Below are 55,757 nucleotides of genomic sequence, written 5' to 3'. Positions count from 1 at the left end.
GGCACTTCGACGACGATGACGGCCTGACCAGGGAGAAGCACAAAACCTGGTCGCAATGGCGCGGCTACGGTCAGGTCCGAACGCTGACCGGCACGGCGGCCCAGTCCGACACGTTCTACCTGCGCGGCATGGACGGCGACCGCAAGAGCAGGAGCGGCGGCAGCAAATCGGTGACGGTGTCGGACGGCGAGGGCGGCACGTACACCGACCACGACGCGCTGTCGGGGTTCGAGCTGAAGACCGTCGAGTACACGGGGCGGGGAGGGACGGTTCACGCCAAGACCGTCCGGACCCCCTGGCGGGTCACTACCGCGACCCGCACCCGATCGTGGGGCACCACCACGGCCGAGATGACCGCCCCCGCCACTGAGCGCACGTGGACGGTCAAGGACGGAGGCGGCTGGACCGAGACCAGGACCGAGACCGAGCACGAGGGATCCGGGCCCGGCATCGGGCGGGCGATCCGCGTCAACGACCTCGGCGACGTCACCACCTCCGCCGACGACCGGTGCACCCGTGCCACCTATGCCGACAACGTCGCCGCGCACCTGGTGTCCCTGCCCGCGCGGGTGGAGACCGTCGCGGTCGCCTGCACGGCAACCGTCGACCGCGCCAAGGACGTCATCTCCGACATCAGAACGTATTACGACAACGGCGCTCTCGGGGCCGCGCCGAGCCGGGGCGATCCCACCAAGGTCGAGGAGATCGCCTCCCATGACGGGACGAAGGCCACGTACGCCACCGAGAAACAGGTGACGTACGACGTCTACGGCCGTCCCCTCGAGGCGACCAACGCGCTCGGGCAGACCAGCACCACCGTCTACACCGACGCGCGCGGCCTGACCACGAAGGTGACGACCACCAGCCCGCCCGCCAAGCCGGGCGACGCCTCGACGGCGCTGGTCACCGTCCAGGAGCTCGACCCCGCCTGGGGGCAGCAGACCGCGGAGATCGACGCCAACGGGCTGCGTACCGAACTCGTCTACGACGGCCTCGGCCGGCTGCGCCAGGTGTGGCTGCCGAACCGCTCCAAAGGCAGCAACCCCTACCCCAACTACGAGTTCGACTACCGGGTCACCGACGACAAGATCGTCGCGGTCACCACCAAGACGCTCACCGCCACCGGTGGCCAGCGGATCGCCGGAATCGAACTGCTCGACGGCTGGCTCCGCACCCGGCAGACCCAGGCGCCGGGGCCCACCGGCCGCCTGATCACCGACACCATCTACGACGACCGCGGCCTCGTCGTCAGGACCCACGACGCCTACCCCGCGTCGGGAGCCCCCGAGCCGGTGCTGTTCGGCGTGCTCACCCCCGGCAACATCGAGTCCCAGACGCGGACCGAGTACGACGGACTGGGCCGCAAGACCCTCGAACGGCTGATGGCCGGCAACGGCTCCCAGCCGGAACAGGAGAAATGGCGCACCACGTACAGCTACGGCGGCGGCAACCGTACCTCCGTCACGCCGCCGCAGGGCGGCACCCCCACCGCGGAGATCACCGATGCGCGCGGTCAGGTGATCGAGCGCCGCCAGTACAAGGCCGCCGGACAGTACGACGCCATCCGCTACACCTACACCCCGACCGGCGAACCGGCCTCGGTGACCGACCCTTCGGGCAACACCTGGACCAACACCTACGACCTGCGCGGTCGCAAGATCAAGACAGTTGATCCCGACAAGGGCCCGACCTCCTACACCTACGACGACCTCGACAGGGAGACCTCGGTCACGGACGCCCGCGGCAAGAAGACCGTCACCACCTACGACGGGCTCGGCCGCAAGACCGACACCCGCGAAGGTTCGGCCACCGGCACCAGGCTCACCTCGTTCACCTATGACTCCGTCCCCCTGGGCAAGGGCAAGCCGGCGACCGCCACCCGCCACCACGCGGGCGCGGACTACACCAGCGAGATCCGCCACTACGACCGGCTCGGGCGCGCCGACGTGAACGCCGTCACGATCCCCTCGGCTCAGGGCGCCTTGGCGGGGACCTACGTCTTCTCCACCTCCTACAACCTGGACGGCACCGTCCAAGGGCAGGGACTGCCCGCGGCCGGCGGCCTGGCGGCGGAGAACCTCGTCTCCACCTACGACGACTTCCTGCGGCCTGTCCGCCTGACCGGCAACCTCGGCACCTACGTGGGTGCCACCGACTACACGCCCACCGGCAAGCTCATGATGCTCGAGTTCGGCGCGACCACGGGCAAACGCGCCTGGCAGACCTTCACCTACGAGTGGGCGACCCAGCGGCCCGCGACCACCCGTACGCTGCGGGAGAACGTCAGCGGCAGCGATCGGGACGCCACCTACCGCTATGACGACGCCGGGAACATCCGCTCCATCGCCGACGCCTCGCGGGACGGAGCCGACACCCAGTGCTTCTCCTATGACCCGTTGCGCCGGCTCACCGAGGCATGGACCCAGACCACGGCCACCTGCGACGCGGCTCCTCCCGTCACGGTCGCCGGTGGCCCCGCCCCCTACTGGCAGACCTTCGGCTACGACACCGCGGGCAACCGCGTCTCCGAGACGCGTCACGGCGTCGCCGGGCAGCCCGACACCGTGCGCACCTACACCTACAGCCCCGCGGGCCAGGGCAACCGCCTGACCAAGATCGTCCAAAGTGGTGGGGGCGGTAGCCGCACCGACACCTACGCCTACGACGACACCGGCAACACCATCACGCGCACCGCCGGCGGTACGACCCAGACCTTCGACTGGGACGTCCAGGGCCAGCTCTCGAACATCGCCGAGAGCGGCGCGGCGGTCGAGTTCGTCTATGACGCCGACGGCAACCGCCTGATCAGAAAGGACGCGACCGCGGCCACCCTCTACCTACCGGGCACCGAGGTCCGCCTGAGCGCCGGGACGACGACCGCCACGCGCTACTACACCCACGCGGGCCGGACCGTTGCTCTCCGCACCACGACCGGCGTCACCTACCTGACGGAGGACCACCAGGGCACCGCCCAGATCGCGATCGACGCCCAGACCCAGCAGAGCCGGGCTCGCAGGCTGGCCCCCTTCGGCGCCGAGCGGAGCACCCCGCCCGTCTGGCCGGGGGAGAAGGGCTTCGTCGGCGGCACGAAGGACCCCGCCGGTCTCATGCAACTCGGAGTGCGCGAATACGACCCGGACATCGGCAGGTTCATCTCCGTGGACCCGGTGCTGGACCTGACCGACGCGCAGCAGATGAACGGCTACACCTACGCCAACAGCAGCCCGGTCACCAACTCCGACCCCGACGGCAAGCTGTGCCGGCGGGTCAACGGGGACATGGAGTGCTCGAATGGCGATGGGGTCGTCCGCGTTCCCACCAAGCGCGGCTACAAGGTCATCGGGCCGTCCGGGCCACCGTGCTATCTCGTTCCCCGGGCCTGTGGCTGGTCGCCGAGCGTCCCCCACTACAGGACGGCCCCGCCCCCCCGTACGAGCATGACGCCCCCCATCCCGGCGCTGCAGCCCTACGTCACTCCGCCCCCTCCCAGCTTCTGGGGCGACCTCCGGGACGTGAACCAACCCTTGTTCGCCGCCTCGTTGGGCAGCGCCACGCTCGGCGAACTGGTCAAGCTGCTCGGGCTGGGCAGCGTCAAGCTGGAGGACAAGCTCCTGGCCGGGCTCGGGCTAACCAAGCAGCAGGTGGAGACCCTGAGAAGGACGTTCGCGCTGGTCCCCAGGGCGGAGCCCAAGCACAATCTGAGGTGGAAGGCGGCCAAGCGCGCGGGTGGCCTCAGCAGGTTCGGGGAGAAGGCCGCGACCTTCGGGAAGTGGGCGGGCCGCGCGAGCGTCGCGGTCTCGGTGGTCGACGGTGGCTACGCGCAGTTCAAAGCCGACAGAAACCGCGACGATCTGTCCGGGAAGGACAAGACGGCCCGGGTGCTGACCCGAGGCTTTGTAGCGGGAGCGGGAGCCCATTTGGGATCCATGGCGGGGTACAAGGCCGGAGCGGGGTGCTTTGCGCTCGCAGTGATCTGCGCCCCTATCGGCTCGATCGCCGGTGGCGCCGCGGGCGGAGCGGTCGGCAGCGCCGCGGGCGGCTCGGCGGCGCGTTATTTGTTCGGCGGCTGACGCCGAAGCCCCGGTGCCGTCGGGCACGGCACCGGGGCCTCGCGGCGTTCGGCGCAGCGGAAGTCGGCTACCGGCTGGACGGAGGCGCGCTGAGCGGCCGGGTCGTGGCCCGCGGTGCGGCGGGGTGTTCCGCACCGCGGGCCACGGGTGCGGGCTACCTGTTCCAGGTCCACTTCTGGTTGGTGCCGCCGTGGCAGGAGTACAGCTGGATCTTGGTGCCGTTGCCGGTGCCGGCTCCGGTGGCGTCCAGGCAGAGCCCGGACTGGACGCCCTGGATGCTGCCGTCGGAGTTCACCCGCCACTTCTGGTTGTCGCCGCCCCAGCAGGAGTAGATCTGCACCCTGGCGCCGTTGCCGCTGCCGGCCGCGTCCAGGCACTTGTTGCCGTACACGCGGATCTCACCGGCAGAGGTGGAGCTCCAGATCTGGTTGGTCTGGCCGTTGCAGTCCCACAGCTGCACCTGGGTGCCGTCCGAGGTGCTCGCGTTCGGCACGTCCAGGCACCGCCCGGAGGCCACCCCCCTGATCGGCCCGCTGCCGCCGCCGGAGGTCGGGGTCGCGGTCGGGCTCGGAGACGGGTTGCCGCCGGATGACGGGCTCGGCGACGGAGACTGGGTGCCGCCGTCGAGCGTGAGGTTCTTCTGCTGGACCTGCCACTGGGTGTTGCAGAGGCCGCAGTTGGGGCCGACGAAATTGGTGCCGGCCGTCGTGTCGCCCTTCAGCCGCCACTTGAGGTACAGCACCGCCACGCGGCCGAACTCGCCGCCGTTGGTCTGGTCGTAGGTGCCGCCGTGTCCGACGTTCAGATTGCCCATGAACGCGGGCAGCCCCGCCGGCAACTTGCCCCAGTCGTCGATGGCGTTGGGATAGGCGATGTCACTCGGCCCGCCGATGAAGTAGGCGATCGGCTTGGTCAGCCGGCGGAGCTGGTAGTCGTCGGAGTCGTTCAGCAAGCCGCTGCTGAAGATGGTGGTCGTGGTGATACGCGAGTCGTTGGAGACGGCGTAGGCCTCCAGCCCGCCACAGGAGAAGCCCCCTACAGCGATCTTGCCCGTGTCGAGCTTGCCGAAGTACTTGCTGCCCTGGCGGCTGTTCTCCGCGACCGCCCAGTCGATGGACTGGGTGAGCATCTGGGACGTCGTCGAGCCGGAGCCGTTCGGGCCGCCGCTGGCGATGGCCAGGAACCCGTGCGAGGCGATCTCGCGGAGGAAGTTCTGCTGCGACAACCCGTTGGCGGAGCACCCTCCGTTACCCCAGACGAAAATGGGGAGTTTCTCGGACGGGAGGTTTCCGGGCCGGTAGATGGTGTGGTTGGGCAGGCCGGTCGAGGTCTCGTAATCAGCCGGGTAGGGGCCCGAACCGCCGACCGCCGCGGCGGCCGGCGTCGTCGTGAGCGCCACTATTCCGGCGCAGAGTGGAGCGACCGCGGCCGCCAGTACTGCGCTGATGATCGAGCGTTTTCTCATCTCGCCCTCCGAAGGTGTCACGACGGCGCTCTGTGTCAGGTGTGGCATACGCGGCGCACGCCGACGAAGCCCGGAAACGGCACATGACTGCCACCGTGGCCAGGCCGATCGACGCCGACCGAATCTGGAGATCGATATGGCGGACTATCGACTGCGAGTTGCGCCCGCGCCAGGCGAAACGAGCCGATGAGAGAATCGTGCAGTTAATATCACTGCGGTCATCAAAAGTGTCAACCGACCGCGTTCGGCACGTTGAGCGGTGCCCGCGCGGACCGGACGCGCCCCTGACGCACTCGAGTCCGGGCGTGGCGGGCAGCCTTCGGGACGGTGCCACCGCTCCCCTGCCCGGCGCCGGGAAAACGGACCGGCACAGGCGGCTCCGGCGCAGGTCACAGTGCCTGGCCGGCCTGACGCTCCGGTGGGCTCCCGGCGGGCGGCTGCCAGCCGGAAGCGGACGCGCCGCGGCGGTCGCGAAAGCGCCCCGGCGGCCGGGCAGTCGTTCGAGTGCGTGAAAGTTTCTTCAGCCGTCCCCGCCACCCGGGGCCGGAACGGAGTTCTCCGATGCCTGGAAGTGGGTGATCCAGGACGCGGCGTCCGGCCAGTACGGTGTCGCGACCTGGATGAGCCGCGCCTCGGCGAGCGAGCCGAGAGCGGAGTGGATCTCCAGCATGAGATTCCTGGCGGCCTCGCGGGGCCACGGTGCCGGCAGGAGGTGCTCGGGAAGGTTCGGGTCGATGTCGGGGAACTTCCGCCAGGAATCCATGACGGAGGTCCGCGCCACCAGCGCCCGGGTCGCGTCGATCTGCCCATTGCGGACGGCCACCCGCAGGTCCGCGTACCGCGCGATGAAGGCCTCGTAGGCCGAGGCGAGGCCGGCCAGGTCGTAGGCGGCGGCCGGACCGTGCGGGCCGGCCTCCTCGTCGAACCGGGTGTGCATCACCGACCATCGACCACCGTCGACGTCGTCCAGGATGTCGTGCAGCGCCTGGGTCACCGGACCGGAGTCGGATCCGGGCCGGATCCACACGCTGTCGTACAGCCGCGCGAAACCCAGCGCCCCCAGAGCCTTGCGAACCGCGTGCCGTGGGGCCTGGCCGGACTGTGCCTGACCGGATTGGGGGATCGAGAAGGAGACGGTCACCCAGTCGCCGGTCCACCGCGGCGGGCGTGCGCCGAAGCTCAGGAAATGATCCATCCGGGACCGATGCCTGGCGATCGCCTGAGGCGTGAGGTGGTACACGGGTGGCCGTCCAGATCCCCGTACGGCGATCAGGCCACGCTTGGTCAGCCGGGACAACGCGGCCCGCGCGCTGGACTCGCTGATGCCGAACTCCTTGAGCATCGCGACCACCGCCATCGACGGAAGGCCGGCGTCCGAGGAGTCGAGGTACTCACCGAGCAAGGTCGTCAGCAGGTGCTGTGGGTTGGGGCCGGCCTGCGCCCGTGGGATTCCGGCGTCGTCCGGAGGCACATGGACACTCACGTCATCAGCTTGCCCCACGACAACGCCCTCACCGAACGACTCCGGTCGCGCACCGCCGCCCTGGAGTGCCTCCCGGGCCCGGATCACCCCGACGAACTCGAAGCCCGCCCGGCGCGCGCATCAGGCGGCCGTGGGCCCGTCCGCGTCACGCGGCTGCGCCCTGTAATACGGCTGCGCTCTGTCATACGGCTGCGCCTCTGTCACACGGCTGCGCTCTGTCATACCGCTGCGCCGGGGCCGGGCAGCAGGTCGACGTCGCCGGCGTGCATAGGCTCGCCGCAGTGGGCGCAGCGCAGGTCGACACCGCTGATCTCACCGCACGCGTGGTGGCGGTAGAGCACCGGCGGACCGGCCTCACCCGCGAGCCACCTGTCACCCCAGCCGGCCATGACCATGAGCAGGTCGACGAGTTCGGTGCCCTTCTGCGTCAGGTGGTACTCGTGCCGCGGCCGCTGGTCGTAGGGACGGCGTTCCAGCACACCCTGGCCGACGAGGTGGTTCAGCCGCTCGGTCAGCACCTTGCGTGAGATCCCGAGGTCGGCCTGGATCTGTTCGAACCGGGTGAGCCCGACCCACACGTCACGCAGGATCAGCGGCGACCAGGGCTCCCCGATGACGTCGAGCGTGCGCGCGATCGAGCACGCCATCTCGCCGAAGTTCGTGCGCTGCATGAATCCAGTCTACCAATTGGGGTTCCCTTAGGGAACTTTGGAGTGCTACGTTCATGGAGTCTCTTAAGGGAACTCAAATGGAGGAGGGTGCATCGAGATGAGTAAGGTCATCGGCGCTCATGCCGTGTCGGTCGACGGATACATCACCGGTCGCGACCCCCGTGCCGGGCGCGGGCTCGGCGACGGGACGATGCTCTTCGACTGGTACTTCGACGGCGACACGCCCAGCCGGGTGTTCGACGGGTTCCGGCTGAGCGAGCCCAGTGCCCGGGTCTTCGACGCTCTCGCCGCACGGGTGGGCGCCGTCGTGGCGGGACGCAACACCTATGAGGACTCCGACGGCTTCGGCGGCGGCGGCCCCCACCCGGCGGCCCGGCTGTTCGTCCTGAGCCACCGGCCGATGCCGAAGATGAGCGAGCGGCAGACCCTCGTCAGCACCGGCATCCAGGACGCGATCGCGGCGGCCCGTGCGGCGGCCGGCGGCAAGGACGTCGGCCTCATGGGCGGCGGCGTCGTGACCGAGGCGCTGAAGGCGGGTCTGGTCGACGAGGTGATCCTCCATCAGGTGCCGATCCTGCTCGGCCACGGCCGGCCCTTCTTCCAGCCGCTCCCCGGGCATGTGCGCCTCCGCCTCGTCGAGGCCGTCCCGGCGCCCGGTGTCACCCACCTTCGTTACGAGGTCGAACGATGACCTCGTCGCCCGCCGACGATCACCACCAGAAGCCCGCCCACAACCCACGCCAGGAGATGACCATGACGCTCGACCCCGCTGTGCGCCGCGTGCTCGACGGCACCCCGCTCGCCCACCTCGCCAGCGTCCTGCCCGATGGCGCCCCCCACACCGTCCCGGTCTGGATCGGGACGTACGGCGACCACATCGTGTTCCTCACCGGTCCGGACTCGCGCAAAGCCCGCAACCTGCGCCGCGACCCGCGGGTCGCGCTCTCCCTGACCCCGCCCGGCGACCCGTTCCAGCCGGTCGTCGTCCGCGGCCGCGTCGTCAAGTGGCTCGAAGGCGACGCCGCCTGGACGATCGTCGACCAGCTGGCCGTCAAGTACATCGGCCGGCCGTACTCGCGAGACGAGGAGCGCGTCGTCGCGGTCATCGAGCCCGAGCGGCAGACGGTGGGCCTCACGTGAACGGCGACCGCCTGGCCGGCGTGCGGCGAGTCGGTCCCCTCGGCTCGGGCATTTCACGAGCCAGGACATGACGCGGGGTCCCGGTGTGAGCCGAGACCCCTGCTTTCGGCGCCCCTTACCTTCTCCTCATCCGTACGGCCGGGCCGCGAGGGGCCGTCTTCCAGGGGAGGCCGTTCGCTCTTCCAGGATCAGTAGAACACCTGATTTGGGGAGCTCGTGCATGACCAGAGTTGAAGCGGTGTCCCCGCTGCGGTCTGTCCGTCCCGGACGTCCAGACAGTAATTCGAGTCGTCCATACGGATCGCCTGCCCCGTCTTGATCCCGTCAGGTGTGTTCACGAGACCCAGGCCCATCAGCACCCAGCGCTGCCTGAAACCATCGGAGCTGCAGGTGTATTGCCGCACGGCGACGTAGTTGCCGAACTCGGGTACGCCGAGACATTTGCCGGTGTAATAGTTCTTCATCTGGAACGCGTACGAGCCGTCGGCGAAAGTTATCTTGTGCAGGCACCAGTACTGGCTTTCTCCGTTGTACCAGTCCCAGATGTGGGCCTGGACGCCGTCGTCCTTCCACGGCCCCTGAATATCGATGGGCATTCGGTGTTGTTGCGCCCTGCCGGCCGTCGCCGCCGCCCACCAGTGCGCCTTGTCCTGGTGATTCCAGTAGGAACCGTACCTGGAGGAGCAGATGCTGGCGGCGGCCTGCGCCGGTTGGGCGGCGGCCATCGGCAGGGAGAGACCTGCGATCGTGACGACGAGCGTCGTCAGTACGCGGAGGAACTTGCTCACGCCTGAATCCTTCCGTCGAGGTGTTTCGCTCAGGTGTGGTGCGACGACGATCGGGACGGAACAAGCACGCGGAGTAGCTCCCTGAATCGTGGGTTGTTTCGCCGTCTGCCTGTTCTGTGTCGATGGTGAGCCGTGGCGGTTGTGTGGCGGTAGCGCGGCGGTTGCGCGCCGGTTGTCTCCTTCCTTGACGATTTGACTCATCGCAGTCAGATTCGGGAATGTCATCCGATGGAGGCCGGGCTGTTGATCGAGTTCGGCGTTCTTGGACCGCTGGAGGTGCGCCGCGACGGGGTGCCCGTGGCGGTGGAGCCGGCGAAGTGGCGTCGTCTGCTGGCATTGCTGCTGTGCAAGGCGGGGGAACCAGTCGAGGTGCCGGCCCTGATCGAGGCGCTGTGGGACGGCCGCCCGCCCGCCAGCGCGCGTAAGAACCTCCAGAGCTATGTGCATCGGCTGCGGCATTCGATCGCCGGGCGGGAGCACATCGTGCGCAGCGCGGCCGGGTACGCGATCGTCGTCGGAGTGGACCAGATGGACGCGCTGCGTTTCGCGGATCTGGTGGACTGCGGACAAGGCGCCTATGACCGCGGGGACCTCGAATCGGCCAGCGCCGCATTGCGGCAGGCGTTGAAACTCTGGCGGGGCACGCCGTACGCGGATGTCAGCGATGTCGCACTCGTGACGCAGGAGGTCCGGCGGCTGGAGGAGGCGCAACTGCGCGCCCAGGAACTCAGCGTCTCCGTGGATTTGGACCTGGGCCGGCACAGTGCGCTGGTCGGAGAGCTGGGCCGGCTCGCCACGGCTCACCCGTATCGGGAGCGGCTGCGTTGCTACTGGATGCTGGCGTTATACCGCTCTGGTCGCCAAGCCGAGGCCCTGGAGGTCTTCCGCGACACGCGTGCCCTTCTGATCGGGGAACTCGGCATCGAGCCGGGGCCGGAGCTGCGTGCCCTCAACGAGCGGATCCTGCGCTCCGACCCCGCCCTCGGCCCGCCGCCGGCCGGAGGGCCGGTGGAGGTGCGCCCAGGCTTACCCGTGCCGCGGCAGCTGCCGAGCGATGTACCCGCTTTCACCGGCCGGGCGAGTGTCCTCAAAGCGCTGGACCGGCTGCTGCCCGCCGGCGGGACGGCTCCGGCGGGCGCGGTCGCGATCCCCCTCCTGTCGGGCACCGCGGGTGTGGGCAAGACGACGCTGGCGGTGCACTGGGCCCATCGGGTCGCCGCCCGGTTCCCGGATGGGCAGTTGTACGTCAATCTGCGCGGGTTCGACCCGAACGGGCCGGTGATGACGCCGGGCGAGGCGGTTCGGGGCTTCCTGCACGCCCTTGGCGTGTCCGCGGACGACATCCCGCCCGCCCTCGACGCGCAGGTGGCGTTGTACCGCAGCCTGCTGGCCGATCGACGGGTGCTGGTGGTGCTGGACAACGCGCGCGACGCCGAGCAGGTGCGTCCGCTGTTGCCCGGCTCGTCCGGCTGCGCGGCGGTGGTGACCAGCCGCGAGCAGCTGGCCGGTCTGGTCGCGATGGAAGGTGCCTGTCCGCTCACCGTGGACCTGCTCACGGCCGCCGAATCCCGTCAACTGCTCGCCGGCCGCCTCGGGGCCGACCGGGTGAAGGCCGAAGCTCAAGCGGTGGAGGAGATCGTCGCCGCGTGCGCGGGGCTGCCCCTGGCACTGGCGATCGTGGCGGCGCGGGCCGCCACCCGGCCCGCGTTCCCGCTCGCGGCCGTGGCCGACGCGTTGAGCGACAGCGGTGATCTGTGGGCCGTGTTCTCCTGAAGCTACCGGACCCTCGGCGTCCGGGTGGCAGAGCTGTTCCGGCTGCTGAGCCTGCATCCCGGTCCCGATGTCACGGTGCCCGCCGCGGCCAGCCTGGCCGGCGTGCCGGCGGCTCAGACCCGGCGGCTGCTGGCCGAGCTGACCCGCGCCCACCTGCTCACCGAACAGGCCCCGGGCCGCTACGGCATGCATGACCTGCTGCGCGCGTACGCCGCCGAGCTGACACGGCGGTGGGACGGCGACACCGATCGGCACGCGGCGCTGCACCGGATGTTCGACCACTACCTGCACACCGCTCACAGCGCGGCGCTGCTGCTGGACCCGTCTCGCGATCCGCTTTCGCTCGCCCCGGCACAGCCGGGGGTGACCGCCCGGCCCCTCATCGATCACCATGAGGCGCTGGCCTGGTTCGCCGCCGAGCACACGGTTCTCATCGGTGCCGTCCAGCACGCGGCCGAGGCCGGGTTCGACACCCACGCCTGGCAATTGGTGTGGACCCTGGCCGATTTCCTGACCCAGCGCGGGCGCCACGACCCGAACGCCTCAGGGCTCGGCGACGACACCCTGACCCACTACCGGCACGCCCTGTCGCAGTGGGAGAAGCTGACCGAATCCTCCGGCAGGGGCCGGACTCATCTCAGCCTCGCCCTGGCGTTCGCCCGGCAAGCCGGCTACCCCGACACGCTCCGCCACGCCGAGCAGGCGCTTCACCTGTTCCGCGCAGCCGGCCATCAGATCGGACAGGCCTTCGCCCTGGTGGGGATCTGGTGGGCCCACAGTCAGCTCGGCGATCACGGTCGAGCCCTGCCCGCCTGTCAGGAGGTTCTGGCCCTGTACCAGCAAAGTGGCGACCGCTACGGCCAGGCGGCCGCCTGGGACAGCCTGGGTCAGACCCTGCACCACCTCGGCCGGCACGCCCAAGCCGTCGCGAGCTATCAGGAGGCTCTCACACTCTTCCAGCAGCTCAGCGAACCGTACGGAGAGGCCTACACCCTCACCCGCCTCGGTGAGACGCAGCACGCCGCGGGCGATCGCGACGCCGCCTACCGAGCCTGGCTGCGCGCCCTTTCCATCCTCACAGAGCTCGGGCATCCCGACGCCGACACCCTGCGGACCAAACTGCGCGTTCTCGACCTCGCCTCGAGGACTCGTGAGGCCGCGGGACACGGGTGTCACCGGCGTCCGGACGACAACGCCCAAGCCGGGTTTCCGCGCCGCGTCTCCAGCCCGGACGAGGCGTCGCTCCGGAGGGTGCCTACCGCGTACCGGGAAGCCGGACCGTGACGAGGAGGCCGCCGTTGGGGCGGGGAACGAGGCCGAGGGTCCCGTCGTGGGCGCGGACGATGCTGTGCACGATGGCCAGGCCGAGGCCGACGCCTGCGTGTTCGTCGGTGCGTACGCGTTCTGTTCCGCGCCGGAAGGGTTCGGTGAGGGTCGGCACCAGTTCCGGTGGGAGCCGAGGGCCCGTGTTCGCGACCCGCAGCACGCTCGTGTCGTCGTACGCCTCGGTGTGGACCGTAACCGTGCCGCCGGCGGGGAGGTTGTGGACGATGGCGTTCTGGACGAGGTTCGTCACCATCCGCAGCAGGAGCTCGGCGGAGCCGCTGGTCCGGGCCGCCCCGCCGGTGACGTCCAGCGTGATCCGGCGCTGTTCGGCGAGGGGCAGCAGTGTCTCTGTGGCCTCTTCGGCGACGAGGGAGAGGTCGACGCTCTCGCGGGTGAAGTTCCCGCGGTCGCCGCGGCTGAGCAGCAGGATGGCCTCGGTGAGGTCGATCGCCCGCTGGTTGACGGTGTGCAGGCGTTCGATGAGCTCGTCCCGGTCCCGCGTGGGGTCCTTGCGGGCGACGTCGAGGAGCGTCCGCGAGATCGCCAGCGGGGTGCGCAGTTCGTGGGAGGCGTTCGCGGCGAACCTCCGTTGCTCGGCGACGTGGGATTCGATTTGTTCGAGCATGGTGTCGAACGCGTCGGCGAGTTCACGGAACTCGTCCTGGCGGCCCTTCATGCGGATCCGATGGGACAGGAGTCCGTTAGCGGTTTTCCGGGTGGCATCGGTGATCTGTGTGAGCGGTGCGAGCATCCGGCCGGCGAGGATCCATCCGCCTATCAGGCCGAACGCCAGCAGAATGGCCAGCGCCTGGGCCGCGCGGGGGACGAAGGCGCGCTGGAGGTCGGTGCGGTTGGGGATGAACGGCGGGGCCGGCGCCCAGGGCCCGCCGCCCCTCAGCCCGGTAATCCACACACCGTCGGGTACGTAGCGCAGCAGGAACACCCAGACCACGGCCAGCAGGAGAGCGCCGGCGAGCATGAGGAATCCGGCGTAGCTGATGGTGAGTTTCCACCGGGCGCTGAGCCCTGGACGCCTGTTCATGGGTGCCCGGTGTCCGTGCCGGTGTCGATCCGGTAGCCGACGCCGGGCACCGTGGCGATGAGCCATGGTTCGCCGAGTCGTTTGCGCAGCGCGGAGACGGTGATGCGGACGGCGTTGGTGAAAGGGTCGGCGTTCTGGTCCCAGGCCCGCTCCAGGAGCTCTTCGGCGCTGACGACACCGCCTCCGGCGGCGACGAGGACTTCGAGCACGGCGAACTGCTTGCGGGTGAGCGCGACGTAGCGTCCGTCGCGGAAGACCTCCCGGCGGAAGGGGTCCAGCCGGAGGCCCGCGATCTCGACGACCGGGGGCCGGGCGTGCGCGCGTCTGCGGTCGAGCGCCCGCAATCGCATCACGAGCTCTCGGAGGTCGAACGGTTTGGTGAGGTAGTCGTCGGCGCCGAGCTCGAACCCGGAAGCCTTGTCGTCGATGCGGTCGGCAGCGGTGAGCATGAGGATCGGGATGCCGCTGCCTGAGGCGACGATGCGCCGGGCGACCTCGTCACCGGAAGGGCCGGGGATGTCGCGGTCGAGGACCGCGAGGTCGTAGGAGTTGACGCTGAGCAGTTCCAGGGCGGCGTCGCCGTCGCCGGCGATGTCGGCGGCGATCGCCTCCAGCCGCAGACCGTCACGGACGGCTTCGGCCAGGTAGGGCTCATCCTCCACGATCAGCACGCGCATGTCTGAAGCCTACGCAGCTCGACATATCGCCGAGGTATGCGAAGACGAGCGCCCGCCGGACACGCGACTCAGCCTGCCGACGCCGACGCCGGCGCGGGGCGCGGCCGGTCCGACGGCGCTTCCGCCGCCGTGGTGCGCCACCAGCGGCGCGACGCCAGCGCGGCCAGCACGGCGCCGGCGGCGTTGACCAGTAAGTCGTCCACCGAGGACACCCGGTCAAGCTGCAGGACGTACTGGGCGATTTCGACCGCCATCGAGCAGCCTGCCCCGAGCGCCAGGATCCGCGGCACGGACGCCAGCGCCGCGAACCGCATCGGGGCGAAGAACCCCAGCGCCGCGAAGATCAGCAGGTTGCCGCCGATGCCGATCGGCCCCATCGTGAGCAGGTCCCGGAGCGGGATCAGACTTACCCGGCCGGGGACGATGCCGGCCCCCGGGCCCGGCATCATGGTGAGCCATACGAACGGCACCGTCCCGTAGACCATGCCCACCTCGGCCAGCGACGTCCGCCACTCCGATGTGGCGCCGGCGGCACGCCGGCTGCGCGCCAGAGCCCACACCGCCAGAGCGGCCAGCGGCAGCGCGACCAGCATCATCAGCAGCACGCCGTTCTCCGTGTCGTAGCAGCCGTGCCACCGCCCGGCGAAGCACTTCGGAGCGGACATCAGGAGCGGCCGCCGCACGACGAACGCCACGCCCGCCAGGCCGAGGATCGCCAGGCCGACGAGCACGATCCTGCGCGTGCGGCGGGGCGGTGGAGACAGGGATGCACTCCGGTTCATCAGCCGCCCGACCCCCCATCGGGCGAGGCCCCGGTGATGGCCTGCGTCTCCCGCCCGATCATGTCCTGCAGCGACACGCCCTCGGAGTCGCTGTTGCCGAGGATGACGCCGACCCAGCCGGTGTCCGGGTAGATGCTCCAGTTGGCGCCGACACCGGGGTTGCCGCCGGCGCGCTGGAACATCCACTGACCGTTGACGATGTCGATCGAGATCCCGTACGCCCCGAACGACGTCGGTCCGTGGGGAATCTTGGCCGCGGTGAGCACGTCGGACCAGGGACGGTCCAGCACCGTGCCGTCGCCCAGCGCCTGCGCGAACCGGACCAGATCCGGCGCGGTGGCGAAGCCGCCGTCCCCGGGGGCGTCGATGAAGCAGCGCCCCGGATTCTTGCCCAGTACGTACGGGGCCGGGCTGCCCTTGTCCAGGTTGCGGACGGCGTCCACCTGGCTGCCGTCGGCCAGCGTCATGTACGGGTGCGCGATGCGCCCGTCGGTGAGCCACTGCGGCCTGGTGTAGAACCCCGCGCCGGTCATGCCGCAGCGCTTGAAGATGTTCTCCTGGACGTAGTCCCAGTACGTCGAGCCGGTCACGGCCTCCACGATCAGCGCGGGAATGGTGACCTCGGCCTCCTGGTGGGTGGTGGAGGGAGTGCCCGGGACACCCACCAGCCTCGCCTGCCGGGCGCGCCGCACGTAGTGGTCGTGCACCTCCGCCCGGCTCTGGAAGACACGCCGCACGTCCTCGTCCGGGCTGTCCAGCCCGGAGGTGCCGGACAGCAGGTGGTGGACGGTCACCCGCTCGGCGACCTCCGGGTCGAAGCCCGTCAGGTATTTGCCCACCGTGTCGGACAGCCGCAACCTGCCTCGCTGGGCCAGTTGCAGAATGGCCACCGCGTGGAACGGCTTGCCTGCCGAACTGAGGCTGAACGCGGTGCCCTCGTGGTTGGGGATCCCCTTCTCCCTGTCCGCCATGCCGTAGCTGCGGGACAGCACCGTGCGGCCCCGGTGCGACAGCAACACCACACCGGAGAACTTGCCCTCGGCGGCCAGCCGCGCGATGTACCGGTCGTAGGCCCCGCCGGGCAGGGTGTCCCGCGGGACCCGGTCGCGCCGGGACGAGTCGGTGGGAGACGAGGCGGCGTGGCCGGCCCCGGCGCTCACCAGCGGCCCGCCGGCCGCCACCACGCCGGCGGCCGCCAGCCCGCCCCATCTGACCAGCCGCCGCCGGTCGATGCCCCGTGCCGAATCCGAGTCCATGATCACGGTCCTTCCTGGATCGACGAATCCGGCGCTGATAGTGATTCGCGGTGGTTCATGCCTCCACCCAAGACGCGAGGCTGTTGCGGCGGCGTATGCGGTTTTCGATACGTCCGCGATACACCGGGTCGGCCGGCACCGCCCCGGTGAGCGCCACGGCACACTTGCGGGCATGGCAACCACCCCCCAGGCGGCCACACGGACAACCGCCGCCCGGCGTCACCGTTTCGCCGCCTTCCTGGTCGACAATCTGATCCTTCTCGCAGCCAACACTGCGATCGGGCTGGTGCTGGGGATCGCCGGTCAGCCCGAGGCCGACGAGGCGGATTACCTCACCACGCTGCTCAACCCCTACGCGGAGGCCGACTGGCCCCTGCAGATCGCGATCATCGCCGCGGGCGCCGCCTACTTCTGGGTGCAGCACGCCCTGTGGGGCCAGACGCTCGGTAAGCGGCTGTACCGCCTGAAGGTGGTGTCCGCCGGGACCGGAGCGACGCTCACCCATCGCCAGGTGGGGATCCGGACGCTCGTCCACCCCCTCCTGAGTTCGGCGGCCCCGTATCTCGGGCCGGTGCTCTATCTCGTCGACGCCCTGTGGATCTTCGGCGACCCCGGGCGGCGCTGCCTGCACGACGTCATCGCCGGGACCGTCGTGGTGGACGTGCCCGCCCCCGGCACGAAGGCGTCGAGAAGGTCCGGTTTCCTGATCGGGCTCGTCGTCCTCGTTTCCGTCTTCGCCGCCTTCGTGCTGGTCACCACGCTGCTGGCGGCGTAGTCGCCGTTCACCGCTCATCGGCCGGGACGCCGTACCCGGACGCCCGGAACAGGAAGGAGGCCCAGGAGCGGTAGGGCCGCCACGCCTCGGCCACTTTCCGGTACGCGGCGGGCGGAGCGTCCTCCGGCAGGCCGTACGCCTCGCGCAGGATCGCGAACAGGCGGGGTTCGTCGCCCGGGAACGCGTCCGGCGCGCCCGCGCCGCGGATCAGGATCAGGCCGGCCGAGAACGGCCCCACGCCGGGCAGGGCCCGCAGCTCGGCCAGCGCCTCCTGGGGGTCGAGCGCGCGCAGGTGCTCGGCGGTGAGCACGCCGTCGAGCGCCGCGCGGGCCAGCCCGCGCAGCCACTCCTCCTTCTGCGCGGGCAGGCCGAGGCCGCCCGCCTCCAGCAACGTCATGGGCGGGGGGAAGGCGGCGTGCGGCTCCCCGTCCACGGTCACCTGCGCGCCGTACCGCTCCGCGATGCGCTGTTTGAGCCGGGCGGCGACGAGCATCGACGAGCGCTGCACGATGACCGCCCAGCAGGCCGCCTCCCAGGGGCTCCAGAAGCACAACGGCCGCAGTCCGGGGCTCTTCCGTTGCAGGTCGCCGAGCACCGGGTCGGCCTCACCCGCCTCGGCGAAGCCGGAGCCGTCCACGTCGAGGGACAGGATGCGCGCCACCTCGCCCCGGATCCCCGGCCCGGCGGCCCGCGTCGTGGCGACGGCGACCCCGTCCGGCGCGGCGGTCACGGTCACGCCGATCGGCAGCCAGTCGGACTCGGCGCAGTAGGCGAAGCGCAGCGCCCGCCCGTCGGAGGGGAGCCCGCTGGTGGCCGGCCAGTCCTCGACGAAGCGCAACGTGGCGCCGAAGTCGAACGGGCCCTGTGCCGTGAGCGTGAAACCGTGCCTGGTCATGGGCCTCATCGTACGAGCCCGGACAGACAAAGGATCTTGCCGGACGGTTCGGCCGCCGCCCGGCCCCGCCCTGCCGGGGCGCCACGAGACCACGCCACCCTGTCCGAAAGATTTCGGGTAGCTAGTTGCAAGTTTCACTGTTGCCATACCACTCTTGTTGCCTATTCTTCCGTTGCACTGGATTTCCGGAGCAACACAAACCGGACTAACCAGCACTTATATCCCCATCGCAAAGCAGGGCATCGTGGCGAAAATTTCGGTGACGTGTGGTGAGTGCAGGCGGGATCACCCTGCCCGGCCTGCCTGCCCCGTCGTGCGAGAGGAAGGTGCGGCGTGACGGCGGAGGAGTACACGCGCCGGCTGGCGCAGTTGATCTCAGAGGTGTCGGACGGCGAGATCACCGTCGAGGAGGTGCTCGCCGCCGGTCACTCGCTGTCGGCGCTCGGCCTCACCTCGTTCGCGCGGATCCGGCTCATCGACGCGATCGAGCACGCTTTCGGCGTCGAGATGGACCTGAGCGACGAGCTCGCCTCCTTCGAGGACGTCGGCACCCTGTCCGCCCTGGTGGCCCGGGCCACGGCAGTCGGAGGGACGGCACGCGCATGGTGACGGTGGCGTTCAGCGGCGCGCGGGACGGCGAGGCGCCGCTGACCTGGGGACAGCGACTGATATGGCGGGCGGTCCACCTGATGGGCGACAGCCAGACGTTCCTGAGCTGCCCGTGGGTGCTCCCGGTGTACGGCAGACGTGACGTCGGCAGCGTTCTGGACGCGCTGCGCGTACTGCTCGAACGCCACGAGAGCCTGCGTACGACCTTCGCCCTCACTCCGGAGGGGCCGGTGCAGCGGGTCGCACGCGGTGGCGAGCTGACCGTGGACGTCGTGGAGGCGGGACAGGACCGGGCGCTGCGGGTCGCCGAGCGGGTCGCGGGCGAGCTGGGCCGGACGGCCTTCGTCCACGATCGGGACCTGCCGCTGCGCTGCGCCCTCGTCGTCAAGAACGACCGCCCGATGGCGCTGGCGATCGCCTTCTCCCATCTGGCGGTGGACTTCCAGGCGCTGAACACGCTCTCGGAGGAGTGGAAGGTCCTGCTGCGCGGCGAGAAACCGCCGCCCGCCGAGTGGCAGCCGATGGACCAGGCGGCCGCGGAGCTCGAGGAGCCGTACCCCGCCCGCTCGGCCAAGTCCATCCGATACTGGCACTCCGTGCTGGCGGACGGGCCGCTCGACGTGTTCGACCATCCGCCGCGCGAGGCGGACGACCCGCGGTTCATCGAGGTCGGCATGGAGTCGACGGCGCTCGCCGTGGCGGCGCAACGGCTGGCGGAGCGCTGGACGATCAGCACGACCAGTGTGCTGCTCGCCGCCTGCGCCACCGTGCTGGCCACGGTGAGCGGCCGCCCGCGCGCGGTCATGCAGCTCGTGCACAGCAACCGCCGCGACCCGCGCACCCACGCGATGGTCGGCACCGTGGAACAGGACGGCCTGTTCGTGCTCGACCTGCCCGCCACGGACTTCGCCGCCGCCTGCCGGGGCGCGCAGCGGGGGGCGCTCAGGGCGTACCGCAACGCGCACTACGACCCGTTCGAGATGCAGGCCATGCGGGAGGAGATCGGCCGCCGCCGCGGCCGGGAGCCGGACCTCGACGCCTTCTTCAACGACAGGCGGACCGTCGGCACCTGGCCGGGCCTGCCTCCCGTCGGCCCTGACGAGGACGTGGCCCGCCTCACCAGTCAGACCCGGACGTACGTCACGAACGCCTGGCCCGGCGTCCGGTTCAAGGCGTTCTTCACGGTCGTCTCGGCCCCCGACACCGGGCAGCTCAGCCTCATCGTTGACACCGCCTACCTGCCCCGGGAGGTCGCCGAGGCCATGCTGCGCGGAGTCGAGGCCCTGCTGGTCCGCGCCCTCACCGAGGACGTCCCGATGACCGCCGTTCCCAAGGTGTGCGGGATCGGCCCGTACGCCGGGAGCCCGACCTAAGTCAGCAGTTCCTCCACAGCCGACCGGAGAGACGGCCAGTCGGCTTGGAGGACCAACCGGGCGCAGGTGAGAGCCTGAAAGTTCTCCGCTCGCTGAGCGGCTTCGAGCAGCGCGAGCCTGACCGCGACCACGGCCGCCGCGCGCAGCCTCTCGGCGCGGTCGGCGGCGTCCGCTTCGGGGATGACGGGCACCCAGCCGTCGTGCAGCCGCAGTTGCGTCTCCAGCAGCTCCCACCGCAGTTCCTCCCCGAGCGATCCGCCGCCGGCGACCTCGTCGATCGCGGCGGCGATCGGTGGATCGTCCAGTGCGAACCGTTCGGCGAGATGCCGGACCAGCAGGAGCAGGGCGGCACGCCGGGCGGCCTCCGGGGCACGTCGCAGCCGGGCGTCGAGGTCCGGGTCCGCATGTCCGAACCCGAGCCGTTCGAACGGCGCGCCGAGCGGAGGATCGACGAGGATCGCCTGCCGCGTGCCGTCGACCCACTCACCGTCCAGGCAGGCGCCGGTGGACAACTCCATGACGGCCATGGCGGCCGTTTTGTGCGCCCATGCCTCCGCTCCGGTCGTCACCGGATACCGACGGCTCAGCACCGCGTCCCGGAGAGGGCCCATCGCATCGGCGACGGCCTCGGGACGCGATCCGGTCAGCAGCATGGGATCCAGCCCGGGAACCTCCGCCAGGATCTCGCCACCGGCCGCGAAGGTCAGCCGTTCGCCACGCACGAACCTCGTCGGCTGTCATCGGCGTCCTTTGATTCGAGGGTGGGCGGTCAGGACTGCTGGACCGCCAGGCGCAGACCGAAGCCGATGACGATGAGGCCGGTGAGCCGGTCCAGGGCGCGCTTGACCGCGGGCCTGCGCAGCCAGCCCCGCATCATGCCGGTGAACCCGATGAGCACGGCGCTCCACACGAGCGCCTCGCACACGTGGACGCCCGCCAGGAGCACGCCCATCACCGCGTGCGGCACGCCCTCGGGCATGAACTGGGGCAGGACCGCGACGTAGAAGGCGCCCACCTTCGGGTTGAGCAGGTTGGTCAGCAGGCCCCGCCGGAACGCCTGTCCCCACCCGGCGTCCGCCGGGCCGGGCGGCGCCGCGTCGTCCGCCCGGCTGTCGCGGCTGTGCCAGAGCATCCTGGCGCCCATCCAGATCAGGTACGCGACGCCCGCCCACCGCAGCACCTCGTACGCCACCTGGGAGGCGGTGAGGAGCGCGGACAGGCCGGCGGCCGTGAGCAGGCCCCACAGCAGGGTGCCGGCCTGGATGCCGAGCACCACGGCCCAGGCCGGCCTCCGGCCGGCGAGCAGCGACGTACGCAGGATCAGGGCGGTGTCCAGACCGGGCGTGAGCGTGAGGAATGCCACGATGACCGCGAACGAGGCGAGCGCACCATAAATGTCCACGATCGGTCACCGTAGCCCACGCCCACATCTGCGCATGGCGGAATTCCGGGCGCAGGGGATGTTCGGATTCTCACGGCAGACCACAGAAAGGAACCGCGGTTTAGCATCGAAAGCATGGACGAACCAATGCCGGTCAGGCTTGCGGACGGCCGCGATCTGAAATGCGACACGTGTGAGAACGAGCTGTTCGAGCAGCACCGGTGGAAGCTGCAGACCACGGGCATGACGTTCATGAATCTCGACTGGGCCAACCGCGACGCCACCTGCTTCGTGTGCAGCAGTTGCCGTCGCATCCACTGGTTCCACTGGTGATCTCGCCGCCGGATCGGGCGGCATCGGCGACGCGTCACGCCGTGCGGGACGCGATTACGACGGCGCCAGGACCAGGACCGCGTGGTCGGGCGCCACGCTCGCCAGCCGGAGGCGGATGTCGCCGATCCTGCCGGGCCGTCCCATGGCCAGCGTCAGCCCGCCGTCGGTGCGGCAGCGGCCGTTGACGCAGTCCTGACTGACGTCGGTGTTCATGCCCTCGACGCGGAAGGTCCCCCCGCCCGCTTCGAAACGCAGCCGCACCTCGCCCCGGTCGACAGAGACGACCGTGATCACGTCGAGGCCGGTCTTCCGGTCGAGCCGCAGCCGGTCTCCCGGGCGGACCTCCACCTCGCAGTCCGCGTCCCGGCACGCCTGCGGGTCGTCCGCGGCCCGGACGACCGAGGGGGCGGGCGAGGGCGAGGCCGCAACGGGGACCGTGGCCGTCGCCGGGCCACCCGGGGCAGCGGGCCGCGACCGCACCTCAGGCTGCGGCGTCCCGCATGCCGTGAGCAGCACGGCCATCGGTACGGCGACGAGGCCGGCCCGGCCGATCAGGCGGGACGCGTACGGCCTTGGACACATGACTCTCCCCCGCGACGGCTGTGCCGTTCCATGGCACCGGCGACCGGCCGTCTCCGCCGCGGCGGACAGGCCCGGGCCCGATGCTCAACGTGGTCGAGCCTTCCCCGAGCCCGGCGGCCCCAATCCGAAGATCGGGAGTCACAGGCTGAGGGCGCCGGTGATCTGGCGGGCGGTCCTGCGCACGGCCGCGCCCAGGCGCGGCAGCGCCGCCGTCCCCACCGCTCCCGCCGGGGCCGCGACCGCGACGGCCATGCACACCCCGCCGTCCGGGCCGAAGACCGGCGCGGCCGCGCAGCACACGCCCTCGGCGAACTCCTCCCGCGCGTAACCCACGCCCTCCCCTCGGACGGCGGCGAGTTCGCGTTCCAGCGCGGCCGGGCCGGTCACCGTGCGGCCCGTCACCGTGCGGCCGGTCACCCGCCGCAGGGCCGGGGCGGCGAGGAATGCCGTACGCAGCCCCGCGTCGTGGGCGAGGAGCACCTTGCCCGCGGCGGTGCAGTACAGCGGCGCCCGGTCCAGGCCATCGGAGGGTGATTTGACCCGGTTGTGCCCGTACAGCCGCTCGACGTACGCGACCTCGAACCCGTCCGGCACGGCCAGGTTGACCGTCTGCCGGGTCGCCTCGTACAGCTGGAGCAGGTGCGGCAGGACCGCCTTGCGGGAGCCGGGCAGGCGGCGCCCCTGGACCGCCCAGCCGCGCGGCGCCACGAGGTCGGCGACGCGGCCGCCGACCGTGTAGTCGCCGCCCGTGCGCGTGACCAGGCCCCGCCGCTGCAGGGTCCCGAGCAGGCGGTGGGTGGTGGTTTTGGAGAACCCGGTGGACCGGTGCACCTGGGTGAGGTTCATCGGCCGCAGGCCGGCGGCCAGGCACAGGAGAATCTCGATCCCACGTTCCAGGCTGCCCAGGGCGGAGGCCGCCTCCGCCCGGCGATCCGACGCTACGAACAAGCCCACCCCACGACGCTCGTGATCCGGATCCTGACCGGCCAGCGGTCACCCTAGTCGCGCCTCGCCACGCATGCGGGGAGAACGCGGTTACTCCGCGGGAGCCGCCGGCCCGGCCCTGCGGCCGGCTTCGCCGCACCGGGTCACCGGCTCACCGGCTCACCGGCCGGGTCTCACCCTCGGCGGCGGTCTGGGGCTCCCCCGAAGCGCCGGCCGGAGAACTCGATCGGGCCCCCGGCCGGCGCCGGGCCTCAGTTCACCTCGACGCTCTCCAGTACGCCGAGGGCGTCGGGGACCAGGACGGCCGCCGAATAGTAGGTGGTCACCAGGTAGGAGATGATCGCCTTGTCGTCGATGTCCATGAAGCGCACCGACAGGCCGGGCTCGTACTCGTCCACCAGCCCGGTGCGGCGCAGGCCGACCACGCCCTGCTTCTCGGCGCCGGTGCGCATCACCACGATCGAGCTGAGCCCGCCCTCGGTGATGGGGATCTTGTCGCAGGGCAGGATCGGCACCCCCCGCCACGCCGTGACCGTCGCCCCGTTCACCTCGGTGACGTCCGGATACACCCCGCGCCGGGTGCACTGCCGTCCGAAGGCGGCGATGGCCCGGGGATGGGCGAGGAAGTAGTGCGAGCTGCGCCGCCGGGCGAGCAGTTCGTCGAGGTCGTCGGGGGTGGGCGGGCCGGAGCGGGTGTGCACGCGCTGCTTGAGATCGGCGTTGTGCAGCAACCCGAAGTCACGGTTGTTGACCAGCTCGTGCTCCTGACGCTCCCGCAACGCCTCGATCGTCAGCCGCAACTGCTGCTCGGTCTGGTGCATCGGCTCGTTGTACAGATCCGCCACCCGCGAATGCACCCGCAGAATCGTCTGCGCCACACTCAGCTCGTACTCACGCGGCCCCAGCTCGTAATCCACGAACGTCCCCGGCAGCGTCGCCTCACCCTCATGCCCCGCCGCCAGCGCGATCTCCGCCTCGCCGTACCGGTTCACCGGCCGCGCCACGGGGGGACGGCCGAGATGCTCGCGCAGGCCGCCCGACAACGTGGTCAGGTTGTCCAGCGCCGACCGCTCGAGAACGAGAACGATGCAGGAGGTGAGGGCCTTGGCGGGCGCGGCCCCCGGACCGGTGAGGTCTCCCAGGTGGTCTCCGTCGGCCAGGACCTGGAGCAGGGCCTCGCCGCCGTACGCACCGGCGCCGACGCGTGCGATCTTGCCGTGGGCGACGAGCACCACCTGTCCCGGCGGCACCGGCTCGCCCGGGCGCAGGTCGTGCTGGACGAACCGGTCCGCCAGCGCTCCAAGGGTGTCCAGGTCGCCGTAGTCGTGCAGGGACGGCAGTTCACACAGCTCGGGCGGGACGACCCGCACCCGCGCCCCGGTGGAGACGAAGCTCACCCGTCCGTCCCCCACCGTGCAGGTGAGCCGGCGGTTGACCCGGTAGACGCCGCCCTGGACCTCCGTCCACGGCAGCACCCGGAGCAGGTGCCGCGGAGTGATCTCCCGCATCTGCGGCGGCGTCTTGGCGGTGGTCGCCAGGTTCCGCGCGGCGGCCGTGCTCAGGGTCAGACGTGGCGCGGTCATGGCGCCCCCACCGGGAGCGGATCAGCCGGCGCCGCGAGATCGGACGACGCGAGAGCGGGCGCCGTCACGGACGACGCCGTGAGCGCCGGCGACCGGTGAGCAGGCGGCGCCAGGGAGAGGATGCGTGCGGTGGCCGTGCCGAGGCCCGTCGGGCCCTGGGACCACCGGGCCGCCGGGCCCCTGCGCAGTTCCTCCTCGAAGTAGCGCCGGGACCGCTCGTGCCAGCGCAGGATCGCCGCCATCCAGTTGCGCAGGTCGGACACGTATCCCTCGACCGACCTCCGCACGTCCTCCCGCGCCTCGATGCGGTCGAGCAGGGCGGGCAGGTCGACGGTGGTGATGTGCTCGAACTGCCTCATCCTGCTGGTCATGAGCGCGTCCACCACGGTCACCGCCTCGTCGGGCGCGCAGCCGAGGAAGGTGCCCAGCACCACGACGGCGTTGTGCACCTCCCCCTCGAACTGGATCTCCTTCTGGTAGGAGAACAGGTCGTTCAGCAGGCACGCGTAGTCCTGCGCGGCATCGGTCATGCCCAGGAACTCGCGGGTGCGGTGGATCTCCATGGGGATGACCCGGCCCGGCGCCAGCCTGGCCAGGCTCATCGTCATCTGCGAGCCGAACGTCCTGCGCCGCATCTCGATGTAGTCGATCGGCTCGGGCACGCGGTGCTGGGCCTGGTTGGCCAGCTCCCACACCCAGCTGTCGATCATCTCCTCGACGGCGGCGCGGAAGGCCCGGCGGGAGCCCTCGGGCAGCGGCCCGGCGGTGCGCGGCCACAGGTCGGCCAGCCCGCGTTCCAGCCCGGTCATCGGGGTCAGACGCGGAACGAGGTCCAGCGGCATGAACTCCTTGAGCCGCCGGTTGCCGAGCTTCGCGCCGACCAGGTCGCGGGCCGGCCCGTAGACCCGGGGGTAGTAGTCGTCGCCGTACGTCCCCCAGGCCAGCCAGTTGGTGGCCAGGATCAGTTCGCCGGCCGTGGCGTCCGGGTTGATGCCGGACGCGCACAGGGCGAGGTCGAAGCCGACAAGTTGCGGTTCAGTCCACACGGCGGTCGCCGGAATCCCGGGGACCCCGTCGAAGAAACCCATGGCGGCACACCATTCGACGTCCGCCGTTCGCGCCGCGTCCAAGTGCGGGTTGTCGCGCACCTCGAACGGCATGTACGGCTTCGGCCGCCGTACCGAGACCTGCTGGTACGGCGTGTGCGTGTGGTTGCGCAGGCCGCCCGCCCCCGTGAGGTGGGCGCGGGAGACGTTCACGCCGAGCGGCCCGGGGAGGCTCCCGGACTTGGTGTAGCGACTGGAGGCGGTGTGCCACGCGTGTCCTCCCGCCTGCCAGTCCTGCAGTCCTTTCACGTAGCTCAGGACCGGCGCCTGCTCGGGCGGCAGGACCCCTTCGTCGGCGAAGAGGGCCGCAAGCTCGGTCAGCGCGGTGTGCTCGAACTGGTGCAGCCGGGAGGTGAGCAGATCGTTGGTGATCTCCACGGCCCGCGCGGTGTCGCAGCCGAAGAAGCGCTCGCAGACCAGCACGCAGTTGGACAGCTCGCCCTCCTTCAGCACCTCCCGCTCGTAGGAGAACAGGTCGTTGCGCAGGTGCACGGCGTCGGCGAACGACTCCGTCAGCACCCGGACCGGCCGGGAGCCCGCCAGCCGGGCCGGCAGTTCCGCGCCGGCCGCGTGCTCCACCAGCGCGGCCGACCACGGGGCGCCGCCGACCTTCCTGCGTTCCTCGATGTACTCGATCGGGTTGGAGACGGCCTCCCGCTCGATGTGGAACAGCTCCCACATCGACTCCTGCAGGAGGTCACGGGTGACCCGGACGAACCGGCGCCGCCACGCCTCCGACATGGCGGGCACCGTCCTGGGCCACAGGTCGGCCAGGCCCCGCTCCACCGGGTTCGTCGGCTCGGGCGGGTCGTCCGACATGAACGCGTCGAGCCGGTCCAGGTAGTCCTGGGCGCCGTCCAGGTCCCTGCTGCGCTTGAACGTCTCCAGGAAGTGGTCGTCGAAGTAGAAGACCCACACGTACCAGTCCGTGACCAGGTCCAGTTCGGGGGCGGAGCAGTCGGGATGGGTGTAGGCGCACATCAGGCCGTAGTCCATCGCCTCGAGCGACTCCTCGGTCCAGATGTCCGGGTCGTCGAGCATGCCCATGTCCGCCGCCCACCTCCGGGTGTGCGCCCGGGCGGTCTCCACGTGCGGGTTCAGCCGGGGCGGATAGGGGAGGTAGAAGTCCGGCAGCCGGTAGGAGGACATCAGAGGACCTCGACACTCTCCAGGATGGCGAGGGCGTCGGGGACCAGGACGGCCGCCGAATAGTAGGTGGTCACCAGGTAGGAGATGATCGCCTTGTCGTCGATCCCCATGAAGCGCACCGACAGGCCGGGCTCGTACTCGTCCACCAGCCCGGTGCGGCGCAGGCCGACCACGCCCTGGTCCTTCTCCCCCAGGCGCATGACCATGATCGAGCTGATGCCCTTGTCGTTGACCGGGATCTTGTTGCACGGCAGCATCGGCACCCCGCGCCAGGCCGGCGCCTTCTGGCCGCTGAACTCCACCGTCTGCGGATAGATGCCCCTGCTGTTGCATTGGCGGGCGAAGGCCGCGATCGCCTTGGGGTGGGCGAACATGACGCTCGGGTTCTTCCACACCATGGTGAGCAGCTCGTCGAGGTCGTCGGGGGTGGGCGGGCCGGAGCGGGTGTGCACGCGCTGCTTGAGATCGGCGTTGTGCAGCAACCCGAAGTCACGGTTGTTGACCAGCTCGTGCTCCTGACGCTCCCGCAACGCCTCGATCGTCAGCCGCAACTGCTGCTCGGTCTGGTTCATCGGCTCGTTGTACAGATCCGCCACCCGCGAATGCACCCGCAGAATCGTCTGCGCCACACTCAGCTCGTACTCACGCGGCCCCAGCTCGTAATCCACGAACGTCCCCGGCAGCGTCGCCTCACCCTCATGCCCCGCCGCCAGCGCGATCTCCGCCTCGCCGTACCGGTTCACCGGCCGGTCCGGGTCCCCGTGGTAGGCTTGCACGTGCTCACGCAGGCTGTCCGACAGGGTGAGCAGCCGTTCGAACTCGTCCCTGCCGAGGGTGAGCACGGTGCACGGCGTCACGGCCTTGACCGTCCACTCCCATCGCGCGTCCGCGTTCACCAGCATCTGCTCGCCGACGTACTCGCCGTCGGCCAGCACGCCGAGCAGCGTCTCGTTGCCGTACGCCCCCTGGCCGTGCTTGTCCACCTTGCCGTGAGCCAGGAGCACGACCTCGTCCATCGGGGTGCCGGCCTCGGCGATGACCTGGCCGGCCTCGTACTCCCTCTGGGTGAACAGGTCCGCCATCGCGGCGAGCACGTCGGCGTCGCCGAAGCCGCGCAGGGCGGGAAGCTCGGACAACTCGGCGGAGATGACCCGCACGTCCGCCCCGGTCGAGACGAACGTCACCCGCCCGTCGGCCATCTGGTAGGTCAGCCGCCGGTTGACGCGGTAGGCGCCGCCCACCGCCTCGATCCACGGCAGCACGCGCAGCAGATGACGGGAGGTGATCTCCTGCATCTGCGGCGGGGTCTTGGTCGTCGTGGCCAGGTTGCGCGCGGCCCTGGTGCTCAGGCTGAGCCGGTTGTCGTTCGGCATGGTGGTTTCGGTCACAGCACTTCACCCCATCTGTTGTCGGCACGGCGGCCGGTGTTTCGGTGACTGGTCACGCTCGTCGCCGAGCGGCGGAGGGGGAGAAAAGGTCAGAGTCGTTCCGGCCGGGGACGGCCCCGGCCCGCGTACGGCCCCGCGCGGGCGCACCAGACGCACCGGGCGCGGCGGGTGGCCGTACGGCCGGGCGTGGAGCAGGCCGGAGTGGTCGCGGCGGCGGAAGTCGTGGGAGAGGCGGGCGTACCGGTCGCATGCCTCACCGGACGCGGCGGGTGAGCCGCTCGGTGAGCACCGCGAGCGCCCGTGCCGCCTCCGGGGCGATCGCCTCGTCGCGCAGCGCCTCGATCGCCTGCCCGGCCCGCAGGGCGATGAGCGCCTCGACCTCGTCGAGGGCGCCGGTGTCCACGATGACCCGCCGGAGCTCGGCCGCCCGCCGCTCGTCCAGACCCGGGTCGCCGTGCCAGGTCCGCAGCAGGTCCCGTTCGGGTCCCCGTGCCCGCGCGTACGCGTGCGCGATGAGCACGGTCCGCTTGCCCTCGCGCAGGTCGTCGAGGACCGGCTTGCCGGTGACGGCGGGATCGCCGAAGACGCCGAGGACGTCGTCGCGCAGCTGGAACGCCTCCCCCAGCGGCAGCCCGAACCGGGAGTAGGCCTCCAGCAGGGCGGGCGGCGCCCCGGCGAGCGCCCCGCCGATCTGCAGCGGGCGCTCCACCGTGTAGCGGGCGGTCTTGTAGCGGATCACCGTCAGGGCCTGTTCGACGTCCGCGTCCGCGCGCGCGTGCGCCAGGATGTCGAGGTACTGCCCGGTGACGACCTCTGTGCGCATCCGGTTGAACAACTCACGCGCCGCCCGCCCGCGCACGTCGCCGGTGGTGGCGTCCGCGAGCAGCTCGTCCGCCCACGCCTGCGCGAGCACGCCGAGCAGGATCGCGGCGGACCGGCCGAAGGTCTCCGCTCCCCGCCACCGCGGAGCCCGGGCGAGCCCCCTGTGGATGGTCGGGCGTCCACGGCGCAGCTCGCTGCCGTCCATGACGTCGTCGTGGATCAGCAGACCGGCGTGGTAGAGCTCCAGCGCCGCACCGGTGACGACGGCCCGGTCCTCGTGCGGCTCCTCGCCGCCGGCGCCCCGCCAGCCCCAGTAGCACAGCAGCGGCCGGACACGCTTACCTCCCTCGACGACGAACTCGCGCAGCAGCCGGTAGCCCTCGGCGACGTCCGGGTCGCCGACCGGGGGACGCCTCGCGTCGAGGAAATCGGCCAGCAGTTCGTCGACCCGCCTCCGTACCCGGCCGGTCATGCCGGTGATGGACGTGTCCACGATTCCCGCCGTCATGGTCGGTCTCCTCTGCTCGACGAGCCGGTACCCCTTGCGGAAAGTTACTTAATGAACACGCAAAGTAGAACCTCTCGTTCCGATAGCCGGAACTTCTCGCCACTCAGTCCGCTCTGCCGAATGTGTGATCGTCCGCGCCCGCGACACCGGCCTCGGGCTACCCTCAGCCGCCATCCGGCCCTCCAGACCGAAGGCTTTGCTCGTCGGTTCGACAGTGACGCCGCGATGGGCGAGGGGCAGGAGTGCCTCACGGTCGACAACGACGTGGATCTGCGCCTGAGGGACCTGCCGTTGCTCAACCGCAGGCCCGGCCTCGCGCTGTAGGCCTCGATGCTCTACAGGCACATCGGCACTTTTGTGAAGGACGAGCCCGGTGAGACTCCCGCCGTCGGCAACCCGATACCGAGCTGCACTTCTAAGCGGGCCCTATCGAGGCTGGTTCGCCCGTTTCCGGGACAGCTCGCCGCGCCGCGCCGATCATTGGGCGATGCGACCGGGAATCATGACGATCGGCCGACTCGTCGCTATCGGCGTGCTGAGCGCCGCCGCGATCGGCTGCTCGGGCGGCGACCCCGTGGACGCGCGCCACTCCCCCGGCCACGTACGGAGCACCGCGACGGCCGCGGCCCGGCCCGAGGTGGTCCCGTCGCTGTCCGGCGGAACCTGGACGGAGACGAGAACGGCCAACGCCGGTGCCGTGATGCTGAGTGTCGCCGTGACCCGGGATGGCGAGGCCTGGGCGGTTGGCGCTCCCGGAGAGAACAGGCGAACCGGCCCGGTCCTGCGCTGGGACGGCCGCGCCTGGCGGTCCGCGCCGCTGCCGCCGGGCCTCCGCTACCCGGCCGTGGTGTCCGCGGCGTCCGCCGGCAACGTGTGGATCTTCGACAATCACGCGAACGCGTGGCAGTGGGACGGCGGCCGGTGGTCGGCTCGGGGGCGACCACCCTCGAGGCTCCCGGTCTCACTGGAGGCCGCGGTGGTCACCGGGCCCGGGGACGTGTGGGTCGCCGCGGGCCAGAACCACGGCACCGCCGCAGAACCCGACTGGCGTTCCCTGCTCGCGCGCTGGTCCCCCGCCGGCTGGTCCGTCGTGCCGCGATCCACCCGCCCGGTCATCCGCCGCCTCGGCGCCACCGCCTCCGGGGACCTGTGGGCGCTGGCCGGCTACGGGGACACCGGATCGACGGTCGAACGCTGGGATGGGCGCCGCTGGACGGTCGTGCTCGCGCCCCCGCGGCCCGGCGGCGCCACGGCCGATTTCGCGGACCTGGCGGTGGTCTCGGAACGGGAGGTCTGGGTCGCCGGATCAATCCTGCGGCCCGGTGCGCGCCAGGCCGCGTTGCTGATGCGCTGGGACGGCGACCGGTGGAACCCCGTCCCCGGCCTTCCGTCGGACGCGGTGGCGTTCAACGCCGTGGCGTCGGACGGCCGCGGCGGGGTGTGGCTCGGCGCGTCCAACTATCACTCCGAGAACAAACGGATCCTGCTGCACTTCGACCGGCGTTCCTGGACGTACGAGAAGACACCGAGGGTCAGCAACGCCCCGGCGGTGCTCGACCTGGTCAAGGTCCCCGGGGGTGACACGGTCTTCGCGGTCGGCGGCAATCCCTCCTACGACGAGGACAGCCAGGCGTGGATCTGGACGAGGTCCTGAGTACAACGATGAGGAGACGAGCGAGCAGTGCCTCATCGTCCGACTGGGCAAACGCTCGCCCCACGGGGCTACCGGCACAGAACAGTAAGTTCTACACAAACCACACCCACCTCGGGTGTGGACCGTCTTGTTGTCTGGCTCGCTGCTGCGACCTTCCGCCTTCAGACGGAACGATCACCCCGGCCGGATGCCGAGTCCCCGTGGGCGGGGAGACCGCTGCCAGCGCTGCTGTCACCTGAATAGTCAGCAGGTTTGGGTGGGGCCGTCCTGCCGGTCGAGCCGAGATCCGCGGATTACGGCGGTAGCGCCAACAGAAAATCTAACTCGAAGGCATCGGGTCACAGCGACGACCCACGATGGACGGAGCATCTCAGAGTTTCGTTGCAATAATCACAATGACTACGACTGTGATTACCACACCACACGCAATATTGGCCTCAGTCGACTGCGCCGAATTGATCTCGCAGATGGTTTGGCCGCCGCCGCCATACCCGCCGCCATCCCAGTCGTGTGGATCCTCGTCCCATCGTCCGCCCATGATAGTTCGAGTACCAAGCCGCAGTGGCGGCCAATCCGACCTCGGATGCAGCTGTGGCCCTAGCCTGGATGCTGCGGGAAACTCATCTCCCTCGAAGAGACTCGAGCAGTCTTTTGCGGCCGCAATTATCTGAGACCTGGCGTTCGGGCTGTCAACGACCCGGTCTCCGATAATGCTGAGAAGTGCGTCGAAGAAATCGCGCTCGGTACCATGCAGGACGCTCTCCACCCTCTCGCCGAGGGGACCAGAATCGTTAACGGTACTTTCGAAGCGCTCAATGAGCGTCGGATGCTGTACGCCCCAATGCCCAACTAGCCGCATGGCGGCCAATGGCCAGCCAAGACCGCTCGCAATACCCCGGACCCTTGGCGAGCCTCCTGTACGCTGAATGACGTTGATAATCGCGTCATTGCTGATTCGCTGGCCGTCCGCCCAGCGATGGACCCTGCGAAGAGTGCTGCCTAATTGATCATTGGAGCCTGCTGTGCGCGCCAGATAGTTGGCGATTTGAATCAAGTCGATACGCGAAAGGCGCGGATCGCTGTCGTCCGCCCGTAATTCTTCAAGCATCTGCCGGGCATGATTCAACGCTTGATCGCTAGGCATTAACACTCCTCGGCCCAACCATCGCGGCAACCGTAACAGACGGTCCTCCATTCAGGCCGCCTTGTCAATAAGTAGTTTTGCGGCGAACGGCTGGAGAGGCGAGGATCGAGATCGTCAACGACCTGCCAGCCCTTACCCTCGACAGGGGCCGCCAGTCAGTCTCCTGCCGGACGATGCCGCGACCGCGACCGCGCGGTTCCGGCCGATCCGGTAGTAGATTCACGGCTGTCGCACGTATCACATCTGTGCACGTGCATAGGCGCCAGATTTCCTGCCCCTCGGGTCTCACATGGCCGGCCGTGTAGCGAATGACCGCGAGATGTGTTCGACGAATATCTCGATGAGGGTCGACTAAAGTTCGCTGCGGACGACCCACAAGGGAAATGCGTCTTCGACATCATCGCATCCACACCCGGGACGAACACCGGATTGGCGTGGAGACGGCCTGTCCCCGGAGCCATCCCTGGGCTACGCGGCGGCGGGCATGGACGGGACGACGCGACTCACCCCGTCCGGTGATGAGGCGCCGAGCGTTGCTGATCGGTGTCGGCGCAGAGGATGTCGTCGGCCAGGCCTCCACGGGGACAGCAGCCCGGGAGACGGCGGGCGGGCTCGTCCGTCAGCTGAGGATGCGGCCGTGGCGGTCGCGGGCTTTCAGTCGCACGGTGGGCATCTCGGGGGCGGGCAGCCGACGCTCCCCGCCCGGGACGACGCCGAAGCGGTCGCCCCGCGCCCAGTCGTCGCGCGCCCGCGCGATCTCCTCGTGCGAACGGCCGACGAAATTCCACCACATCACCAAGGGCTCCTCGAACGGCGTGCCGCCCAGCACGAACAGCCGGGCCGGGCCGGCCGCCTCGATCGGGACCCCCGTACGGCCCCGGCCGAGGTAGAGCAGCGAGCCCGGCGCCAGCGCGACCCCGGCCACGTCGGCCGTGCCCGACATGGCCAGCACCGCCGTCTCGAAGGCCGGGTCCACCGGCAGCCTGTGCTCTCCCGGTCCCGCGAACAGCACCTCGGCCCCGAGCAGCGGGGTGTGCACGAGGGCGGGCGAGCGCAGCGGCCCGGCCTCCCCCACCACGACGGTCACCGTGACGTTCCCCTCGCGCAGCACGGGCAGCGCGGCGTGGTGCTCGAACCGCGCCTCCCCGTGCCGGGCGTCCTCCGGCAGCGCGACCCACAACTGCAGCCCGTGCATGCCCGGCGGGTGCTCCTGCGGCGACTGCTCCGAGTGGGCGATGCCGTGGGCGGCGGTCATCAGGTTGAGCTGCCCGGGCACGATCGGCTGGACGTTGCCGAGGCTGTCGCGGTGCAGGATCTCCCCCTCGGCGAGCCACGTGACCGTCTGCAGGCCGGTGTGGGGATGCGGCGGCACCTGCATGCCCGGCCGGCCGCTCACGTCGTCGGGTCCGAAGTGGTCGACGAAGCACCACGCGCCGACCATCCGGCGCGGGCGCTGCGGGAGCAGCCGCCGCACGGTCGTGTACCGGCCGAGCGGCACGTCGTGGCCGGGCATGAGCACGCTCTCGGGCTCCGCTTCGGTCGCGCCCGTGCCGCCGTGCGACACGGTGCAGCCGTACAGCGCCGGCTCCCCGGGGCTCACTTCGATCCCTCCCCGCCGTCGAGGGAGAACCGGGCCCGCCGGTCGGCGGGCACCAGGTCGAGGTACTCCGGGTGCCGCGCGATGTACCGCTGCACGAACGGGCAGAACGGCAGGACCGACAGCCCCGCGTCGCGGGCGGCGTCGAGCGCCGCGCGGACCAGCGTCGAGCCGAGGCCCCGGCCCTCGAAGGCCGGGTCGATCTCGGTGTGGGTGAGGGAGATCGCCGGTCCCTTGAGCCGGTAGTCGGCGAAGCCGGCGAGGGCGCCGTCCACGGTGATCTCGAAGCGGCTCGCCTCCGGGTTGTCGGCGACCTGCGGTTCCGTCTGTGCCATGGGATTTCCTTCCGGGATCGTCAGGCGGCGATCGTCGCGTGCATCTCCCACACGAGGATCTCGGCGGGCTCGGTGGCGGTGACCTTCTGCCCACCGGTGGCGGTGAAGCGTACGGCGTCACCGGTCTCCAGCGTGCCCGCGCCCTCCAGGGTGACGCTTCCCCGGGGGACGAACAGGTGCAGGAACGGCGCCTCGGGCAGTTCCACGATCTGGCCCGGCTGGAGACGTGCGGCGTACAGCGCGGCGTACCGGTTCTTGATCCGGATGGCCGCCTCGCCGTCGTGCTTGTCCATGCCGCTGGCGACCGGCACCAGGCCGCCGGCCAGCAGCTCGTTCTCGATCTCCAGCTGCTCGTAGCCGGGAGCGATGCCGGGCTCGTCGGGGACCACCCACATCTGGACGAAGTGCACGGGCTTGTCGTGCGTGTCGCCGCCGGTCAGCCGCCAGGAGTCGTTCTTCTCCGAGTGCAGGATGCCGGTGCCGGCGCTCATGCGCTGGGCCAGGCCGGGGTAGATGACGCCGTTGTGGCCCTCGGAGTCCTGGTGGACCAGGGACCCCTGGAGCACCCAGGTGACGATCTCCATGTCGCGGTGCGGGTGCGTCTCGAAGCCGGTGCCCGGGTGGACGACGTCGTCGTTGTTGACCAGCAGCAGCCCGTGGTGGGTGTTGCCGGCGTCGTAGTGGCCGCCGAACGAGAACGAGTGCTTGGAATCCAGCCAGGAGATGCGGGTCGCGAAACGGTCTGCCGCCCGGCGGATGTCCACACGAGGGGTCAGCCTGGTCGTGGTCATGAGTGCCCTTTCCTCGTCGCCATGTAGATGATGCGTCATCTACTGGTGCCCTCAACATACATGACGAGTCATTGATTCCGGATAGCCTGGGAGACATGGACAGCCCACGGTGGCTCGACGCGGACGAGCAGCGCGCCTGGCGGGCGTACCTGCGCATGCAGGGCCGCGTCACGGCCCGGCTGAACCGGCAACTGCAGGCCGACTCGGGTCTGTCCCTGGCGGACTACGAGGTTCTCGTGCACCTCACCGACCGGGAGGAAGGGCGGCTGCGGCCGTTCGAGCTGCAGCGCGACCTCCAGTGGGAGCAGAGCCGGCTGTCCCACCACCTGACCCGGATGGAGCGCCGGGGGCTCGTCAGCCGGGAGGAGTGCGCGGACGACGGCCGCGGCGCGTTCGTCGTGATCACGGAGGAGGGCCGCCGGGTCATCACCGCCGCGGCCCCCGGACACGTGGAGACCGTGCGGCGCCTGTTCTTCGACGGGCTCACCCGCGACCAGGTCGCCGCGCTCGAACGGCTCGCCGCGGACGTCCTCGACCGGCTCGATCAGGGAGCGTCCCGTGATCTTTTGCCGCCGCGAAGAGCGCGGCAGGCGAGACAACGATCACGGGACGCGACCTAACTGACGAGCCCCTCGGGGAAGACGACGTCGGCCACGCCGGGGACGGTACGGGCGACCAGCTCGGCGATGCGGGCCGACCGCTCGTCTCCCGGGCCGTACAGCTCGACCACGCCGTCGCGCACGGCCGCGCCGAAGGACGCCGTGTCGGCGCAGTCGCGCAGCGCCGCGAGCACGTCCTCGCGGATCCGCTCGTCGCCCTGGGCCAGCAGGCCCATCAGGTCGCGCCGGCTGACGATCCCCACGAGTTCGTCGTCACGCGTGACGGGCACGCTCTTCACCCCCGTCGTGATCATCAGTTCGACCAGGTCCATGGTGTCGGCGCCGTCCCCGACCGTGGCGACGCGCGGCGTCATGACCTCCTCGACGAGTGCGGGCGGCCTGCCGGTGGGCAGGGCCTCGGGGCGCAGGAACCCCCGGGGGTTGGCGCCGAACTCGCCGCGCAGCAGGTCCATCTCGCTGACGACGCCGACCATCCGCCCGGCCGCGTCGACCACCGGCGCGGCCGTGATGTCCTGCTCGTACAGCAGGCGGACGGCCTGTTTGATCGTCGCGGTGCGCCGGACCGTCACCACCGGCGTCGTCATGATCTCGCGGACCAGCATGTGACCACCTCCTACGCGGCCGGCGCGAGGGCGAGCGTGCCACCGGGCGCCGGTCCGACCCTCGCGCCGAACTCCCGGCAGATCCCGTCGAGCGTCGCGAGCAGCCACTCGCGGTCCTCGCGGCGGGCGTGCCGCAGCCGCATCCGCACGGCCCGCATCGGCGCCATCCTCAGCTCGAGCAGCCGCCCCGTCGCGGCATCGGCCGTCACGAAGTACAGCAGCCGCAGGTCGTCGCGGTACTCCTCGTAGCCGGTGATGCCCTCGTAGTCGTCGATGAAGTCGCCGCAGCCGTAGAGGATCAGCCGGTCCCGGTACACCTCGGCCGGCCGGGGATGGTGGGAGGAGTGGCCGTGGACGAGGTCGACGCCGCCCTCGGCCAGCGCGTGCGCGAACTCGACCTGGTCGTCCTCGACCTCGTAGCCCCAGTTGGACCCCCAGTGGACGGAGACGACCGCGATGTCCCCCGGCTGCTTGACCTGCCGTACGCGCCGGACCGTCTGCGCCGCGGCGTCTAGGGTGGGCCCGGGGAGATAGGCGACGCCGGGCCGGTCCCGGGCCGCCGCCCATTCGCCGGGGACGCCGCTGGACGACATCGCCACGGCGAAGACCAGGACCCGTCCGCCGCCCGGCAGGGCCACGACCGCGGGCCGCCACGCCTCGTCCTCGTCCCGTCCCGCGCCCGCCTGGTCCAGCCCCGCCCCCGCCAGCGCGTCCAGCGTCTCCGTGAGCCCGTGTACGCCGAAGTCGAGCACGTGGTTGTTGGCCAGCACGCACACGTCGGGCCGGGCCACGGCCAGGGCAGGGATGTTGGCCGGGTTCATCCGGTAATGAACTTGCTTGCCCGGCGCGAAGTCACGGCTGTGGGTGACACTCGTCTCCAGGTTCAGCACGCGCACGTCGGGGGCGGCCTCGTCGAGGACCTCAAGGGCGTCGCCCCAGGGCCAGGAGTAGCCGACCGGGCGCGGGATCGGGCCGTTGGCCGCCTCCGCCAGTTCGACGTACTCCCGGGCGTCCCGGACGCACGACTCCTCCAGCGCGGGGTCACCGGGGCACGGGAGTATCTGGTCGACGCCCCGGCCCAGCATGACGTCACCGCACAGGAACAGCGTCACCGGGTCCCCCGCCGCCGACCGCATCTCACCCCTCCTCGGTGAGTACCGCACAGCGGGCGCCCCCCGGGCAGTGGGGGAAGCCCCTGTGATGGGCCAGCCACAGGCGGACGAGGGCGGCTTCGAGGTCGCGCACGTCCAGCCCCGCCTCGCCGGCGATCTCCCGCAGCCGATCGACGGGGTGGGGTCCCGCGCCGAGCAGCCCGGCGTGCCGCCCGGCTTCCACTGCCCGGTCGTCCGGCGGCGGGTCCACTCCCGGCCAGACGCCGCGCAGCTCGCGCAGGAACAGCGCGACCGTCACCGGACCCCAGCCGGGCAGCGCGTGCAGCGCGGCGCGGGTCTCGTCCAGGCCGCCCCCGCGCAGCGCGCCGACCTCGCCACCCACCGACTCGGCGAGGCGGAGCAGGCGGGTGGCCGTGCGGTAGTCGTAACGGGCGTAGCCGCCGCGATCGAGGATCTCGACCAGTTCCTCCCAGGTGCGGCCCTCGACGTCGGAGATCCCGCGCACCCCCGCCTCGGCCATCGCCCGGTAGGTCCGTACGGCGATCGCGGCGGAGATCCGGGCGCCGAACAGCGTCGCCGCGAGCAGCCACCGCTCGACCTCGCGGTCCCCCCGGTCGACGTCGATGCCCATCTCACGGGAGAACCGGCCGCCCAGGGTCTCGACGAGGCGGCACGCGCGGTCCGGCAGGCGGGTCAGGTCCCCGTCCGCCGCCGTACGGCTCCGCGTCCTGGATGTCACACTCCTATCCTCCCCCCTGGCCGCCCGCCGCCACCGGGCGGCGTCAGGCGCCGGACAGCAGGTCGTCCATGCCCTCGTCCCGGTGAAGGCGGCCGATCGCCTCGGCCAGCAGCGGGGCGACCGGGCACACCTCCAGCGACGGCAGGGCCGCGTGGTCCTGCGGCAGGGTGTCGGTGACGACCAGGCTCCGGATCACGCTCCGGATCTCCGCACCGCCCAGCCGTTCCCGCGCGTTCCCGGCGAACAGGCCGTGCGTCGCGGCGACGGCGAACGGCGGCGCCGCTCCCTGGGCGAGCAGGGCCTCGACGGCCGCCACGATCGTCGCGCCCGTGCTGATCATGTCGTCCACGACCAGCGCGGGGCGGCCGGTGACGTCGCCGAAGACCTGCTCGGCCCGCACGTCCGCCCCGGTCAGCCGCGTCTTGCGCACCAGCGCGACGGGCCGCGCCAGCAGGCCGGCGTAGTGGCGGGCGAGCGTGACCGCGCCGAGGTCGGGCGCGACCACCACCGCGTCCTCCGGCAGCCCGCACCCGGCGGTGCGGGCGAGGGCGGGCACGGCCGTCAGCGTCTCCACGGGCATCGGGCACACCGCCTCCAGCGCGGCCGTGTGCGGGTCGACCGCGATCAAGCGCTCGACCCCGGCCGAGGCGAGCGCGGCCACCACCACCCGCAGCCCGATCGCCTCCCCCTCGCGGCGGCGCCGGTCCTGCCGGGCGTACCCCACGTAGGGCATGACCGCCGTCAGCCGGGCCGCGCCGGCCCGGCGGCAGGCGTCGGCGAGCAGCAGCGCCTCCATGACGTGCTCGTCGACGGGCGGCCCGGTGGGCTGGACGAGGTAGACGTCCGCGCCCCTGACACCGGTGACGACCGGCCGCGACTCGCCGTCCGGGAACCGCTCGACCACCGGGACGGACGGCTCCCGGTAGAGCGCGGCCGCGACGGCGGCGGCGAGCGGGCGGTTGGCCGTCCCTGCCACGATCCGCAGCGTCATCGCTGTTCCCCCCTCAAGGCCCCACTGGCACCGTCCCCCGTCCGCGCCGGAGGCAAGCACGGCGCGGCCGTGGCGGGGCTGCGGGGGCCGTTCCCCGGCGTTCACCCGGGTCAGGTCACGCGGCAGAGGATCTCGCCGTGCAGGACACTGAACCAGCCGTCCTCGCTCGCGGCCCATTCCCGCCAGCCGCCGGCGATCCGGCGCAGGTCGTCCCGCGTGGCGTGTCCGCCCTCGATCGCGCGGCCGGCATAGGAGGACTGGACCGTGCGGTCGGCCCACAGGCCGCCCCACCAGGCCCGCTCCTCGGGGGTGGCATAGCACCAGGTGGCCGACGACGAGGTGATCTCGGTGAAGCCCGCCTCCCTGGCCCAGGCGCGCAGACGGCGCCCGGCGTCGGGCTCGCCGCCGTTGGCGCGGGCCACCCGGCGGTAGAGGTCCAGCCAGTCGTCCAGGGCCGGGATCCGCGGATACCACACGAAACCGGCGTAGTCGGAGTCACGGACCGCCACGATCCCGCCCGGCTTGGTCACCCGCCGCATCTCGCGCAGCGCGCTCACCGGGTCGCCGACGTGCTGCAGGACCTGGTGGGCGTGCACGACGCAGAAGGACGCGTCGGGGTAGCCGAGCGCGTGCACGTCGGCGGTCGCGAAGCTCACGTTGCCCAGGCCGCGCCCCTCCGCCTCTCGGCGTGCCCGTTCCAGGACGCCCGGCTCGCTGTCGACACCGATCACCTCGCCCCGCGGCACCAGTTCGGCCAGGTCGGCGGTGATCGTGCCCGGGCCGCAGCCGACGTCCAGGATCCGCATGTGGGGCTTCAGCGCACCCAGCAGGTACGCCGCCGAGTTGGCGGCCGTACGCCAGCGGTGGGAGCGCAGAACGGACTCGTGGTGGCCGTGGGTGTACACGGCCGTTTCGTTCGCCATGCCGGCCACGGTTTCACACGTCTCGATATTTGAGCAAATATGTCTCATATATTGAGCGAATATCTGGGGGCGTTGATTCCGGCGGCCGGTCACGGGCATGGTGATCGGATGACCAGCGATGAGGTTCGCGACGGAGTCACGCTGACCAACCTCGACCAGCCGCTTTTCGACGGCGCGGGCGCGACCAAGCGCGACCTGGTCGACTACCTGGACGCGGTCCGCGACCGCGTCATCCCGGTGCTGCGCGAGCGCCCGCTGTCCGTGGTGCGGGTGCGGCAGGGGCAGGCGCCGTTCATGCAGAAGAACGTGCCCTCGTACGCCCCGGACTGGGTGCGGACGGTCACCCTGTGGGCCGAGTCGTCACAGCGGCGGGTGTCGTACGCCCTGTGCGACGACCGGCGCACCCTGCTGTGGCTCGCCAACCAGCGGGCGGTGGAGTATCACCCGGCCCTCGTCCGCGCCGGGGAGTGGGACCGTCCCACGCATCTCGTGCTCGACATCGACCCGCCGTCGGCCGAGGCGTTCCCGCAGGCCGTCGCCACCGCCCGCCTGGTCGGCCGGGCGCTGGCCGACGCCGGCCTGGCCGGGGCGGTGAAGACCAGCGGCGCGAAGGGCCTGCACGTGTTCGTCCCGCTGGAGGCGCACACCACGGAGGACGTCGCCGCCGCCACCCGCGCGCTCGGCGTACGCGCGGAACGCCTCGACCCCGCCCTCGCCACGACGGCGTTCATCCGGGAGGACCGGGGGGACAGGGTGTTCGTCGATTCGACCCGGTCGGGCGGCGCGACCGTGGTCGCCGCCTACAGCCCGCGCGTACGGCCCGGCGTCCCGGTGTCGTTCCCGGTCGCCTGGGACGACCTGGACCGGGTCACGCCCGGCGACTTCACCGTGCGCACGGCGGCGGGCCTGCTGCGCGAGAGCGACCCCTGGGCCGTGCTCATGCCGGAGCCCCAGCGGCTGCCCCGCGACCTGATCGAGGAAGGCCACACGATCCCGGTCGCCCGCGTCCAGGCCATGCACGAGGGCAAACGCCGCGCCCGAGCCCGCCGCGCCACCTCGTGAGGAGTTTGGCGACACAGCGTTGCTATAGTTCGCGACATGTCGTCGCCAAACTCGCGCCAGAGCTGGCTCCCCCTGGTCGTACTCGCCACCGGCGTGTCGATGGTCGTCGTCGACGCCACGATCGTGAACGTGGCGGTGCCCGCGATCATCGCCGACCTCGGCCTCGGCGCCACCGACGTGGAGTGGGTCAACTCGATCTACTCGCTGATGTTCGCGGCACTGCTCATCCCGTTCGGCCGTGCCGGTGACCGGTACGGCAGACGCCGCCTGTTCGCCCTGGGTGTCGCGGTCTTCCTGCTGGCGAGCGTGCTGGCGGCGATGTCGGTGAACGGGCCCATGCTCATCGGCGTCCGGGCCGTGCAGGGGGCCGGGGCGGCGATGGCCGTCCCGATGACCCTCGCGATCATCAACCGCGTCTACGCGGGCCGCCAGCGGGTGATCGCCTTCGCGGTGTGGGGCTCCATCATCGGCGGCATGGCCGCCGTCGGCCCGCTGGTGGGAGGCTGGCTGGTCACCGACCACGGCTGGCGGGCCGCGTTCTGGATCAACCTGCCCATCGGCGCGCTGCTCCTGCTCGGCTCGCTGCGGGTGCCCGAGTCGCGCGACGGCCGCGCGGCCGGCGGCGACCTGGCCGGGCTCGTCCTCGCCGTACTCGGCACGACCGGCGTCGTCTTCGCCCTGATCGAGGGCCAGAAGTACGGCTGGTGGGAGCCGCGGCGGACCGCCGACCTGTTCGGCCTGCGGTTCGAGAGCGTCTCCCCCGTGCCGTTCGCCTTCGGCGTCGGCATCCTCGCGCTGGTCGCCCTCGTCGTGCGCGAACGGCGGCGCGAGCGCGCCGGGCGGCCCGTGCTCGTGGACCTGACGCTGTTCGAGCTGCCGAGCTTCCGCTACGGCGCGATGGCCGCGGTGATCGTGGCGCTCGGCGAGTTCGGCATGATCCTCGTGCTGCCGCTCTTCCTGCAGTCCGCGCTCGGCTACACCGCCTTCCGGGCGGGGCTCGTCATCGCCGCGCTGGCCCTCGGCACCTTCCTCGCGGGCGGACTGGTCCCCCCGCTGTCGAAGAAGTTGTCCCCCCGGGCCATCGTGCGGATCGGCCTTGGCATGGAGGCCGTCGGCGCGGCCGGGATCGGCCTGTCCCTGTCTCCGGACATGGGCCCCTGGCGGCCCGTGCCGTGGCTGCTCCTCTACGGCGCGGGCATCGGCTTCGCCACGGCTCAGCTCACCGGCGTCCTCATGGCCGACGTGCCGGCCCGTCTGTCCGGTGGCGCGTCCGCCCTCCAGAGCACGGTCCGCCAGCTCGGCGCGGCGCTGGGAATCGCCGTCCTGGGCGGGGTGCTGGTGTCCGGGCTCGGCTCCGCGGTCGAGCGGGGGCTCGCCGACCGGCCGGAACAGGTGCGCACGAGCACGGCCCGCATGGTCGAGGAGAGCGCCGGCGCCGCCATCCCCGCGCTGCGCGACCCGGCGATCCACGCGGCGGCGGTCGAGGCGGCCTCGGAGGCCACCCGCAGGGTCACGTTCATCACGGCGCTGGCGCTGCTGGCCGGAGTCGGCGTCACCCTCCTGCTCCCCCGCACACCGGTCGTGCGGGACGAGGCGCCGGAGCGGGTCGCGGCGGGCGGGCCGGATACTGGAGGTCGCGACCCGGACCTGTAGGAGCCCTGGAGGGGGAGATGCCGAGGATCAGCGCGGCGACCGTCGCGGATCACCGGGCCAACCAGCACGCCGCCCTGCTGGAGGCGGCGCGGGAGATCCTGGCCGCCGAGGGCGTGCACGCGCTCACCCCGGCGGCCGTCGGCGCCCGGATCGGCCTGGCCCGCTCCAGCGTCTACCGCTACTTCGCCTCCACCGCCGACATCCTGGCGCAGCTCGTGGAGGACGCCCTCCCCCGCTGGTCGGCCCGGCTGCGCGACGCCATCGCGCCCACCGCCGCGCCGGACGGCTCGCTGCCCGCCAGGATCCGCGCGTACGGCAGGGCCGCGCTGGACTTCGTCGGCAGCCCCGACTACGCGCTGATCCCGGCCCTGCAGGCGATCGGACTGCCGGGCGAGTGCCGGCTCCGGCTGGACGAGCTGCACGGCGAGCTGATCACGCCGCTCGCCGACGCGCTGCGCGAGGCCGGGGCCGACCACCCCGCGCTGCGGGCCGAGCTGGCGTGGGGCGTGCTGAAGGCGGGGGCCCGCCGCCTCATGCCGGACGTCGCGGCGTACGACCCGGCGACCGTGACGGCGGACGCGGACGAGGTCATCGAGATCACCCTCGACGTGCTCACCCGCGCCCTGCGGTAGGCCGCTCAGGGTTTGCGGCCGACGGCTCCCACGATGCCGGAGTCGCCCGGGTCCGTCGGCACGTCCCAGGGGACGTCGGGCCGCCACGCCTGCACGGGGACGAGGCCGGGTTCGATGATCTCCAGACCGTCGAAGTAGGACGCGATCCGCGCCAGTGACCTGCCCGCGAGCCCTCCGGAGGGGGTGGCCGAGTAGACCTGCTTGCTCGCCTCGACGACCTCCTCCCGGATGTCGCCCTTGTAGATGTGCGACAGCACCAGGTGGCCGCCCGGGACCAGCCGTTCGCGTATCTCCGCCACGATGCGGTCGGCCGCCTCGTCCTCGGTCACGAAGTGCAGCACCGAGACCAGGAGGACGGCGAACGGCCGGGTGAAGTCGATGTGGGCCCGCACCGCCGGGTCGTCGAAGATGGCGCCGGGATCGCGCAGGTCACCGCTCACGACCGTCGTGTCCCGGTTGTCGGCCAGCAGCGCCCGCGCGTGGACCAGGACGACGGGGTCGTTGTCGACGTACACGACCCGCGATCCCGGGGCGTACCGCTGCGCGACCTGGTGGACGTTCTCCTGCGTCGGCAGTCCGGCGCCGATGTCGACGAACTGGGTGACGCCCGACCGGGCCAGGTGCCGTACGGCCCGGCCGAGGAAGCCGCGGTTCTCCCGGGCGATCTCCCGCCCGTCGTTGCCCATCTGCCGGCCGATGGCGAGCATCTTCTCCGCGGCCTCCCGGTCGGCCGGGAAGTTGTCCTTGCCGCCCAGGTAGTAGTCGTACATCCGGGCGACGCTGGGGACGGAGGGATCGATGCCCGCCGGTGCGCGTCCGAAGTCGTCCATGCGTCGCTCCTCGCCGATGGGATCGCTCCCATGCATTCGATGGCCTTGAAGATCATCCCCCGAGATTCATCCCTGGGCAACGGGGCAGCGGCACGGTGACGATCTCAGGAGGACGCATGGCCCCACGCCTGACCCTGACGGCGGCGGTGCTGAACGCACCCGACGCACGCGAACTGGCGGTCTTCTACCAGCGGCTGCTGGGCTGGCCGATCGACGACGACGAGCCCGGATGGGTGACGCTACGCCCGCCCGGCGGCGGGACGGGCCTGTCGTTCCAGACCGAGAAGCTCTACCAGCGGCCCGTATGGCCCGCGGAGCCCGGGGAGCAGCAGATGATGCTCCACCTGGACATCGAGGTGGACGACCTCGACACGGCCGGCGCCCACGCCGCCGAGGCGGGCGCGACCCTCGCCGAATACCAGCCGCAGGACGACGTGCGGGTCTACCTCGATCCGGCCGGGCACCCGTTCTGCCTGTGGGTCAGGACGGGCTGACCTTTGTGCGGATGATCTGGCCGCGAGAACGGCGGCCGTGTGAAAGCGGATTAATGCGGGCGACATTCCACGGACCGTGACCATGTAACAACGCCTGGTCAGACTTCCGGATATGAGCGAACCGAGAAATGCCGCCGACGGGGGCGGGCACGCGTCTCCCGGCCCGCATATCCCCCACGGGGTCCGATCCTGGCGCCGGGAGATCGCGGAGCTGGCCGCGCTCTTCCTCGCCGTCGGCCTCGCCCACGTGATCACCACCCTGCTCGGCCATCGGGACCCCGGCCCGGTGGTCCTCGTCGGCCTCGGCCTGGCACTGATCCTCGGCTCCGCCGCGCACCGGCGGCTGTCGGCCACGGGAGCCGTACGGCCGCGCGCCCGCGTCAGGGCGGAGCAGCCCACGAGCCTGTGGCGGGTGCGGGCCGGGGTCGCCGAGCGCCCCGGCCGCCTCGCCGCACTCGCCGGGGCGTTCGCCCGGCTGCACTGCAACATCCTCGCCCTGCAGATCGCTCCCGCGGGCAGCGCGGCGATGACGACGGGAGACTGCGACGCGCTGGACGAGTTCATCGTCGAGGCCCCGGCCACGCTCACGCCCCTCGACCTGTGGCGCGCGGTCGACCGGGCCGGCGGGGTGGCCGCCGTCGTCGTGCCCGCCCAGGTCAGGGACCTCATCGACCCCGGCATCCAGGCGCTGCTGCTGGGTCAGCGCGTACGCGACGACCCGGGAGAACTGGTCGCGGCCATGACCGAGCTGCTGCGCACGGCCGAGGTCGGGTGGCACGAGCCCGGCGAGCCGGCTCTTGAGGAGGGACCGGCCGTGATGACCATTCCCGTGCACGCGGGCGCCGCGTTGGTGGCGCGGCGGCCGGATCTGCCGTTCACGCCGACCGAGGCGGCGCGGGCCGCCGCGCTGGCCGCGGCGGCCCGGCACCGTCACTGGGCGGCGGACGAGTGAGGTGATCCTCAGCCCGCGGCGTCGAGCCTGGACAGCTCCTCGGGCGACAGCTCCAGGTCTGCCGCCTTGACCGAGTCGAGGATCGTCTCCGGCCGCGACGAGCCGGGGATCGGGATCACCACCGGCGCCTTGGCCAGCATCCAGGCCAGGCACACCTGCTGCGGGCTCACGTTGTGGGCCCGCGCCACCTCGGCGAAGGGCGCGAAACGCGAGCCCAGCTCGCCCGCCCGGGAGATGCCGCCGAGCGGGCTCCAGGGCAGGAACGCGATGCCCATCTCCGCGCACAGCTCCAGCTCCGGCTCGCTGGATCGGAAGGACGGGGAGAACTGGTTCTGCACGCCGACCAGACGGCCGCCGAGGATGTCGCCCGCCCGGCGGATCTGCTCGGGGTTCGCGTTGGAGATGCCGGCGTAGCGGATCTTGCCCGCGTCCAGCAGGTCGCGGATCGCGCCGACCGACTCCTCGTACGGCACCCGCGGGTCGGGCCGGTGGAACTGGTAGAGGCCGATCGCGTCGACGCCCAGCCGCTTGAGCGAGGCGTCGCAGGCCTGCTTGAGATAGTCGGGCGAGCCGTTGAGCGTCCACGAGCCGTCACCCGGGCGCAGGTGCCCGCCCTTGGTGGCGACCAGCACGTCCGAGGTGTCCCCGTCGTAGCTCGCCAGAGCCTTGGCGATGAGCAGCTCGTTGTGGCCCACCTCGTCCGCGTGCAGGTGATAGGCGTCGGCCGTGTCGATCAGCGTCACCCCGGCGTCCAGCGCCGCGTGGATGGTCGCGATGGAGCGCTGCTCGTCGGGACGCCCCTCGATGGACATCGGCATGCCCCCGAGACCGATCGCGCCGACCTGCACGTCGCCGATGCGGCGAGTCCGCATGGAAGATCCCCCTTCTAGACACAGATCAGAGTTCTGGGTCCTATCCTCCGAATTCGGCCTCAAGCCGTCCAATCGCAGGTTTTCGCTGAGGTCGTTACGAACCCGCGACGCGTTCGCCTTGCTCAAATCGGTCAAATCATTACATAGTTCTCTATGCCCTTACCGGCTCGGGTAGTGCCCGGGCCAGGACCCACCGAGGACAAAGGCGGCCCCATGAGCGTGCACGTTCACGTCCGGCTCACCGACGGTTACGCCGTCACCGAGGACGGACAGCTGCTGGAGCACAGCAGCTGCCACTGCGGCGCCTCGTGGGAGAAGACCTACCCGGTGGACGAGGGCAAGCCCGAAAGCATCTGAGCCACCGGCACGCCGGCGGGTTCCTCCATCGGATCTTCACGAAGAGGCGGGCAGCGAGAGCTGGACGGCCTTGACCCCGACGCGCTGCTGGTGCTGCTGCTCACGCTGGCGGCGTACTGCCTGGTCCGGGCACAGGAGAAGGTACGCGTACTACACCCGGTCGCGCTGGCCCCGCCGGTCGCCGCGCTCGTGGGCATGGGCGCGGCCCTGCTGACCTCACCCCCGCGGCCACTCCGGCAACGGCCGCCTGACCGTGCTCACCGATCGGCGCGGGCGATGATCTCCAGCAGCGCGCTGTGCGTCTCCCGGTCGGCCGCCACGACGAGCCCGCCGGCGCCGGTGTGCAGTGGCTCGCCGTGTATGCCGGTCACCACGCATCCGGCGGCCCGGCACAGCGCGATCCCGCTCGCGAAGTGCACGCTGTCGCGCAGGTGCCCGTCGGTGACGTAGGCAGCGCGGCGACCTGCGGCGACCCACGTCACCGCCAGGGTGGTGGAGACGACCCGGGGGCGGAAACGCGCGGCGAAGCCCGGCTCGGCGAGGAGGCGGGCGGCGTGGAAGGCCGGCGCGTTCGGGAACGGCGGGTCGAGGTTGACGTCCACCAGCCGCGAGTCGGCCGACGGCGTGAGCCGTTCGTCCACACCTTCGCGGCGGACGTACGCGCGGGCGCCGTCGGTCCAGAACACCTCGCCGCCGAACGGGTCGGCACAGGCCGCGGCCGTGGTGGCGGAACCCACACGCAGGGCGACGTTCACCGCGACGAGCATGCTGCGCGCGGCGTAGTTCAGCGTGCCGCACAGAGGATCGACCAGCCACATGCGCTCCGCGCCGTCCCGGCCGGTGCGTCCGCTCTCCTCCCCGGTCACGGCGTCGTCCGGACGCGCCGCGCGGATGACGTCGAGGATGGCCTTCTCCGCCTCGATGTCCGCAGCGGTGGCGAAGTCGCCCGCGGACTTCGCGAAGCGCGTCAGCGACGTCCCGTACATGGCGCGCACGACGGCGGCTCCGGCTTGCGCCGCCGTCAGGGCCAGTTCCTCATCCGTGATCGACACCGGATCAGGACTACCACGACCTTGGCGGCGCTGCTCGCCGCCGTCCTGATACGAGGGGGCGACGCCTCGGCCCACCGCGGCAAGTGGTCCCGGCCGTCGCGGCAAGGGCCTGGGACGGGGTGGGCAGAGCCGAGGCGGGATGGGCAGGGCGGGGCGGGTGGACAGAGCCGGGGTGCTCGGGCAGAGCCGGGGGCGGCCCCTCCCCAAGGCGAGCGCTTCTCACTAGGCTGATCCAGAAGTTTCCTCTGTTCTGGTGTTGGAGCCGCTCATGTCCCCCGCGTCGCCGGATGTCGCCCTCGCCCGCCGCCAGTCGCTCGCGGACCTGCTCAGGCGCTCCGCCCGGCGGCACCCCGGCCGCCTGGCCGTGGCGGACGCGGCCCAATCCCCCCCTGCCCAATCCCGTACGTACGCGGAGCTCGACGAGGACGCGACGCGGGTCGCGGGCGCGCTGGCCGCGCGGGGCGTGCGTCCCGGAGACCGGGTGGCCGTGCTGTCCCGCAACAGCGTGGACTACGTGCGTACGATCTTCGGCGTGGCCCGTGCCGGGGCCGTCCTCGTGCCGGTGAACTTCATGCTCGGGGCCGACGAGATCGCCTACGTGCTGTCCCACTCCGGCGCGGTCGCGCTGATCGCGCAGGACTCCCTGCTGCCCGTGGCGCGGGACGCGGCCAAGCAGGCCGACGGGCTGCGGCTGCGCATGGTGTACGGCACGGCGGACGAGGGCTGGGAGCCGTTCGGCTCTCTGCTCGCCGAGGACGTGGCCGAGCCGGTCGTGCCGATCGGGCCGGACGACCCCGCCCAGATCCTCTACACCTCGGGCACGGAGTCACGCCCGAAGGGCGCCGTGCTGTCCCACGCCGCGCTGATCGCGCAGTACGCCAGCTGTGTCATCGACGGCGGCATGACCCGCGACGACGTGGAACTGCACGCGATGCCGCTCTTCCACTGCGCCCAGCAGCACTGCTTCCTGGTGCCGGACATCCAGCTGGGCGCCTCCAGCCACATCCTCCCCGGGGCCGACCCCGCCGCCGTGCTGGAGGCGATCGAGCGTCACGGCGTGACGAAGTTCTTCGCCCCGCCCACGGTGTGGATCTCGCTGCTGCGGCACCCGGACTTCGAGCGGCGTGACCTGTCCTCGCTCCGCAAGGGCTACTACGGCGCGGCGATCATGCCGGTCGAGGTGCTCAGGGAGATCGGCGAGCGGCTGCCGGACGTAAGGTTGTGGAACTTCTACGGCCAGACGGAGATGGCGCCGGTCGCGGTGATGCTGCAGCCGGAGGACCAGATCCGCAAGGCGGGCTCGGCCGGCCAGGCCGCCCTGAACGTCGAGACCAGGGTCGTGGACGCCGACGGCAACGACGTCGCTCCCGGGGAGATCGGTGAGATCGTGCACCGCAGCCCGCACGCGATCCTCGGCTACCTGGACGACCCCGAGAAGACCGCCGAGGCGTTCCGCGGCGGCTGGTTCCACTCCGGGGACCTCGGCGTGATGGACGAGGAGGGCTACCTGACGGTCGTCGACCGGATCAAGGACATGATCAAGACCGGCGGGGAGAACGTCGCCAGCCGCGAGGTCGAGGAAGTGATCTACGAGCACCCGGCGGTAGCGGAGGTGGCCGTCGTCGGGGTCCGCCACCCGAGCTGGATCGAGGCGGTCGTCGCGATCGTGGTGACCAAGCCGGGCGTGAGCATCACCGAGGAGGAGCTGCGCACTCACGTCCGGGCGCGGCTCGCCGCGTTCAAGGTGCCCAAGGCCGTCGCGTTCGTGGACGCGCTGCCGAAGAACCCGAGCGGCAAGATCCTCAAGCGCGAGCTCCGCGACCGCCACGCCGCCCTCGCCGACCGCATCCCCGGCACCCGTTGAGCGGACCCTGGCCGAAGGCCGGGGAATGGTGATCGTGCGGCACTCATCCGGCCCGCCCGCCTCCTGCGCCGATCCTGAGCGGCGCGATCAGGATGAAAAAGGATCAACGCCAATGGGATTGGGCGTATTCATCCCGCCTGCCTTCGCACTCACGAACCTGGAATCGCGGCCTGCATTCCTCGTATACCTGCGTCGCGCCCACGCAGACGTCACCGTCCACGGTGACACTCCACGCATTCCTGCACCGCTCATATTCGATGTCTCCTTCGACGCAGACATACCTCGGCACTCCATCGAGAGCACGACAGCGGGCGTAGACACCAAGGGCGTCGGCGCATTGGAGGCTGCCGCCCCCTCGGTAAGTGCAGGCCCCATAAACCGCGGACGCTTCACATTCGGGCTCCTTCGCGCCGGCGAACCGGCAATCCAGATATCTGTTCACGACGACGTCCTTCGCCTCGCCGCACATATCGGCCTCCTCCCAGATCACATAGCCCTCCCGGCAGTCGGCCAGCAACGACCTCGCCTGCCCTCGCAGAGCCCTGTGGCTTGCGCAACCCTTCCCTTCGAAGGAGGCTTTTTCGCATCTGCGATATGCGGCCCGCCTGATGCACCGTGTGGCGGACGACCCCTTCTTACAGGGTTTGACGTCTCGGGCAGCGATGCGAGGTGGGCGCACCACGTCCGGGTGAGCCGAACGCGACAAACGAGAGGCGTGCGCCGTCTCAGGCGTGACGTGCGAGCCGCCTTTCGCCGCGGAACCGCCGGTAGCGTAGGTCACGTAGATCGCCCCTACCGCCGATAGCGCGATCAGCCCGAATGAGATGACCACGGCCAGGCGATTCGGTGTGACAGCCCGCCCCATTGTCCTGACCCCCGCCTCTCCCGCCCCTGCCACTCGGCCGTAGCCGCTCGCCGTCACGATGCGACCGAGTTTCGAACGCCTGCGGCGCGTCGAACTCGACCCGAATGATGAAGGCTCGGGATGCGGTCGTATGCCAGGGCGGGCTCAATGGAACCGGTGCAGACACTTCACCACATCATGCGCGATCGAGGCGCACCCGGACACCATAATTCACCCCTTTCAGAATGCCTGCGGGGGTTCGCCGCACCCCGTCCACCGGACGGACAGGTGTGATTACCCGAATCGGCCATTCGGGTGTTCCGGATTTCCGGATGGTCAGGACGGGTAGCCGTAACGGCCGTGGAGGCGGACGAAGCGGGCCAGCGTTAGGACCTGGCGGGGTTCAAGGCCGATGACGGTGCGCTCGAACAGCACGACCTCCTCCCGGCCGCCGGTGCCGATCGGCTGCACCAGACGGCCGCCGAGCCGCAACTGCTCGACCAGCGGCGCGGGCACCGTGGGAAAGGCCGCCGAGACGATGACGGCGTCGTAGGGGGCGTGATCGGGCACTCCCTGGCCGCCGTCGCCGACGAGCACCTCCGCGTTGCGGATGCCCTGCCGGGCGAGGTTGCGCCGCGCCGCGCGCACGAGGTCGGGCCACAGGTCGACGCTGACCACGTCGGCGGCGAGACGGGCGAGCAGCGCGGTCTGGTAGCCGAGGCCGCTGCCGACCTCCAGCACGTGCTCCCGGCCGGTGAGTCCCAGCCCCTCGATCATGTTCGCGGACAGCGACGGCTGGGTGGTCACCTGCCCGTGCGCGATGGGGATCGGCACGTCCTCGTACGCGTGCGCGACGTGTTCGGCGGGGACGAAACCGGCTCTCGGGGTCGAGCGCACGGCCTGGAGCAGGCGCTCGTCACGGACGCCGGCCGCCCGGACGGCCCGGACGAGGTCTTCGGGACAGGCGGCTGCGGTCAAGTCCACCACGCTCACGTTCGACGGCGAGCGGCACCGTCCCCACCCGCGGCCCGCTCACCCGGGGTGATGCCCCCTCAGCCGCGCCGGAATCCGGAGGGCACCCTCCTGGTTGCCGGTGAACCACGCGGGAGCCGTCCCCGCGTCACATCCGGTCAGCGGGGCCCGCGAGCGCGGAGTCTCAGCCCGCGGCGAAGGTCACCTCCGCCGTGCCGACGGTCCCGGCGCGGCGGCCGGGGGCGCTCTGCCACTGCCAGTAGAGGTTGGTGTGCGCGATCACCTGCTCCGGAGCCGGCGCACCGTAGGCCGTGAGGTCCTCGGTGGTGTGCGCGTCGCCGACCAGCGTCACGTCGTATCCGCGGGCGAAGGCCCCGTGGAGGGTCGAGCGGATGCACGCGTCGGTCTGGGCGCCCGTGACGACGAGTCGGCCCACCCCGCGCTCGGCGAGCAGCGCCTCCAGCTCGGTGTCCTCGAACGAGTCGCCGTACCTCTTGTGGACGAGCGGCTCCGCGTCGCGGCGGACCAGCTCCGGCACGTACTGCCAGTTCTCGCTGTCCCGCTTGAGATCGTGGTCGTCCGAGTGCTGCACCCAGATCACCGGCACGTCCTCCGCGCGCGCCTTGCCGACCAGGGTGTCGATGTTCGCGATCACCGTGTCGCGGTTGGGGGCGCCTGCCACCACGCCGTTCTGCACGTCGATGACCAGCAGCGCGGTGTTCGGGCGACCAGCCAGGGTCGTCATGGGTTCCCCCTTCTCGTCACGGATCCTGTCGCGCCCAACCCTAGATCGCGGCACCGACAACTTCAGGCCGTCCCGTGCACCCCAAATTGGAGTGCTGGATACCGATTTGCTAGCGTCGAGACGTGCGGTTGACGAAGTTCACGGACCTGGCCCTGCGCGTCACGATGCGCTTGGCGGTCCTGGAGCCCGGGGCGTCGCTCACCACCCGCCAGGTGGCCGAGGCGATGGCGATCCCCTACAACCACACCGCCAAGGCCATCGCCCGCCTGCAGCACCTCGGCGTCGTGGAGGCCCGCCGGGGCCGCGGGGGTGGTCTGGAGCTGACCGGATTCGGCCGTACGGCGTCGATCGGCTGGCTGGTCCGCGAACTGGAGGGAGAGGGGGAGGTCGTCACCTGCGAGGGGGAGACCCCTTGCCCGCTGCGGGCCGCCTGCAGCCTGCGCGCCGCACTGCGCTCGGCACAGCAGGCCTTCTACGCCTCCCTCGATCCGATCACCGTGGATCAACTGGTCTCCTCCTCGTCGAGACCGGTGCTGCTCACTCTCACCTGACCTGCGCGAACAGGAAGATACGGCAAGTCCACGGCGTTTAATTTGCATCTTGGATACCAATTTGGAGGAAGCCATGCTCTCCCCTGAGTCGGCCGCGACCGTCCGCGCCACCCTGCCCGTGATCGCGGGCGCGATCCAGGACATCACCGCCCGCTTCTACGACACGATGTTCGCGGACAACCCGGAGCTGCTGCGCGACCTGTTCAACCGGGGCAACCAGGCCAACGGCGAGCAGCGCGTCGCGCTGGCGGGCTCGATCGCCGCGTTCGCGACCATGCTGGTGGAGCGCCCCGGTCAGCTTCCCGGAACGATGCTGTCCAGGATCGCCAACAAGCACGCCTCCCTCGGCGTCACCGAGGAGCAGTACGCCGTGGTGCACAAGTACCTGTTCGGCGCCATCGGCGAGGTGCTGGGCGACGCCGTCACGCCCGAGGTCGCCCAGGCGTGGGACGAGGTCTACTGGCTGATGGCCGAGACGCTGATCGGCCTGGAGCGCGACCTCTACCGCGAGGCGGGCCGGGGCTGGACGCGGGCCACCGTGGTCGAGCGGCGCGACGAGTCGGCGGACGCGGTCTCCTTCCTCCTGCACCCGGACCTGCCGATGTCCTTCCGGCCGGGCCAGTACGTCAGCGTCCAGGTGACGCTGCCCGACGGGGCGCGGCAGATCCGGCAGTACAGCCTGTCGAACGCCCCGGAGCGCGGCGACTGGCGGATCACGGTCAAGCGGGCGCGCGGCGAGGGCGCCCCCGAGGGCGAGGTCTCCACCTGGCTGTACGAACACGTCCAGGCCGGTGACGTGCTCGCGGTCTCCGCGCCCTTCGGCGACCTGACCCTGCCCGAGGGCGACGGCCCGCTGCTGCTCGCCTCGGCGGGGATCGGGGTCACCCCCATCCTGTCGATGCTCGACCACCTCGTCGCCACCGGGTCGGAGCGGCGGGTGGTGGTCGTGCACGCCGACCGCTCCCCGGACTCCCACATCCACCGCGAGGAACTCGCGGACCTGGTCGCGGACCTGCCCGGCGCCACCCTGCACCGGTGGTACGAGGACCTCGACCCACGGCACGCGGGTGACGCGGAGCACGCGGGCCTGGCCGACCTGTCGGCGATCGACCTGCCCCGGGACGTCGTGGCCTGCCTGTGCGGGCCGCTGCCGTTCATGCGGGCGGTGCGCGCGCAGTTGGTCGAGCGCGGTGTGCCCGCCTCCGGCATCCACTACGAGGTGTTCGGCCCCGACCTGTGGATCGCGGCCGACTGATCCGGTGACCGGCCCGCCGCTGTCACGCGGCGGGCCGGCTCGTCGAAGACCCCGTCAGCGCAGCAGGCCGACGCCGGCGTAGCCGTCGACCCCGGGGATCCTCGGCAGCTTCGGCTCGCCGGGCTCGGGCCGCCACTCCTCGGTCACGACCAGACCCGGCTCCACCAGGTCGAACCCGTCGAAGAACCGCAGCAGTTCGGCGTGGGTCCGCGGGGTGACCGCCCCGGCGGAGGTGCCCTTGTACAGCTCGCGTCCCTCGCGGATCTTCTCCTCGTCGAGGTCGCCGTACGACAGGTGGCTGATGGCCATCGCGCTGCCGGGGGCGAGCCGCTCGCGCAGTGTGCCGACGATGCGCTCGGCGTCCTCGGTGCCGGGGATGAAGTGCAGCACGGCCACCATGAGAAGGCCCACCGGCTTGCCGAAATCGATGTGCTCGTTGATCCGGGGATCGCCGAGGATGGCCTCGGGCTCGCGCAGGTCGCCGTCCACGACGATCGTCTGGGCGTTGTCGGCCAGCAGGGCCCTGCCGTGGGCGAGCACGATCGGGTCGTTGTCGACGTAGACGACGCGCGAGTCGGGGGCCTCGCCGAGCGCGACCTGGTGGACGTTCTCCTGCGTCGGCAGCCCGGCGCCGATGTCGAGGAACTGACGGATGCCCGCCCGGGCCATGAGGGTCACCGCACGGCGGATGTAGCGCCTGTTGGTGCGCACGCCCTCTCGCGCGTTAGGGGTCAGCTCGATGAGCTTCTCGGCAGCGGCCCGGTCGACGGCGAAGTTGTCCTTGCCACCGAGGAGATAGTCGTAGATCCGGGCGACGCTGGGGACCGTCACGTCGATTCCCGGCGGGCCCTGCTCCTTGTTCATTAGTCCTGCCCTGATGCGCTCGTACGTTGATCACAACGTAGCTGATTAATCAGGATTCGGCGCATCAAAAGGGGAATTGACCGGCACACGCCAGGGCGCGGCCGGCCAATCCGGGCAGGTGTCTCTCAGCCCCCCACGGGGCGCTCACCCCTGGGGGTGCCGGCGACCAGGATGTCGACCGGGGCGGTGGTCGCGGGGCGGGCGGTGACGGGCGCGGTGACGACCGGGTCCGTGATGAAGTCCCGCATCCAGTGGAAGCTGGCCTTCGGCGTGCGCACCTGGGTGTCGTAGTCCACGTGCACGATGCCGAACCTGGCGGAGTAGCCCC

At 71.1% G+C, this 55,757-nt stretch carries 53 protein-coding genes (1 of these 53 running past the window's edge); 20 read left to right on the top strand and 33 right to left on the bottom strand.

Features of this window, described 5'->3' with window-relative positions:
- Nucleotides 1–4,070 carry the 3' portion of an RHS repeat domain-containing protein gene (locus HHX30_RS37930; protein WP_169988775.1) on the top strand. It extends 2,242 nt beyond the left edge of the window, so 4,070 of the gene's 6,312 nt are visible here — the last part of the coding sequence; the start codon falls outside the window, past its left edge; the stop codon is at nucleotides 4,068–4,070.
- Between the two features lie 154 nt (nucleotides 4,071–4,224).
- Here HHX30_RS37930 and HHX30_RS42295 read toward each other — a convergent pair whose 3' ends face one another.
- From HHX30_RS42295 to HHX30_RS37910, 3 genes are all read right to left on the bottom strand, one after another.
- Nucleotides 4,225–5,535 carry an RICIN domain-containing protein gene (locus HHX30_RS42295; protein WP_249350887.1) on the bottom strand — a complete coding sequence of 437 codons (1,311 nt, stop codon included), beginning with the start codon at nucleotides 5,533–5,535 and terminating at the stop codon, nucleotides 4,225–4,227.
- Nucleotides 5,536–6,055: 520 nt separating this feature from the next.
- Nucleotides 6,056–7,018, bottom strand: a complete 963-nt coding sequence (locus HHX30_RS37915) for a PaaX family transcriptional regulator C-terminal domain-containing protein (RefSeq protein WP_169988774.1) — start codon at nucleotides 7,016–7,018, stop codon at nucleotides 6,056–6,058.
- Nucleotides 7,019–7,236: 218 nt separating this feature from the next.
- A complete protein-coding gene (locus tag HHX30_RS37910) occupies nucleotides 7,237–7,689 on the bottom strand; it encodes a helix-turn-helix domain-containing protein (protein WP_169988773.1) in 453 nt (150 codons plus the stop codon).
- A 97-nt stretch (nucleotides 7,690–7,786) separates the two neighbouring features.
- On the opposite strand from HHX30_RS37910, the gene HHX30_RS37905 reads away from it, so the two are divergent.
- Together HHX30_RS37905 and HHX30_RS37900 are read left to right on the top strand one after the other, a co-directional pair.
- Nucleotides 7,787–8,380: a dihydrofolate reductase family protein gene (locus HHX30_RS37905; protein ID WP_169988772.1), complete on the top strand. Its 594-nt coding sequence runs from the start codon at nucleotides 7,787–7,789 to the stop codon at nucleotides 8,378–8,380.
- Nucleotides 8,377–8,829, top strand: a complete 453-nt coding sequence (locus HHX30_RS37900) for a PPOX class F420-dependent oxidoreductase (protein WP_211593336.1) — start codon at nucleotides 8,377–8,379, stop codon at nucleotides 8,827–8,829. Before HHX30_RS37905 ends, HHX30_RS37900 begins: the two co-directional genes overlap by 4 nt.
- Nucleotides 8,830–9,017: 188 nt before the next feature.
- Here the strand turns inward: HHX30_RS37900 and HHX30_RS42290 are convergent, their stop codons facing one another.
- Nucleotides 9,018–9,617 (bottom strand): RICIN domain-containing protein, encoded by a 600-nt coding sequence (locus HHX30_RS42290; protein WP_169988771.1) that lies wholly within the window; start codon nucleotides 9,615–9,617, stop codon nucleotides 9,018–9,020.
- A gap of 228 nt (nucleotides 9,618–9,845) precedes the next feature.
- Here HHX30_RS42290 and HHX30_RS41055 point away from each other — a divergent pair, with 228 nt between their 5' ends.
- Nucleotides 9,846–11,390: an AfsR/SARP family transcriptional regulator gene (locus HHX30_RS41055; protein ID WP_211593334.1), complete on the top strand. Its 1,545-nt coding sequence runs from the start codon at nucleotides 9,846–9,848 to the stop codon at nucleotides 11,388–11,390.
- A 24-nt stretch (nucleotides 11,391–11,414) separates the two neighbouring features.
- Nucleotides 11,415–12,674 (top strand): tetratricopeptide repeat protein, encoded by a 1,260-nt coding sequence (locus tag HHX30_RS41050; protein ID WP_211593332.1) that lies wholly within the window; start codon nucleotides 11,415–11,417, stop codon nucleotides 12,672–12,674.
- Here HHX30_RS41050 and HHX30_RS37885 read toward each other — a convergent pair.
- The 4 genes from HHX30_RS37885 to HHX30_RS37870 form a co-directional block, all read right to left on the bottom strand.
- Nucleotides 12,646–13,758 (bottom strand): HAMP domain-containing sensor histidine kinase, encoded by a 1,113-nt coding sequence (locus tag HHX30_RS37885; protein ID WP_169988770.1) that lies wholly within the window; start codon nucleotides 13,756–13,758, stop codon nucleotides 12,646–12,648. The genes HHX30_RS41050 and HHX30_RS37885 overlap by 29 nt on opposite strands.
- Entirely contained in the window at nucleotides 13,755–14,435 is a 681-nt protein-coding gene (locus tag HHX30_RS37880) for a response regulator transcription factor (RefSeq protein ID WP_169988769.1), read from the bottom strand. Before HHX30_RS37880 ends, HHX30_RS37885 begins: the two co-directional genes overlap by 4 nt.
- Before the next feature lie 68 nt (nucleotides 14,436–14,503).
- Nucleotides 14,504–15,217, bottom strand: coding sequence for a VanZ family protein (locus HHX30_RS37875; protein ID WP_169988768.1), 714 nt, complete (start codon nucleotides 15,215–15,217; stop codon nucleotides 14,504–14,506).
- Entirely contained in the window at nucleotides 15,217–16,473 is a 1,257-nt protein-coding gene (locus HHX30_RS37870) for a serine hydrolase (protein ID WP_169988766.1), read from the bottom strand. Before HHX30_RS37870 ends, HHX30_RS37875 begins: the two co-directional genes overlap by 1 nt.
- A 172-nt stretch (nucleotides 16,474–16,645) precedes the next feature.
- Between HHX30_RS37870 and HHX30_RS37865 the strand changes: the two genes are divergently transcribed.
- Entirely contained in the window at nucleotides 16,646–17,248 is a 603-nt protein-coding gene (locus HHX30_RS37865) for an RDD family protein (RefSeq protein ID WP_169988764.1), read from the top strand.
- A gap of 7 nt (nucleotides 17,249–17,255) precedes the next feature.
- Here HHX30_RS37865 and HHX30_RS37860 read toward each other — a convergent pair whose 3' ends face one another.
- On the bottom strand, nucleotides 17,256–18,143 hold the full coding sequence (locus tag HHX30_RS37860; RefSeq protein WP_169988762.1) for a DNA-3-methyladenine glycosylase: 888 nt from the start codon (nucleotides 18,141–18,143) through the stop codon (nucleotides 17,256–17,258).
- Between the two features lie 333 nt (nucleotides 18,144–18,476).
- Between HHX30_RS37860 and HHX30_RS37855 the strand changes: the two genes are divergently transcribed.
- Together HHX30_RS37855 and HHX30_RS37850 are read left to right on the top strand one after the other, a co-directional pair.
- Complete coding sequence (locus HHX30_RS37855) at nucleotides 18,477–18,752, top strand: acyl carrier protein (RefSeq protein WP_169988760.1); 276 nt, start codon at nucleotides 18,477–18,479, stop codon at nucleotides 18,750–18,752.
- Entirely contained in the window at nucleotides 18,746–20,125 is a 1,380-nt protein-coding gene (locus tag HHX30_RS37850) for a condensation domain-containing protein (RefSeq protein ID WP_169988758.1), read from the top strand. Before HHX30_RS37855 ends, HHX30_RS37850 begins: the two co-directional genes overlap by 7 nt.
- Here the strand turns inward: HHX30_RS37850 and HHX30_RS37845 are convergent.
- Both HHX30_RS37845 and HHX30_RS37840 read right to left on the bottom strand, forming a co-directional pair.
- Nucleotides 20,122–20,847, bottom strand: coding sequence for a hypothetical protein (locus tag HHX30_RS37845; protein WP_169988756.1), 726 nt, complete (start codon nucleotides 20,845–20,847; stop codon nucleotides 20,122–20,124). The genes HHX30_RS37850 and HHX30_RS37845 overlap by 4 nt on opposite strands.
- 47 nt (nucleotides 20,848–20,894) lie before the next feature.
- Nucleotides 20,895–21,527, bottom strand: a complete 633-nt coding sequence (locus HHX30_RS37840; protein WP_169988754.1) for a LysE family translocator — start codon at nucleotides 21,525–21,527, stop codon at nucleotides 20,895–20,897.
- Nucleotides 21,528–21,641: 114 nt separating this feature from the next.
- Here HHX30_RS37840 and HHX30_RS37835 point away from each other — a divergent pair, with 114 nt between their 5' ends.
- On the top strand, nucleotides 21,642–21,839 hold the full coding sequence (locus tag HHX30_RS37835) for a hypothetical protein (protein ID WP_169988753.1): 198 nt from the start codon (nucleotides 21,642–21,644) through the stop codon (nucleotides 21,837–21,839).
- A gap of 54 nt (nucleotides 21,840–21,893) precedes the next feature.
- On the opposite strand, the gene HHX30_RS37830 is transcribed toward HHX30_RS37835, so the two are convergent.
- The 6 genes from HHX30_RS37830 to HHX30_RS37805 all read right to left on the bottom strand — a co-directional run bounded on the left by HHX30_RS37830 (nucleotide 21,894) and on the right by HHX30_RS37805 (nucleotide 29,922).
- A complete protein-coding gene (locus HHX30_RS37830) occupies nucleotides 21,894–22,421 on the bottom strand; it encodes a hypothetical protein (RefSeq protein WP_169988751.1) in 528 nt (175 codons plus the stop codon).
- Between the two features lie 138 nt (nucleotides 22,422–22,559).
- Entirely contained in the window at nucleotides 22,560–23,375 is an 816-nt protein-coding gene (locus tag HHX30_RS37825) for an IclR family transcriptional regulator (protein ID WP_169988750.1), read from the bottom strand.
- Between the two features lie 242 nt (nucleotides 23,376–23,617).
- A complete protein-coding gene (locus tag HHX30_RS37820) occupies nucleotides 23,618–24,949 on the bottom strand; it encodes a family 2B encapsulin nanocompartment shell protein (RefSeq protein WP_169988748.1) in 1,332 nt (443 codons plus the stop codon).
- Entirely contained in the window at nucleotides 24,946–27,204 is a 2,259-nt protein-coding gene (locus tag HHX30_RS37815; protein WP_249350886.1) for a terpene synthase family protein, read from the bottom strand. Before HHX30_RS37815 ends, HHX30_RS37820 begins: the two co-directional genes overlap by 4 nt.
- Nucleotides 27,204–28,577, bottom strand: coding sequence for a family 2B encapsulin nanocompartment shell protein (locus HHX30_RS37810; protein ID WP_169988788.1), 1,374 nt, complete (start codon nucleotides 28,575–28,577; stop codon nucleotides 27,204–27,206). The genes HHX30_RS37815 and HHX30_RS37810 overlap by 1 nt, the downstream gene beginning before the upstream one ends.
- Nucleotides 28,578–28,845: 268 nt before the next feature.
- Entirely contained in the window at nucleotides 28,846–29,922 is a 1,077-nt protein-coding gene (locus tag HHX30_RS37805) for a polyprenyl synthetase family protein (protein WP_249350885.1), read from the bottom strand.
- 487 nt (nucleotides 29,923–30,409) lie between these two features.
- Here HHX30_RS37805 and HHX30_RS37800 point away from each other — a divergent pair, with 487 nt between their 5' ends.
- Entirely contained in the window at nucleotides 30,410–31,576 is a 1,167-nt protein-coding gene (locus HHX30_RS37800; RefSeq protein WP_169988746.1) for a hypothetical protein, read from the top strand.
- Nucleotides 31,577–31,946: 370 nt separating this feature from the next.
- Here HHX30_RS37800 and HHX30_RS37795 read toward each other — a convergent pair whose 3' ends face one another.
- The 4 genes from HHX30_RS37795 to HHX30_RS37780 form a co-directional block, all read right to left on the bottom strand.
- Nucleotides 31,947–32,720, bottom strand: a complete 774-nt coding sequence (locus tag HHX30_RS37795; RefSeq protein WP_169988745.1) for a hypothetical protein — start codon at nucleotides 32,718–32,720, stop codon at nucleotides 31,947–31,949.
- A gap of 619 nt (nucleotides 32,721–33,339) precedes the next feature.
- Nucleotides 33,340–34,320, bottom strand: coding sequence for a pirin family protein (locus HHX30_RS37790; RefSeq protein ID WP_211593330.1), 981 nt, complete (start codon nucleotides 34,318–34,320; stop codon nucleotides 33,340–33,342).
- Nucleotides 34,317–34,652: a GNAT family N-acetyltransferase gene (locus tag HHX30_RS37785; protein ID WP_169988743.1), complete on the bottom strand. Its 336-nt coding sequence runs from the start codon at nucleotides 34,650–34,652 to the stop codon at nucleotides 34,317–34,319. The genes HHX30_RS37790 and HHX30_RS37785 overlap by 4 nt, the downstream gene beginning before the upstream one ends.
- 20 nt (nucleotides 34,653–34,672) lie before the next feature.
- Nucleotides 34,673–35,443 (bottom strand): pirin-like bicupin family protein, encoded by a 771-nt coding sequence (locus tag HHX30_RS37780; RefSeq protein WP_169988742.1) that lies wholly within the window; start codon nucleotides 35,441–35,443, stop codon nucleotides 34,673–34,675.
- A 95-nt stretch (nucleotides 35,444–35,538) separates the two neighbouring features.
- On the opposite strand from HHX30_RS37780, the gene HHX30_RS37775 reads away from it, so the two are divergent.
- On the top strand, nucleotides 35,539–36,063 hold the full coding sequence (locus HHX30_RS37775) for a MarR family winged helix-turn-helix transcriptional regulator (protein WP_169988740.1): 525 nt from the start codon (nucleotides 35,539–35,541) through the stop codon (nucleotides 36,061–36,063).
- On the opposite strand, the gene HHX30_RS37770 is transcribed toward HHX30_RS37775, so the two are convergent.
- The 5 genes from HHX30_RS37770 to HHX30_RS37750 form a co-directional block, all read right to left on the bottom strand.
- Entirely contained in the window at nucleotides 36,060–36,665 is a 606-nt protein-coding gene (locus tag HHX30_RS37770; protein ID WP_169988738.1) for a CBS domain-containing protein, read from the bottom strand. The genes HHX30_RS37775 and HHX30_RS37770 overlap by 4 nt on opposite strands.
- Nucleotides 36,666–36,676: 11 nt before the next feature.
- A complete protein-coding gene (locus tag HHX30_RS37765; protein ID WP_169988737.1) occupies nucleotides 36,677–37,801 on the bottom strand; it encodes a CapA family protein in 1,125 nt (374 codons plus the stop codon).
- 1 nt (nucleotide 37,802) lies between these two features.
- Nucleotides 37,803–38,516, bottom strand: a complete 714-nt coding sequence (locus tag HHX30_RS37760; RefSeq protein WP_169988735.1) for a hypothetical protein — start codon at nucleotides 38,514–38,516, stop codon at nucleotides 37,803–37,805.
- A gap of 43 nt (nucleotides 38,517–38,559) precedes the next feature.
- Complete coding sequence (locus HHX30_RS37755) at nucleotides 38,560–39,507, bottom strand: ribose-phosphate pyrophosphokinase (RefSeq protein ID WP_169988733.1); 948 nt, start codon at nucleotides 39,505–39,507, stop codon at nucleotides 38,560–38,562.
- A 110-nt stretch (nucleotides 39,508–39,617) separates the two neighbouring features.
- Nucleotides 39,618–40,430 carry a methyltransferase domain-containing protein gene (locus HHX30_RS37750; RefSeq protein WP_169988732.1) on the bottom strand — a complete coding sequence of 271 codons (813 nt, stop codon included), beginning with the start codon at nucleotides 40,428–40,430 and terminating at the stop codon, nucleotides 39,618–39,620.
- Between the two features lie 108 nt (nucleotides 40,431–40,538).
- On the opposite strand from HHX30_RS37750, the gene HHX30_RS37745 reads away from it, so the two are divergent.
- Genes HHX30_RS37745 through HHX30_RS37735 form a run of 3 tightly spaced genes read left to right on the top strand, consistent with a single transcriptional unit; the run spans nucleotide 40,539 to nucleotide 43,777 of the window.
- The gene (locus tag HHX30_RS37745) at nucleotides 40,539–41,492 is read left to right on the top strand and encodes a DNA polymerase domain-containing protein (RefSeq protein WP_169988730.1); all 954 of its coding nucleotides are present in this window, start codon (nucleotides 40,539–40,541) and stop codon (nucleotides 41,490–41,492) included.
- A 36-nt stretch (nucleotides 41,493–41,528) separates the two neighbouring features.
- Nucleotides 41,529–43,145 carry an MFS transporter gene (locus HHX30_RS37740; protein ID WP_169988728.1) on the top strand — a complete coding sequence of 539 codons (1,617 nt, stop codon included), beginning with the start codon at nucleotides 41,529–41,531 and terminating at the stop codon, nucleotides 43,143–43,145.
- Between the two features lie 17 nt (nucleotides 43,146–43,162).
- Nucleotides 43,163–43,777: a TetR/AcrR family transcriptional regulator gene (locus tag HHX30_RS37735; RefSeq protein WP_169988726.1), complete on the top strand. Its 615-nt coding sequence runs from the start codon at nucleotides 43,163–43,165 to the stop codon at nucleotides 43,775–43,777.
- Nucleotides 43,778–43,782: 5 nt separating this feature from the next.
- Here the strand turns inward: HHX30_RS37735 and HHX30_RS37730 are convergent, their stop codons facing one another.
- Nucleotides 43,783–44,607 (bottom strand): SAM-dependent methyltransferase, encoded by an 825-nt coding sequence (locus HHX30_RS37730; protein WP_169988724.1) that lies wholly within the window; start codon nucleotides 44,605–44,607, stop codon nucleotides 43,783–43,785.
- A gap of 116 nt (nucleotides 44,608–44,723) precedes the next feature.
- On the opposite strand from HHX30_RS37730, the gene HHX30_RS37725 reads away from it, so the two are divergent.
- Entirely contained in the window at nucleotides 44,724–45,101 is a 378-nt protein-coding gene (locus tag HHX30_RS37725) for a VOC family protein (RefSeq protein WP_169988722.1), read from the top strand.
- A gap of 112 nt (nucleotides 45,102–45,213) precedes the next feature.
- The gene (locus HHX30_RS37720) at nucleotides 45,214–46,053 is read left to right on the top strand and encodes a hypothetical protein (RefSeq protein ID WP_169988721.1); all 840 of its coding nucleotides are present in this window, start codon (nucleotides 45,214–45,216) and stop codon (nucleotides 46,051–46,053) included.
- A gap of 8 nt (nucleotides 46,054–46,061) precedes the next feature.
- Here the strand turns inward: HHX30_RS37720 and HHX30_RS37715 are convergent, their stop codons facing one another.
- On the bottom strand, nucleotides 46,062–46,925 hold the full coding sequence (locus HHX30_RS37715; RefSeq protein WP_169988719.1) for an aldo/keto reductase: 864 nt from the start codon (nucleotides 46,923–46,925) through the stop codon (nucleotides 46,062–46,064).
- Nucleotides 46,926–47,138: 213 nt separating this feature from the next.
- Between HHX30_RS37715 and HHX30_RS37710 the strand changes: the two genes are divergently transcribed.
- A complete protein-coding gene (locus HHX30_RS37710; RefSeq protein WP_169988718.1) occupies nucleotides 47,139–47,282 on the top strand; it encodes a hypothetical protein in 144 nt (47 codons plus the stop codon).
- Between the two features lie 257 nt (nucleotides 47,283–47,539).
- On the opposite strand, the gene HHX30_RS37705 is transcribed toward HHX30_RS37710, so the two are convergent.
- A complete protein-coding gene (locus HHX30_RS37705; RefSeq protein ID WP_169988716.1) occupies nucleotides 47,540–48,334 on the bottom strand; it encodes an inositol monophosphatase family protein in 795 nt (264 codons plus the stop codon).
- A gap of 268 nt (nucleotides 48,335–48,602) precedes the next feature.
- Between HHX30_RS37705 and HHX30_RS37700 the strand changes: the two genes are divergently transcribed.
- Nucleotides 48,603–50,198, top strand: coding sequence for a fatty acyl-CoA synthetase (locus tag HHX30_RS37700; protein WP_169988714.1), 1,596 nt, complete (start codon nucleotides 48,603–48,605; stop codon nucleotides 50,196–50,198).
- Nucleotides 50,199–51,378: 1,180 nt separating this feature from the next.
- Here the strand turns inward: HHX30_RS37700 and HHX30_RS37695 are convergent.
- Nucleotides 51,379–52,026, bottom strand: a complete 648-nt coding sequence (locus HHX30_RS37695) for a protein-L-isoaspartate(D-aspartate) O-methyltransferase (protein ID WP_311923021.1) — start codon at nucleotides 52,024–52,026, stop codon at nucleotides 51,379–51,381.
- Nucleotides 52,027–52,198: 172 nt separating this feature from the next.
- Nucleotides 52,199–52,759 (bottom strand): cysteine hydrolase family protein, encoded by a 561-nt coding sequence (locus HHX30_RS37690; protein WP_169988712.1) that lies wholly within the window; start codon nucleotides 52,757–52,759, stop codon nucleotides 52,199–52,201.
- A gap of 122 nt (nucleotides 52,760–52,881) precedes the next feature.
- Between HHX30_RS37690 and HHX30_RS37685 the strand changes: the two genes are divergently transcribed.
- Both HHX30_RS37685 and HHX30_RS37680 read left to right on the top strand, forming a co-directional pair.
- On the top strand, nucleotides 52,882–53,310 hold the full coding sequence (locus tag HHX30_RS37685) for an Rrf2 family transcriptional regulator (RefSeq protein ID WP_169988710.1): 429 nt from the start codon (nucleotides 52,882–52,884) through the stop codon (nucleotides 53,308–53,310).
- Nucleotides 53,311–53,383: 73 nt separating this feature from the next.
- Nucleotides 53,384–54,565 carry a globin domain-containing protein gene (locus tag HHX30_RS37680; RefSeq protein ID WP_169988708.1) on the top strand — a complete coding sequence of 394 codons (1,182 nt, stop codon included), beginning with the start codon at nucleotides 53,384–53,386 and terminating at the stop codon, nucleotides 54,563–54,565.
- Between the two features lie 54 nt (nucleotides 54,566–54,619).
- Here the strand turns inward: HHX30_RS37680 and HHX30_RS37675 are convergent, their stop codons facing one another.
- Together HHX30_RS37675 and HHX30_RS37670 are read right to left on the bottom strand one after the other, a co-directional pair.
- Nucleotides 54,620–55,429 carry an SAM-dependent methyltransferase gene (locus HHX30_RS37675; protein ID WP_169988706.1) on the bottom strand — a complete coding sequence of 270 codons (810 nt, stop codon included), beginning with the start codon at nucleotides 55,427–55,429 and terminating at the stop codon, nucleotides 54,620–54,622.
- Between the two features lie 125 nt (nucleotides 55,430–55,554).
- A partial coding sequence (locus HHX30_RS37670; protein WP_169988704.1) for a family 1 glycosylhydrolase occupies nucleotides 55,555–55,757 on the bottom strand: 203 nt, incomplete at its 5' end.

The organism is Microbispora sp. H10836, assembly GCF_012999525.1.
Taxonomy (GTDB): domain Bacteria; phylum Actinomycetota; class Actinomycetes; order Streptosporangiales; family Streptosporangiaceae; genus Microbispora.
Note: the sequence above shows the minus strand (reverse complement) of the source record. Positions and strands in the feature narration are given on the sequence as shown.

What these genes read in the sequence shown, in the direction of transcription:
- HHX30_RS42295 (WP_249350887.1), bottom strand. Translation starts at nt 5,535, where the DNA reads ATGAGAAAACGCTCGATCATCAGCGCAGTACTGGCGGCCGCGGTCGCT.
- HHX30_RS37910 (WP_169988773.1), bottom strand. Translation starts at nt 7,689, where the DNA reads ATGCAGCGCACGAACTTCGGCGAGATGGCGTGCTCGATCGCGCGCACG.
- HHX30_RS37905 (WP_169988772.1), top strand. Translation starts at nt 7,787, where the DNA reads ATGAGTAAGGTCATCGGCGCTCATGCCGTGTCGGTCGACGGATACATC.
- HHX30_RS37900 (WP_211593336.1), top strand. Translation starts at nt 8,377, where the DNA reads ATGACCTCGTCGCCCGCCGACGATCACCACCAGAAGCCCGCCCACAAC.
- HHX30_RS41055 (WP_211593334.1), top strand. Translation starts at nt 9,846, where the DNA reads ATGGAGGCCGGGCTGTTGATCGAGTTCGGCGTTCTTGGACCGCTGGAG.
- HHX30_RS37885 (WP_169988770.1), bottom strand. Translation starts at nt 13,758, where the DNA reads ATGAACAGGCGTCCAGGGCTCAGCGCCCGGTGGAAACTCACCATCAGC.
- HHX30_RS37880 (WP_169988769.1), bottom strand. Translation starts at nt 14,435, where the DNA reads ATGCGCGTGCTGATCGTGGAGGATGAGCCCTACCTGGCCGAAGCCGTC.
- HHX30_RS37875 (WP_169988768.1), bottom strand. Translation starts at nt 15,217, where the DNA reads ATGAACCGGAGTGCATCCCTGTCTCCACCGCCCCGCCGCACGCGCAGG.
- HHX30_RS37870 (WP_169988766.1), bottom strand. Translation starts at nt 16,473, where the DNA reads ATGGACTCGGATTCGGCACGGGGCATCGACCGGCGGCGGCTGGTCAGA.
- HHX30_RS37865 (WP_169988764.1), top strand. Translation starts at nt 16,646, where the DNA reads ATGGCAACCACCCCCCAGGCGGCCACACGGACAACCGCCGCCCGGCGT.
- HHX30_RS37860 (WP_169988762.1), bottom strand. Translation starts at nt 18,143, where the DNA reads ATGACCAGGCACGGTTTCACGCTCACGGCACAGGGCCCGTTCGACTTC.
- HHX30_RS37850 (WP_169988758.1), top strand. Translation starts at nt 18,746, where the DNA reads ATGGTGACGGTGGCGTTCAGCGGCGCGCGGGACGGCGAGGCGCCGCTG.
- HHX30_RS37835 (WP_169988753.1), top strand. Translation starts at nt 21,642, where the DNA reads ATGGACGAACCAATGCCGGTCAGGCTTGCGGACGGCCGCGATCTGAAA.
- HHX30_RS37830 (WP_169988751.1), bottom strand. Translation starts at nt 22,421, where the DNA reads ATGTGTCCAAGGCCGTACGCGTCCCGCCTGATCGGCCGGGCCGGCCTC.
- HHX30_RS37820 (WP_169988748.1), bottom strand. Translation starts at nt 24,949, where the DNA reads ATGACCGCGCCACGTCTGACCCTGAGCACGGCCGCCGCGCGGAACCTG.
- HHX30_RS37815 (WP_249350886.1), bottom strand. Translation starts at nt 27,204, where the DNA reads ATGTCCTCCTACCGGCTGCCGGACTTCTACCTCCCCTATCCGCCCCGG.
- HHX30_RS37810 (WP_169988788.1), bottom strand. Translation starts at nt 28,577, where the DNA reads ATGCCGAACGACAACCGGCTCAGCCTGAGCACCAGGGCCGCGCGCAAC.
- HHX30_RS37805 (WP_249350885.1), bottom strand. Translation starts at nt 29,922, where the DNA reads ATGACGGCGGGAATCGTGGACACGTCCATCACCGGCATGACCGGCCGG.
- HHX30_RS37800 (WP_169988746.1), top strand. Translation starts at nt 30,410, where the DNA reads ATGCGACCGGGAATCATGACGATCGGCCGACTCGTCGCTATCGGCGTG.
- HHX30_RS37795 (WP_169988745.1), bottom strand. Translation starts at nt 32,720, where the DNA reads ATGCCTAGCGATCAAGCGTTGAATCATGCCCGGCAGATGCTTGAAGAA.
- HHX30_RS37785 (WP_169988743.1), bottom strand. Translation starts at nt 34,652, where the DNA reads ATGGCACAGACGGAACCGCAGGTCGCCGACAACCCGGAGGCGAGCCGC.
- HHX30_RS37780 (WP_169988742.1), bottom strand. Translation starts at nt 35,443, where the DNA reads ATGACCACGACCAGGCTGACCCCTCGTGTGGACATCCGCCGGGCGGCA.
- HHX30_RS37775 (WP_169988740.1), top strand. Translation starts at nt 35,539, where the DNA reads ATGGACAGCCCACGGTGGCTCGACGCGGACGAGCAGCGCGCCTGGCGG.
- HHX30_RS37770 (WP_169988738.1), bottom strand. Translation starts at nt 36,665, where the DNA reads ATGCTGGTCCGCGAGATCATGACGACGCCGGTGGTGACGGTCCGGCGC.
- HHX30_RS37765 (WP_169988737.1), bottom strand. Translation starts at nt 37,801, where the DNA reads ATGCGGTCGGCGGCGGGGGACCCGGTGACGCTGTTCCTGTGCGGTGAC.
- HHX30_RS37755 (WP_169988733.1), bottom strand. Translation starts at nt 39,507, where the DNA reads ATGACGCTGCGGATCGTGGCAGGGACGGCCAACCGCCCGCTCGCCGCC.
- HHX30_RS37750 (WP_169988732.1), bottom strand. Translation starts at nt 40,430, where the DNA reads ATGGCGAACGAAACGGCCGTGTACACCCACGGCCACCACGAGTCCGTT.
- HHX30_RS37745 (WP_169988730.1), top strand. Translation starts at nt 40,539, where the DNA reads ATGACCAGCGATGAGGTTCGCGACGGAGTCACGCTGACCAACCTCGAC.
- HHX30_RS37740 (WP_169988728.1), top strand. Translation starts at nt 41,529, where the DNA reads ATGTCGTCGCCAAACTCGCGCCAGAGCTGGCTCCCCCTGGTCGTACTC.
- HHX30_RS37735 (WP_169988726.1), top strand. Translation starts at nt 43,163, where the DNA reads ATGCCGAGGATCAGCGCGGCGACCGTCGCGGATCACCGGGCCAACCAG.
- HHX30_RS37730 (WP_169988724.1), bottom strand. Translation starts at nt 44,607, where the DNA reads ATGGACGACTTCGGACGCGCACCGGCGGGCATCGATCCCTCCGTCCCC.
- HHX30_RS37725 (WP_169988722.1), top strand. Translation starts at nt 44,724, where the DNA reads ATGGCCCCACGCCTGACCCTGACGGCGGCGGTGCTGAACGCACCCGAC.
- HHX30_RS37720 (WP_169988721.1), top strand. Translation starts at nt 45,214, where the DNA reads ATGAGCGAACCGAGAAATGCCGCCGACGGGGGCGGGCACGCGTCTCCC.
- HHX30_RS37715 (WP_169988719.1), bottom strand. Translation starts at nt 46,925, where the DNA reads ATGCGGACTCGCCGCATCGGCGACGTGCAGGTCGGCGCGATCGGTCTC.
- HHX30_RS37710 (WP_169988718.1), top strand. Translation starts at nt 47,139, where the DNA reads ATGAGCGTGCACGTTCACGTCCGGCTCACCGACGGTTACGCCGTCACC.
- HHX30_RS37700 (WP_169988714.1), top strand. Translation starts at nt 48,603, where the DNA reads ATGTCCCCCGCGTCGCCGGATGTCGCCCTCGCCCGCCGCCAGTCGCTC.
- HHX30_RS37690 (WP_169988712.1), bottom strand. Translation starts at nt 52,759, where the DNA reads ATGACGACCCTGGCTGGTCGCCCGAACACCGCGCTGCTGGTCATCGAC.
- HHX30_RS37680 (WP_169988708.1), top strand. Translation starts at nt 53,384, where the DNA reads ATGCTCTCCCCTGAGTCGGCCGCGACCGTCCGCGCCACCCTGCCCGTG.
- HHX30_RS37675 (WP_169988706.1), bottom strand. Translation starts at nt 55,429, where the DNA reads ATGAACAAGGAGCAGGGCCCGCCGGGAATCGACGTGACGGTCCCCAGC.